Origin of the sequence: Psychrobacter sp. AOP7-A1-24 (assembly GCF_052376235.1) — a bacterium.
Lineage (GTDB): Bacteria > Pseudomonadota > Gammaproteobacteria > Pseudomonadales > Moraxellaceae > Psychrobacter.
On the sequence record NZ_JBQSVM010000002.1, the window covers coordinates 57,672 to 115,342 of the forward strand.

Consider the following 57,671-nt stretch of genomic DNA (forward strand, 5'->3'; position numbering starts at 1 on the left):
TGTAACCAGTTTTTGCAATAGCATACTGTCTGGCGCCTCCAGTGTGAGACGATCATTTTGCACATGCAAACGTGCAAATGGTGTTGATCTGAGCATCGTCAAGACATTAGGCAATATCTCTGCAGGTATATTAGTGATTGTGCTTGCTACCCCATCCTGTATGTTCAATTCACAAATATTTGCCTGCTCACCAAAGCTTGTATTAAGCGCCTGTTGTAACGAGCTTTGCAGTGCAGCATCGCCAACGGTCGCACTACACGTGTACAAGTTGCCACCGTTATCTACACCGACAATGAGTTCAATAGGAGTGGTAGTTGGGATCTGAGGCTCGGGCGTTGGTGATGACTCAACAGGTGCTGTGACCACAGGTTCTACTGGTATTTCATTATTGGGTTTCACTAATAACGCCCATGCTGCCAATGCAAGCGCAGCCAAAGCTACTATTAATAAAAACACACGTATTAGCAAATCGTTTCGCTGATTACGAGTACGCACCTGCGCACGTTTCAAGTTACTATTTTCTACCAAATGATAAGCAGCTGGATTAGCATGAATAGCATCACTACTGGCAATCGTATCGTCACCCAATGCTTCAGTACTTGCGCGCTCAGCAATTGATATTGGCTCTATACTTTCTACATCATTATTCGTTATTGGTGCGACTATGCCAGTATCTAAAGTAGCGTCGTCAAGTCTATTCGATATGTCGTCACTTACTGGCACATGTACTGGCACATGGTCATCATCTGAATTGAAGCTTGTTTGTACTTGCTGATGCACGTCTTGAGTAGCCGTAATCACAGCCGCCGCCCAAATAGGTAGATATGGTCGTAGGGTAGCTTGCTTCTCTTGCAAAAATGCTGGCAAAAACTGACCATTGGCCAATATTTTTAGCTCACGATATGCCAATGGTGCAGCACTAGTGATTAATTGCTCAGTTGTCTGTGCATCAATGTGGTGAGAAGCTGCCAACTCTTGAACCATAGTTTCTCGAAGATTTTTATCTTGCCATAGTTGTTCAAATAGAGAGCTTTCATTAATACTGCTGGTAGTTGTTTGATCGTTGCGTAACAGCTGTGAGTAAATTTGAGGCCCCGCTAGTCTCGCTGCCAAAACAGCGTAAAACTGTTCAAGTAAACTGACATAGGCAACGTTATTGCTGTCATCATTACCCATTACGGTTGGGGTTACCGTTTGTTCTAGCTGGTCAATAATATTCATGGTTCACCGCCTCTATCAGCCTTATTCGAATGTGCAAAAATTAAGTATTTATTTTATTTCTATATACGGTACTGAGGTATGTCACTTTTTATCTAAGAGCACACTCATAGCGAATCTAGGTAGCAAGCCTAGGCAATACTCTAATCACTGGTCTCTTCATTGGCTTTGCTCTAAAGGTTTCACCTATATAGCATGATACACTGCTACATTATTCACTATAACAGCATAAAAAAGCATCGTTTTGTCACATAATAGGCGTCCGCGTCATCTCAACTGCTGTTAGTATTGATCTATTGCTAATGGTTAGTACTTAATACGGATCAGACGTCAAACTTATTTTTACTCAGCCGTAACGCTTAGGCTTTGAATATTGTCACTTGTTGCATTGTCACATATCAGGCACGGCCTAAGGATTTTCCTTTGTTAAACCATACAACGCTTATTATCATTATTACAGTTATTGTCAGTTTATTAGCATGGCAAAATAAGACGCTACTTAATCGATTGATTTTTTATCCGCCAGCAGTCAACAATGGGCAGTGGGATCGATTTGTGACCCACGGCTTTATTCATGCCGATAGTATGCATTTGCTCTTTAATATGTTTACTTTATATTTCTTCGGGCGTGCTATCGAAGGACTATATCGGCCGTTTGTGTTCGGTTACGGTTTTGTGGTTTTCTATGTATTGGCTATTATCGTTGCTATGATTCCAAGCTATGTTAAAAATAAGAATAACGCCAGTTATTTGAGTCTAGGTGCCTCGGGCGGCGTATCCGCTGTGCTATTTGCGTTCATTTTGCTAGCACCATGGGAGAGGATTTACCTCTTTGCCGTGATTCCGATTCCTGCGATACTATTTGCCGTGGCTTACATATTTTATAGTATTTACGCTGATAAACGCGGTGGTTCAAACATCAATCATATGGCTCATATGTGGGGCGGCGCATTTGGCGTTATCGCTACAATCGTTTTAGAGCCAAGAGTACTACTTCACTTTGTTAATGCCCTGCTATCACCAGGTTTTTAGCCGTCTTTACATTCATGTTAATTGATAAAATTTTTGATAGAAAAGCTTTAATAGTTTGTTCGTAACGACAATTTAATGAAGCTAATAATTTAAAGGTAACTATACGTCATAAATTCTATTTTGCGTACGGTACACTTATACATTTGAGATTCAGTAATACATTATGATTATAGATATTATCGGTGATATACATGGTTATGCAGACAAACTGGTCGGTCTGCTGCAACAGTTAGGTTATGAGCATAACGGTCAGCACTTTGTACCACCGGCAGGTCATAGGGCTTTGTTTATCGGCGACTTGATCGATCGTGGTTCGCAGCAATTAACCACGCTAGAGATTGTCTTTGCAATGTTAGATGCTGATGTGGCCGATGCAGTAATGGGCAATCATGAATATAATGCGTTGGCATATGCCACGTGTGATCCTAATAATACTAGTCAATATTTACGCTCACACAATGATATCCATAAACGCCAACATGAAGCGTTTTTGTCAGAAATACCGTTCGGCTCAGAGCAACATGAGTATTGGTTGCAGCGTCTATACGAAATCCCATTATGGATTGAGAGCGACTATGCCTGTTTTGTGCATGCTTGTTGGGATACGGATAGCATGGCAATACTAAAGCCTCTATTGACTGACAATAACTGTCTGACCTCCCCAGGCTTGATCGAAACGGCCAAAGAAAATACCGTCGCCTTTGAGGCTTTAGAACGCGTGTTAAAAGGAGTGGAAACGGGTTTACCTGATGGTATTGTGATGGTAGATAAGGAAGGTACCGAGCGTACGCGAGTACGAGTACGCTGGTGGCTAGATGAACTAAATACGCGCACACTTCGTGAAGTATCACGTGCTCCATCATCCGCATTGGCACAAATACCATCTGATGCGCTGGCTGAAAATATTGACTTTGCACTAAAAACTCATAAACCTGTGTTTGTGGGTCACTATTGGCTCACTGGCACACCTGAGCCGCTCAGTCCACAAGTTGCCTGTACTGACTATTCTGCAGCAGCAGATAGCGGCTATCTGACCTGCTATCAGCTAGATACCGAACAACCACTACCATTGACTGCCAATCATTTTGTTCAGTATTATCACGATGAAAAAGTAGATATAAAGTTATGATATCAATGCGATTAACACCATGTATATATTAAAAGTCAAACTTGGCTTTACGAATGTAGCAAAATTTTTGTATGATGGTCTTTTTGAGGATATCCAATCATGAGCAACACGAACACTGCTGCTAACCAGAACGGCCCAATCACTTCCCCTGCTGGTCAACCAAGAGTTGGCATCATTATGGGTTCGCAATCTGACTGGGCGACTATGAGTGCTGCTGCACAGTTGCTTGCAGACTTTGACATTGCTTTTGATTGTGAAGTTGTCTCTGCACACCGTACGCCTGATAGATTGTTTGATTATGCCAAAAGCGCAAAAGACAATGGTCTACAAGTTATCATCGCTGGTGCAGGCGGTGCCGCTCATTTGCCAGGCATGTGTGCCAGTCAAACGCCACTACCTGTCTTTGGTGTCCCTGTAAAGTCATCTATGCTGAGCGGTTGGGACAGTCTACTGTCTATCGTACAAATGCCAAAAGGCGTTGCTGTTGGCACTTTGGCGATTGGTACAGCCGGTGCTTATAATGCTGCTCTACTTGCAATTCAAGTGTTGGCATTGCATGATGATACGATTGCTACTAAACTCAATCAGATGCGCCAGTCTCAGACTGAGACCATTCTCGCTAGCCCAACACCAGGTATTATTAACCCTTAGATAAATATAAATCGACCTGCTTTTATAGCAGAGTCTTTTATGCTGATAGCTTAACGACTGAAACTATCACTGTATATTTTCAAGCAATTTCGATTAAAGATAAGGTGCATACAGTGCACCTTTTCCTATTTTCACCCATTGAATTTTAAACTTTAATATACCAAACACCTTATTCACTTTTATTCAAAGAGCCTGCCATGACTACAGCAAACGCTTATCCTGTTACCCAAACCATTCGTACCATCGGTATTTTAGGCGGTGGTCAGCTTGGTATGATGCTTGCCGAAGCCGCCATGCCATTGGGCTACCAATGCGTATTTTTGGAAGACAATTCAGAATGTCCTGCTAGACTATATGGCCGTGTCTTTCATAGCGATCAATTAGAAGATTTTATCGCAGCAGCTGATGTCTTCACATTAGAATTCGAAAACACACCTACGTCTACTGTAGAACAGCTTACCGCTTTATCAAAATCTGGTAGCAAGCAAGGTATGTTCCCACCTTTGATTGCGCTTGATATTGCTCAAGATCGTCTAAAAGAAAAGCAGATGTTCAATACGCTTGATATTGCAACCGTACCATTTATGGAAGTCAATTCTGAGGCTGAGCTCAAGCACGCTTGCAAAGAACTAGGACTACCTATTGTTCTAAAAACCAGCCGTGGTGGTTATGACGGTAAGGGGCAGTTCGTCATCAAGCAGGACAGCGATATTAAAGCTGCTTGGCTAGATCTAAAAGACGCTGTCAGCGGCAAAGGCTCACTTACGCCAACACCTGCGCCATTAATTGCTGAAGGTTTTATTAACTTTAGCCGTGAAGTCTCTATCATTGCAGCAAGAGCGCAAAATGGGCAGGTACGCTGTTACGATTTGGTCGAAAATCATCACCACCATGGTATTTTGGCCAAAACTCAAGCGCCTGCTGTTGGTACGAGCCATCTGTTTCAGCAAGCAACGGACGCCATCACCAAAGTCATGAACCACTTAGATTATGTCGGCACTATGGCGCTTGAGTTGTTCGTCACCAAAGATGCTCGCGGTCACAACACGATACTGGCGAATGAGATCGCACCACGTGTACACAACTCTGGGCACTGGAGTATCGAAGGCGCTATCACTAGCCAGTTTGAAAACCATATCCGTGCCGTGGTCAATTTACCATTAGGCGATACAGATAACGTGCATCCTGCAATTATGGTGAATGTACTTGGTCAATATCCTGATATCAGTGCAGTGTTAAACATCGATGGCGCTCATTATCATAGCTATCATAAAGCTGAACGTGACGACCGTAAGATTGCTCATATCACCTTGATGCCTAACGACGTGACTGATTTAGAGCCTGCTATGGCAAAACTGGTTGCTGTCTTGCCAAACAAGGTTGGTCTAGATAAAGAGTATGCCAGTGTGGATACTCAATCTAGTAAAGCGGATGTCGACGTTAAAGATAGTACTAAGAGTAGTGCTCAGAATGATGCCACAGCTGATGATCTAGGCAACAAAGACAGCCAAACAGACAGCCTGACTGCGCCTTCATCAAAATCTGAGAAGGCCAAAAAATAATGCAGATTTGGGTGGACGCAGACTCGGTTCCATTGATAGCCAAAGACTTGATTATCAAAACAGCTGAACGCACCAAGACCATGGCTATATTTGTGGCCAATCAGCCGATTAAGCTACGCAAGTCGCCCCTACTTGTCATGACTGTCGTGCCGTCAGGATTTGATAAGGCTGATGATTATATCGTCGAGCAGATACAAGCCGGTGACTTGGCTATTACTAGCGACATTCCCTTAGCCAATGACATATTGGACAAAGGTGGTATGGTCTTGACGACACGTGGCGTGGTCTATGACAAAAACAATATCAAGCAAAAGCTCAATATGCGCGACTTTATGGACACCATGCGCGGTACTGGTGTCCTAGAATTGCAGGAAATGAGTGGTCAAAAGCCCTACGGCGATCGTGATAAAAAAGCCTTCGCCGACGGTCTCAATCGCTTGGTTCGTTAGTGCTTTTTATGGTTTTCTCTGACGCTTACCTATTCTGCTATCCATTGCATACTGGCATCTGAGCAGCGGTTGATTCCTTGCAAACTGTATACACTCTATAACCAAACACTATTCAATCGGCACGCTTTATAACGAAACGTGCTGCCTATTTTTGTTACTCTATATTCGGTTTTTAAGATAAATAAACTTACTGAATAATTCAAACAATAGAATTTAAATAAAAATAGGAATAATTATGAAAATTTTAGTCGTTGGTGCAAGTGGTCGAGTGGGCGGTGATTTGGTTAAACAGTTATTGGCTGATGATCATCAAGTTATTGGCACGACTCGTCAGAAAGAAAAACTATTTGATAATAACAGCTATACCCAGCTAGATTTAGACATTACAGTTAGTAAAGACTCTATTGAAAAACAACTAGATCAAGATATCGAGGCTGTTTATTTCGTTGCAGGATCTGGTGGTAAAAACGTCTTAGAAGTTGACTTGCACGGTGCGGTGAAAACGATGCAAGCGGCACAAGATAAAGGTATCAAACGTTATATTATGTTGAGCTCAGTCTTCTCATTGGAAACCGAAAAATGGGATGAAAACCCTGGTATAGCAAACCTAAAAGAATACTATATCTCTAAACACTACGCCGATCACTGGTTGGTGAATAACAGCTCGCTTGACTACACTATCGTACAGCCAGGCGCACTAAAAGAACGCGCTGGTACAGGCAAAATCACTGTTAATGATACCAGCTCTGGTGAGAATGCAATCGAAGATGTAGCGACAACGCTAGCAGCAGTGCTAACCGCAGATAACACCATAGGCAAAGTCTTTAATCTACACAATGGTGATATTGATATCAACGAAGCAGTCGCTACGGTATAAGTAGATTTAGTATTACCATAATTGGCTGTGTCCGCTAAATTTTAGAAGCAGCTAATACAAAAGGTCGTTATCGATTCGCCAATATTCAATTGGTAAATCGGTAACGACCTTTTAATTACATATTTAAATCACAGATAATCTAAAAGACGCACGTTCAATTATGCTTGTCCGCTAGGAAAAGGAATAACCTCTTCCAAGCTGCTTGCGCCTATCAAAACCATTAGCAACCTATCTATCCCAACTGCGATACCACTACATGGCATCAAGTCATCAGATGCAGCTAATAGATGCTCATCGATTGGCATTTGAGGTAGATTATGACGCGCGCGTAGCTGATTGTCTTGTTCAAAACGGTCTCGTAATGCTTGACTATCCGCTAGCTCATCATAAGCGTTGGCGATTTCAATGCCGTTGATATACAGCTCGAAACGCTTTGCTATTTTATTACCATCTTTGTCCACAGCCGTCTTCGCGAGTGCAGCGGTTGCAGGTGGATACTCTATAATCAATGTCGGCAAATCATGGCCTAGGTTTGGCTCTACGGCATGACTAAATAACAAATCTAACCAGCTCTGGCGACGATTTTCTTCGCTATCTTCAGCATTGTTAAAATCAAATCCTGTCAAACCCATATCTTCTGCCACGGCTTGTAATGCAGTTAAACTCGCTGTCAACGGATGTATGCCTACAAAATCCATAAAGGCATCGACATAGCGATAATGACTCATCACAATTGAGTGACCATAAAGCGCCTCTAACAACTCATTAAGCTCAGTTACCATCTCGTCTAAACTATAATCAGGTTGATACCATTCGAGCATCGTAAATTCAATATTATGACGTGCGCCTATTTCGTTATCACGAAATACAGGGCAAATCTGATAAATAGGCACTTGCCAGCTGGCTAATAAACGCTTCATCGCAAATTCAGGCGAGGTATGCAAGTAATAAGTGCGCGGACGGTCTTGATAGGTCACATGGGCTGCGACAGACTGTAAAAAAGTGTCTGTGTTGCCTGCTTGAGATAATAGCGGTGTCTGCACTTCTAGTACTTGTCGACTGGTAAAAAACTGCCGAATATTGCTGATGAATTGCGCGCGCTGTTGTGCCATCGCAAGTGTCATGGTTGGTGCGTAGCTAAGCTTGGAAATAATAGGCTTAGAAGTAATAGGCTGCGAAGAAGTATTTTTTGCTTGGCTCATTGTGCTCTACTGCGACTGATGAATAATTGGTTGCTCGGCATCTTGTTTCTTAAAACTGCCACTCACGGCGCAAGTGATAATCACGTCTCAGGCCATCAAAGTCAGCACCATTTACTTGCCTATCAACTGTTTTATTTCGCAACGAGGTATCATCTTGCATAATGTCATAAAACTTTGGCAGTCTGTCTGTATGTGACTTTAATTCAGACCATAAAAACATATTGAGCGGTAGCAGATTGGACATAGATTGCGCTGGAGGTATCGCTAGTTTTTCACACAATACATCATAAATGATTTGTGTGCCACGCAGCTTACCTTCTAGCGTATAGCCAGCGATATGCGGTGTAGCAATGGCAAGTTTAGATAGTAAGCTTGCTGCGATTTCTGGCTCATGCTCAAACACATCTAGCACCACTTGACGTTCAGTACGCTCAATATCTGCTTCAAGCTCACTTTCCTCAATGATAGGTCCTCGCGCGCTATTGATTAGCATCGTATCGGCAGGCATCATTGCCAGTGCAGCTGCGTTGATAAGGTGGCGTGTTGGATAGTCACTACCTTTAGGATTCATCGCATTCTTTTCATTGGTTAAAGGCACATGCAAACTAACTACGTCGCTTTGGCTAAGTACCTGTTCAAGGCTAGCATTGTTAGTTTTAGAGGTTGGCAACAAGGGATCATAACCTAACACCTGCCAACCCAAGTCATAGGCATACTGAGCAAGCGTACTACCAATATTTCCAAGACCAATGATACCTAATGTTAAGGGCCCTGACTGCTGCCAATACTGCGGGCGCAACGTTAAGATAGCTGTCAACACATACTGAGCCACAGAGTGCTTGCTACAACCAGCTGCATTAGCGAAAGTGATATTGCGAGACATTAGATAATCTTGATCTACATGGTCGGTCCCAATAGTCGCAGACCCAACAAACTGCACACTGTTATTATCAGCCAGTAAAGTCTTACCTACTTTCGTCACCGAGCGTATCAGCAGCACATTTGGCTGTACTTCGGCCAGTAGCGACGCATCAATATCTCGACCAGCGACAGTAATGATATCAACTGTATGCTCAGTCAGCTGACCAAGCGTAGAGTCATTAAAAAAATCATGCAGACTGGCGATATTGCTGTCCGCCAAAATAGTAATATTTTTAACCGTACTTGTTTTGTCGATCTTATTATCTGTCGGTTCTGCCATATTTTTATTTGTCATTACTCATCGTCTCTATCAATAATTTTTTACATCGTATTTGCAGTGACTTGTTACTCTGGTTCATGCATAGGATCTATAGCACGAGGGTCAGAAAGCATCACCTCTTGCTGAGCGAATATTTCATTTTTGTGCTGGGATATCCACTCGCGCCATACCGCAAGCCCGATAGCCAGTACGACAGGCCCTATAAATAAACCAACAAAGCCAAATGCTGTAAGACCACCCAGTACACCAATAAAAATAATGATAAAAGGGATTTTGGTCGCGCCGCTAATGACAATAGGACGAATCAAATTATCCACCCAGCTAATTACTAATACACCCCATAGTGCCAAGCCAATGCCTTCTGCAGTATGTCCTTGACTCAATAGCCAAATCGATACACCGCCCCAAACAAATGGCGTGCCAAAAGGAATCAAAGCGATAATAAAAGTAACGATGGTTAATAAGATAGGGCTTGGTGCACCAGAGAAGTAATATCCGATACCTGCTAATGTCGCCTGTGCCAACGCCGTCAAGCCAATACCATATACCACGGCACGTGTGGTTGTACCTACAGAATCAATATAGCCATCAATACGATTACCAATAATATTGCGAAGCGCTTGGCGAATTTGGCGAATCAAACTGGTGCCATCTCGATAAAAGAAGAATAGCGTCATTAACGCCATACCTAGTTTAGCCAAGCTACTGAACACCACATCAAATGCTACTTTGCCATAATATAAATGCGACTGAACCCAGATTCGAAAAGCTTCTAATGTTCCTTCTGGATTCTTATTGATACGCCACAGTACGTCTTTGACTTGTTGGCCGATAATAGGTAAATCTTTAATAGAGTCAGGTACATCTAAGTAACCTACCTTGATACGGTAAATTAGATTACTAATTAAACTCAAAGCTTCTTGCTGTAAGATAAATACACCGATGACCAGTGGCACACCAATTATCAATGAGATGCTCACCGTCATAATAGCGGCACTAAAGTCTGGGCTCAGCTTCACCTTTTCATGGAAAAAATTATAGATAGGAAAAGTCACATAAGCCAAAATCGCTGCCCACAGCGCTGGTACAATAAAAAACTGCACCACTTGAAAACACAATACGAACAGCACTACTAGCAACGTAATTGCCAATAAGCGCTGAATAATAAATTCTTTTGTCCAGTTTTCAATCATAGCGTATAAACCAAAAGCGGACAGCAAACGATAAAGTTGCTGGCGAGTTTATAAATGTGTGATGAATATTAGCTTTTAGACATTGTCTGTCAGCCATATCCATTAGCGAGAGTTGCGAGTCATACAAAAAAGCATTGCGTCGGATTTACGAAGTCGTATGACGATTAAATAACATGGCAATTAAACCGTATGACAGTTAATTGGTATGACTGTGCCCAGCTCCATACCGCGAATTCATAGCCATTTATTACTGTAAATAGAATAATAAAAGTGCAGTTAGCACGCCTTATTATGCAATAAAGCATGTAAATTATATAACGCGTTGTTGTAACCTTTACTTACAACTTTGTCTATGCAAGCTTACTAGATGGCGACGATAATAACTAGCGCATAATGCATGAATTTAGTGTGTAAAAATCATGTATTGCAAACTGCTTTTATGTTCAGCTTTTAAACTGCTATCTTATAAGGGAATCCACTGGTGCGTTCTATTTGTCGCGACAATTGATGTTATACTAAAGCGATTATTTTAAGCTTTTCAGTGTAGTTAAGTTTATTTGCACAGATTTATTTACATCTTTGTACAGACATCGAACCCTCTAAGCCAGATTTCAATACTCACTTATATCGTCTTCTTTTAGAGTGTCGCTATCACTTAGAGTGAGTTACTTGAATAAAATAATAAGTCTTTTATAAAGGCTTATATGAGACTTAGACTCAGCATATCAGCTCAATATTTGAGCTTTATATGTAAGGGCGCAATTTTGAGTTAATTTCGGATTTTATTTGAAATCAATACAGACACACCAAATTTTAATAATATATCGATAGGAACAATAACAATGTCAAAAGACACTGATAACCCCAACTCTAACACCTCAGACAAAGCTGGTAATACCAACAAACCACAAGATACTGTCAATTTTGCCCTAGCCCAAACGCATTTTTTAGTCGGTGATATCGCAACCAACGTTGAAAAAATGCGTACCCTAGCATTACAAGCACGCGAACAAGGTGCTGACGTTATCGTATTCCCAGAGTTGGCTCTTTTAGGCTACCCTCCACAAGACTTGTTGCTACGTCCAAGCTTGTCAGGCCGTGTTAAAAGCGCTTTATCTACTTTAAGTGATATCGATGATATCGTCATGATTGTCGGCTATCCGCATGTCGATCATCACGGTACTTTTAACTCTGCTGCCATCCTGCATAATGGTCATCAAAAAGGTTTTTACCATAAGCAGATTTTGCCAAATTATGGCGTGTTTGATGAGCGTCGCTACTTTGATAAAGGTCGTAACCAAGTTTTATTTGATTATAAAGGCATTACTATTGGTCTGCTTATCTGTGAAGACTTGTGGGAAAAAGGTCCTATCTCTGAGCTTCAAAAACAAGGTGCTGATTTAATCGTAAGCTTAAACGCATCACCTTTTGAGATTGAAAAGCAGGACAATCGTAAAACTATGCTGGCCAAGCGTAGCCGTGAAAACAAGCTACCAATCGTCTATGTCAACGCTGTCGGCGGGCAAGACGATCTAGTTTTTGATGGTGGCTCTATGGTGGTACAAGCTGACGGTAGCATTGCCCATGAAGCGCCGCGCTTTATGAACCAATTGCTATTTGCCACGTTAGATGTAAAAACGGCTAAATTTAACGATCAGACCAAAGCCCCTCTAACCTTGAGCCGTGAATCTGAAATGTATCAGGCGCTAGTCGTCGGTCTACGCGACTATGTCAATCACTCAGGGTTTTCTGGCATTATTGTTGGGTTGTCAGGTGGTATTGACTCAGCATTGACGCTCTGTATCGCTGTTGACGCGTTAGGCGCTGATAAGGTATATGCGGTCATGATGCCATACGAGTATACCTCTCAAATCAGTCTAGAAGATGCTCAAGCACAGGCACGTCGCTTAAATGTTTCTTACACCGTCTGCCCTATTTTTGACGCTGTCGAAGGCATCCGTCATACGCTAGCACCATTATTCAATAAGTCGCCAGCGGACACGACCGAAGAAAACATCCAAGCGCGCGCTCGTGGTGTTATTTTGATGGCATTGTCTAATAAATTCGGTCATTTAGTTATTACGACTGGTAACAAGTCAGAATTGGCAGTTGGTTATTCAACGCTATATGGCGACATGGCTGGCGGCTTTGACGTATTAAAAGACGTATATAAGTCTCAAGTTTATAAATTGGCAAGCTATCGTAACCGTTTAGAAGACACCCCTGTTATTCCTGAACGTGTTATTACTCGTCCGCCATCGGCTGAATTACGTCCAGATCAAAAAGATCAAGACAGCTTGCCTGATTATGATGTGTTAGATGGTATCTTGACGTCATATATCGATGAAGATATGGGCTATCAGGAGATTATTGATAAAGGCTTTGATGCTGAGATGGTTGCCAAAGTCATTAGAATGGTAGACAACACCGAATACAAACGCTTGCAATCCCCTATCGGCACAAAGATTAGCCACAAAGCTTTTGGACGTGAACGCCGTTACCCATTGGTTAATAAGTGGTCAATCAAAGGTTAATTACTACACACCTCTCGATTTCTACTAGTTATAACTTGAGAGGTACTAGTTAGCCAGTTTTAAAAGATATCGAATTTTTTACTATTAGCTGGGTGCTTGCCCAGCTTTTTTGGTTTTTATCTACCAAAAAATCTTATACCTAACCCTATTTCTTTCCACACAGCTTCAATAATTATTTTGCCTTAATTATCTTTATTTCTTTTTCGAGTACGTCATGAGTTTGCTAACCGCTAGTGTTTTTCTTCTTTTATTGCTTGCCTTAAGTGCCTTTGTTTCTGCTGCTGAGATTGCCATCGCCGCAGGACGTAAAATCAAGCTCCAAATTATGGCAAAAGAAGGCGATGTTCGCGCACTTGATATTCTTAATATGCAAGACCATCCTGGTAGCTTTATCACTGTCGTACAAATAGTGCTAAACGCGGTCGCTATCTCAGCTGGTGCCGTGGGTGAGTCAGCCATCAGTCCTTATCTCAAGCAATTATTTAATAATGAAACGGTAGCATCGGTTATATCGTTTGTACTGATCACAAGTTTGTTTTCACTACTCGCTGATCTCATGCCTAGGCGTTTGGCCATGTCAAATACTGAGACGATAGCGGTACGACTCGTACGCCCAATGATACTGTTAATATTTATATTAAAGCCCATTATATGGGTGTTCGATGGAGCCGCGAATATCCTGTTTAAACTTTTTGGCATTTCAACCATACGCCAAGATGATATGACACCAGAAGATATTTATGCAGTGATGGATGCTGGTGCCGAAGCAGGTGTACTGAAGAAGCAAGAGCATCACTTGATCGAAAATATATTTGATATGCAGGAGCGTACCGTCACCTCAGTGATGAACCCTCGCGAAAATATCGTTTATTTTGATACGGAAACAAGTACCGAAGAAGTCGTAAATATCATGATTGAGCAGCCACACAATAAATTTTTGGTCTGCCATGACGATGATTTAGAGCATATCGTCGGTTATGTGGAGTCTCGTAGCTTTCTAGCTTTGGTTTTGAACCAACAAGAAGTTAGCTTAACGAACAAAGCTCTATTGAAACCAGCACTTTTCATTCCTGATACGTTGTCTTTGTTTGAAGTGTTAGAGATGTTCAAGTCTACTGGTGCTGACTTTGCGGTTATCGTGAACGAATATGCACTAGTGGTTGGCGTTATCACGCTGAAAGACGTAATGAGTATTGTAATGGGTGAGCTGGTAACGTTAGAGGAACAACCTATTGTCCAGCGCACTGACAACTCGTGGCTAATCGATGGCATGACGCCTATTGAAGATGTGATTCGTGCATTAGATATTGTCGACTTACCACGCAGTCAAAATTACGAAACTATCAGTGGATTTATGATGTATATGCTCCGAAAAATCCCTAAAAAAACCGACACAATTGAGTATGCCAATTATCGGTTTGAAATTATTGCGACTGACAATCTTAAAATTACGCAGATGTTAGTAACCCAATTAGAAGATATCTTTTAATTTACAGGCCAGTTAAATTATTCTTAACTAGCCTATTCGCAACATATCAAGCACGCTGACCAAAGATAGCAGTACCGACACGTACCATCGTGGTGCCGTTTTCTATCGCCTCTGTCATATCACCACTCATGCCCATACTAAGCGTATCCCAATGTTCTAACTCTGGATAGTCTGCTTTGACTTCATCAAACAATTGCTTAGTACGTGCAAAAGCATCTGTATTGGCTTTAGCGGGGATGATCATCAGACCCCGTAACTGTAAACGCTCATACTCTTTGATTGTCTTTATCAGCTCTGGCAGCTGAGATGGCAGACATCCAGACTTACTGTCTTCATTATCAATATTAAGTTGAATCAACACATTTAATGGTGGTAGCTCATTTGGTCTTTGGTCATTTAATCGTTTGGCAATGATATCTCGCTCAACCGTTTGTACCCAATCGAAGTGCTCAGCAATATCACGTGTCTTATTACGTTGAATACTACCGATATAGTGCCAAACAATATTTTCGCCTACAGGTTGCGTTTTGAGTGTAGTAATTTTTTCAATGGCTTCTTGTAGATAGTTTTCACCAAAATCACGCTGTCCTTGCTTTGCTAAAGTTGCAATCATATCGGCAGGTTTTTTTTTCGAAACAGCCAATAACATAACATCATCAGCCTGTCTGTCAGCATGAACACATGCTTGCTTCATTTGCTTACTAACTTGTTGCCAGTTGTTGATAAGCGTCATTTGGTCAATATTGTTGTTTATTTCATTCATACTCAACCCTTATTACTTGGTTTATTTTCCTGCAATTTTTATTATAAAAAGAACGCAATCGTCCAATTCTCTAAAATGAATCAGGGATAACTCTTGTAAGAGTTATTTTAAAACGATACAGTTCTGACTTTTCTCAATTTAGTAGATAGTTAAATACTCACAGTCTTGTTATGATATTGTTACATACTTTAACGTATGCTGCTAAATATACTAGCGATGGCAAAGATCTGTACGGGCCAGCCCTTCATCGCTATTTGTGAAATTATCGATAGATAGTTTATCACGTACTTTTATAGTGTTTTGTCTGACCTAGACTAAGCGATAGGAATATCAAATTATGGCTGCAAAAAACAACCTCAATATCGAAGACTTGCTACGCTTTACGGTTAAACACAAGGCATCAGATTTACATATTTCAGCGGGCATGCCAGCAATGATACGTGTCGATGGTGAAATGACGCGTATCAATATGCCAGAGATGACTCATCAAGTCGTGCATCAGCTTATTTATGACATTATGAATGACAAGCAGCGTGCCGACTTTGAAGAGTTTTTTGAAACAGATTTTTCTTTTGAGATTCCTAATTTAGCACGTTTTCGTGTCAATGCTTTTAATCAAAACCGCGGTGCAGGTGCTGTATTTCGTACCATTCCTTCCAAAGTATTAACGATGGAAGATTTAGGTATGGGCGATGTATTCCGACGTATCTCAGACCTTAAACGTGGGGTGGTGTTGGTGACAGGTCCAACAGGTTCAGGTAAATCGACAACACTTGCGGCGATGATTGACTACATTAACGAAAGCCGTAAAGAACATATTCTAACTATCGAAGACCCGATTGAATTTGTCCATCAATCAAAGAAAAGTCTGATCAACCAGCGTGAAGTCCACCGTGATACTTTAGGTTTCGAGCCAGCATTACGCTCTGCCCTACGTGAAGATCCCGATGTTATCTTGGTTGGCGAGCTACGTGACCTTGAAACCATTCGCTTGGCTCTAACAGCGGCAGAAACTGGACATTTAGTATTCGGCACCTTGCATACCAGCTCAGCCGCTAAGACGATTGACCGTGTCATTGATGTATTCCCAGCTGCTGAAAAAGACATGATTCGCGCGATGCTATCAGAATCGTTACAAGCCGTTATTTCACAGACTCTGTTACGTCGTCAAGCAGGTGGCCGTGTGGCTGCTCATGAAATCATGATAGGTACACCTGCCATCCGTAATTTGATACGTGAGAACAAAATCGCTCAAATGTACTCTGCTATTCAAACGGGTGCTGGTGATGGCATGATTACCCTTGATCAAACGTTAAAGAACTTGGTAGGCAAAGGAACTATTAGCAAAGATGTTGCGCGTCCTTATGCAAAACAGCCTGAAGCGTTTCTATAGTACATATAGACCATCAGAAATGAATAATTGGTGATATCCACTATTATCTAGTAGCAATCTACTGGCGAACTTTACAGCATGATTTTAAATATTTACTTAATTGATTTACCTCTAGTGCAGGTGCGATATGGACATTGATAAACTATTACAGTTAATGATCAGCAAAAATGGCTCTGACCTTTTCATTACGGCTGACGTAGCACCTTCCATGAAAGTGAATGGAAAAATTTTACCGGTCGGTAGAACCCCTTTAAGTGCTGAGCAAACCATAAGACTGGTCAAAGGTGTAATGACGCCAAGTCAGCAAAAGGAGTTTGAAGATACTAATGAGTGTCAGTTTGCTATCTCTGATGAAGCGCAGCAAGCTCGTTTTCGGGTCAGTGCATTTGTACAACGTGATATGGCAGGAATGATTTTACGGAAAATTGAAAATAATATTCCAACGGTCGAAGAGTTACGTTTACCGCCAACGCTAAAAGAATTAGCCATGAAAAAACGCGGTATTATTCTATTAGTTGGTGCAACGGGTACGGGTAAATCCACTACCCTTGCAGCAATGATAGGACATCGTAATCAAAACTCTCATGGTCATATCATTACGATAGAAGATCCTATTGAGTTTGTGCACAAACATCGTGGCTGTATTATTACACAGCGTGAAGTTGGTATCGATACCCATTCATTTGAAGCAGGCCTAAAAAACACGCTACGCCAAGCACCCGATGTCATCCTAATCGGCGAGATTCGTAACCGTGAGGTGATGAGCTATGCTATTCAGTACGCAGAAACAGGCCATCTAGTGTTTGCAACATTGCATGCAAACAACGCGAACCAAGCAATCGATCGTATCATTCACTTCTTCGAAACCAATCGCCATAATCAGTTGTTTATGGATTTGTCGTTAAACTTGCAAGCCATTATCGCGCAGCAGCTTATTCCTACACCTGACGGTAAAGGAAGACGTGCTGCTATCGAGATCTTGCTAAACTCGCAGCTGATCAGTGACTATATCCGTAAAGGGGAAGTCCATGAAATTAAAGATGTGATGACACGCTCACGAGACAGCGGTATGCAAACCTTTGATCAAGCACTTTTTGATTTGTACGAGCAAGGAGAGATAACATATAAAGAAGCAATTCTACATGCTGACTCTCCTAACGATCTACGCCTCAAAATTAAACTTAGTAGCAAAAATGGTAATACTAATCTAGATGAAGGTGCCGATAGTTTATCGTTAGATGTTAGCTAGTATTCTTCAGCTTCCTATACAGAGTAAACATATAAAAAGAAACCCTCGTTATAAATAACGAGGGTTTCTTTTTATTGGTCGACACAGCATTGTCAGTGGTTCGCTATAACATTATTAGCAGAAATAAGCATTTCTTTTTATACACTAGATAGTTATTTCGCACTGTCTCTACAAGCTTGATCCGCACAAATACCATATAGCACAAGAGAGTGCCCAGATAGTTTGAAGCCATGTTTTTCTGCTACTTTCAGCTGTTCTTCTTCGATGACTTCATTATGAAACTCTATAATCTTGCCACATACATCACAAACTAGATGGTCATGATGCTCTTCTTGTGTAATTTCAAACACAGATAAATTGTTTTCAAAATTATGACGCTCAACGATACCCGCTTGCTCAAACTGTGTCAGTACACGATAGACAGTGGCAAGACCTACGTCTTCACCTTGGTCAATAAGTGCTTTATACACTTCTTCTGCGCTCATGTGATGCAGCTCTGCGCGCTCTAATAGTTCTAAAATTTTGATACGAGGCAACGTGACTTTGAGTCCTGCTCTACGTAAATCTTGATTGGTAAAAGAAGCCATAATATCCCTCTTGACTGTGGAAGCCTTAGCAAATAAAAAATATGTGATAAATAATCAAAGAAGATTATTTTCGTAAAATGTAGAGTAAATGATTAATAACAAACTGACTGAGCTTACGCAGACATCACTCTTATTATTTTATAATTATCGAGATGCAAGCCCATGAATTTAAAATATAATTAATATCACTCTTCAGATTGTGTTTGGTAAATAATGTCGTAAGTGGTAGGCAATTGCAAGTAAATGACGTATCATTTGTCCAAGATTGTCGGTCAGACTGGTACGACCTGATGCTGGCCACACCTAATTCATTTCTTATGAGTCATCTTACCATGATAAAGACATTAAATTTCCGTCCGTTAAGCCACACAAGCGCATTACGTAAGATCGTTTTCACCAGTATGCTTGGCGCTACTGTTGCTATGTCTGGCTGCTCATTATTGAGTGTTTATAAGATTGATTTGCCACAAGGCACAGCGATTACTCAAAACCAAGCCCAGAAGCTAAAAGTAGGTATGAATCAAAACCAAGTTCTTTATGCGCTTGGTAGCCCTGCAATTCGAGATACGCTTGAGCCTAAACGCTGGGATTACATCTATGACTATAAAGCAGGTACTGAAGGTAGTCGTAAAGGTATCGCAGATGTCAAAAACGCTAGCCAGCATTTAGTGATTTATTTTGATGATAATGGTTTGGTCACGCGCATCGAAGGTATTGAGAGTCTACCAGCATCATAGTCAGTAAACTCTATCGGTATAGATAGCTAATGGTTTAGCTGCGAGATTTATTTTTGCGCTGAGACATAGGATCAGCGCTTAAGCTACGATACACCTCGATACGGTCAAAAGGCTGTAACAAATAGCTTAATGGCTGTTTTTGTGCGTAAATCCCCACATGCCAACGTTTTGCAGTTGGCGTGGTAATATCTATGACTTGCTCACACCACTCTGCCAGTTCTGCAAACTTCTCAAGCCATCCCGCTTGTATCAATGCTTCATACAAACTAACACCTTGTTTAACCTGCAAAGCTAAGTAATGCTGGCGCTGCTCATCTTCAGCATACGCCAGATATACCGTCATTAACTTAGCTTGAGTAGCCTGTGGCACACTGCTGTCACGACCACTAACTGTTAGCTCAACCACTGCATCACCCAACCTATCAATGCTAATAGCAATGCTAATGGTACGACTAAACGTATCGCAACTCGCCACAAGTTATAAACGGCTTCATTGCTGAAATTTAGTGACTTACGCAAATGGCTGATTTTCATTTGCCAACCCGTAAATACTGATAACACTAGTACAGCGATGCTACTAATAATGACCAAGATACCTACTAACCATGCTGTCGGAATCGCAACTACTAATAATAACGCCACAGCAAAAGTGATTATCAAACTAACTAATAGTCCAAACCTATGCGTTAACTGTTGAATACTATAATGTAGCAAGTAGCTAGCCACAAATAACACCCCACCCCAATATAGTAACTGTCCAATTGGTGGCAATGACAGACCACTAGTAAATAAAGCCACTACTCCTATCAGCAGTTGCAATACCCAAATCGGTAACACTAGCTTGGTTGCATGGTACTCACGAGTAACAGCTCTGTTTTTTGCTTGCTGATTGCTTGATTCTACAGCTGTGACTGTCTGCTTACTCACCAAGTTCTGACCGAACCAGTATAGTCCTGTACCCGCACCGACACTCACTAACGCTAACGCAACTGCACGTGCCCATTCTGTCAAACTGACATCAGTCATGGCAAAACCAGTATTTGGCTCACCGTTTGCGAGACCTAATAGCAGCCCTATCACCATCAATCCTAAACCAATAGGTAGAGGCGCACCACCTAGCAAGCTTAAAAGCACCGCAATGACCATCAGGCCTGCAGCAACCGCGAAGCTAGGTACATCAGGTACGCTATTTAGCTCAGTTAATGCAGACAATATACCCGTACTTGCGCCAGATATGACCAACGCTGCGATCACAATAGAGACTAACGCTGCCGACCAACCAAAGCTGCGCCATATCGGACTGACATCTGCCTCACGAGTAAGCTTTTGCATGCCTGCTAGAGGCCCTTCGACACTACGATAGGCCAATGCGATCTCAGCATAAACAACAGGTAGCGCCACCAATACCATGGCTAATAGCCATAGCAACCAAAAATCAATCTCACCAGTTGACGCAGGTGCAAACCAACGAAATAGCAATAGTGGTAGTATCGCCGCAATAAAATAGGAAGCATAACGGATCATCATAATTTCAATCCAAACGATCTAATACCATTCACAAAAAATAGATCAGCAAACCAAACAAGTGCTAGTACTACGCATAGTAGATTGAACATATTTGACACGGCTGATCGTGTTTTGAGGTTGGTATAAAGTGAATAACGATAATTTGTAATTATACAGAGCAACGACTGGCTTCTGTAAATGAATTCATCTAAATAATGTCTTAATATAAGGGACAAACAGTTATAAAAAAACCCCGAAATCGGGGTTTAGTCATTCAGATATAATCAATATGCGATTCAGTACTCAGTGGCTTTACTTAATGATCTTCTGTGCAAAGCAAAGTATCAGGTCTTGAATCAGTACGACTCAATTAGTGAATAGCGCTTACATAGTCTGACAGGATACGAATGTCACGATCTGACAGTTTTGATGCAACCGTTTGCATCATACCCATCTCGCCCTCTTTAGCTGCGTCATTAACTCGTTTTTGATCATCGCTATCGATATCATCAACACGTCCAGCGGCACGGAATAGTTTTAGCTGAGTTGAAATATACTCAGCATGCTGACCGCCTAACTTTGGAAATGCAGCCCAAGTGTTACCTGCAGCATCTGGACCATGACAGCCTGCACAGCCAATAACGCCGCGCGACTTATCACCGCCCAAGAATAGCTTAGTCGCTTCTTGGTTGGTTACAGGATTACCATAGCCAACACCCCAAGGCGCTTGAGTAGCATAATAACCTGCTACGTCAGCTAGGTCTTGCTGAGATAGGTTAGCAACTTGTGACTGCATAATACCGTTTTTGCGATAACCTGCTTTAAAGTTGACTAGCTGTTTATACAGGTACTTCACATTTTGGCCGCCAAGGTTTGGCTGTGCAGGAACAACACTAACGCCATTAAGACCATGACAAGCAGCACAAACGGTTTCTGCAATTTTTTGACCTGCATTGACGTCATATTCAGGAACAATAATAGCAGCTTGTACGCTGAAACTTGCAACGCATAAGCTGGCAGCAGCGATTAACTTTTTCATTGATACAAATCCTACTAGCTCGGCGTAAGCATTATTTAGAGTGATTGCACGGGTAAGATACCTGATATAGCCGCCTCTTTAATTATGAGAGTAGCATATATTTTAAGGTCTTGGACACAAGCAGTCTGAAAGTACTTACTAACATCAGGGTTTATTTTCGATTATTATAGCAAGACTTTGTATCATTTGCCTACTTAATCATAGTATCCATCAGTTTTCTGGCAACACAATACACAATATGACGCAAAAATAAAAAGCGCAGATAGGTTGTTAACCCAGCGCTTTACTTTATATTTTTATAAGCTAATTATTTGCTCATATACTCGATAAGTTGGCGATAGTCGTCATCACTACAATTGTCGCAAAGTCCACCTGCTGGCATTTGCGGCATACCACCTTTGACAGACTTGATGAGCATCGGCATGCTTTTTTGTTCAATCAGCTGTTGCCATTTGGCACTATCACCTTTTTTTATGGCATTTAGCGCTCCACTATCGTGACAGACTGCACATGAGTTATCATAGGTAGTGGCGATATCCGCCGCACCTGCGCTGCTAATCATAATGCCACTGAGTAATAATGCAGCACTGCTAGCCGTTATAGCGCGATAACTCGTGCTAAGAAGTTTATTGATTGAAAACATAGAGCACCTCCTCGTGATATTTCACGTGTCTCATCAATCGTTCTGTTAAACGTCTTTCATTGAACATTGTAACAATATATGTCATGTAAACATAGAGAATTTGGATATGGCCTCATTAAAGCTGAGAACTTGTCTTAATGACTGACCAACTTTAATGTTATCCTACTATTTATATGATGCTAATCGCAGTTATTTCAATAAGTAAGACACGGAATAGTATAGAATAGCCAGTAATATTAAATAGCTACTTTTATGACTTGCACATAACTGTATCAATGAAAAACAGCCTTTTGCTTTATTTTACCTATTGCTTTACTAATTACTTGATCACACCGATGACTTGAATCATCAGCTGACTAAAATTTTATAATCGCATCCAATTTTTTAAGATTAATGAGCCATTTATGAGTACCCCGTTTAACGATGTCGCCGCTGAACATGCCTTGTTCAATACCAAATCTCGTCAGAAAATTCAGCAAACTGAGTTTATGATGTCAGCACCTACTTTTCGTCTCTGTCCACCTGACATGGGATTGGAAGTCGCTTTTGCAGGGCGCTCAAACGCCGGCAAATCATCAGCCATCAACGCCTTAACCAATCAGCGTCAATTGGCTCGCTCGTCTAAAACACCTGGACGCACGCAGATGATTAACTTTTTTAGTATCGGTGATACTGACAGACGTTTGGTCGATTTGCCTGGTTACGGCTATGCAGCTGTCCCGCTAGAGATGAAAAAAGAATGGCAAGTTGAGCTAGAAGAATACTTGGTATCACGCTCAAGCCTTGCAGGTCTGGTACTGATGACAGATATTCGTCATCCGCTTAAGTTTTTTGATGAGCAGATGCTACACTGGGCAAAAGATGGTGAGCTACCAGTACATATCCTACTGACCAAAGCAGATAAGCTAAAATACGGTGCTTCCAAAAACGCCCTACTTGAGACTCGTAAACGTCTGAAAAAACTGGGCTTAAATTGTACCATTCAGTTATTTTCGGCCCTCAAAAAAGAAGGTCTCGAGGAGTTGGCTGGGATAATGGGCCGCTGGTATGAGTATAAACTTGATGCAGACAAAATCGTTGAGTCATCTTTTGCGTTGCTAGAAGGCGCTGAGTTAGAAGAGGCTATTGAGAAAGAGAGCGGCGAAAAAGAGAGCAAATAATTACTAAACTCTCTAATCAAAAGGGTTTATCGCTATTACGATAAACCCTTTTTTGTTGTCTGTTTTTTTAACCCATTATTATCGGTATGCTAATAAAACAATGAGGATCATAAAAATAGCGCTACCTGCATAACAAGTCAACTAGCGCTTGCGGAGTCTCAACATGAATGGTTGGATTTTGCGCAGCAAGCTCTGCACTTGTTGCCGTACCATAGTCTACCGCTATACTAGTCATACCTAATGCTGTTGCCATCTGAATATCATAGATACTGTCGCCAATAAACACGGCGTCAGCAATCTGCTGCTGCGTATAGTCCAAGATATCAGTCAACATCTGAGGATCAGGTTTTGATCCTGACTCATCAGCACAACGCGTAATCGCAAAATAATCATGGCTATCTGAAGCATCTAATACACGATCCAACCCTTTTCTTTTTTTACCAGTTGCTACGGCGAGCGTTTTACCCTGCTGTTGCAAAGTTTGTAACATACGCTCTATCGGTTCAAAAAGTGGCGTGCTATGACTATTGGCAATATAGTGCTCTGCATAGGTTTGCTGAATGGCAATCAACTGCACATCGTTTGCCTGAGGATATAAAATCTTAATTCCGTTCATTAAGCTCAGACCAATGATATCTTTTACGGCTTTATCAGTCGTCTCAAACCCGTGTGCCTCCCCAGCCACATGCATAGATTCAACGATTAAACCAATTGAATCCATTAGCGTGCCGTCCCAATCAAAAATAATCAATGTCTTATCTGACAAACGATGTTCTGTTGATGGTTGAGCCTCTATAATGCGCTCTGAAGTTGTCGTTGGTTTAATCATGAATTTACCTTAATGAATAATAAATAGCAGATACTAAAATGAATAATAAATAGCAGATACTAAAACGTCACGGCGGCTTATTCGTAAAAATAAGAGTTCGTGACGTTTAGGAGTGTATAAAATAGTTTGGCTTGAGAGCTTATTTTTAACAGCTACTCAGGTAACTTCGTTGTTTCTGGTAGCCAATCTGCCATGTCGTCTGGTAATGGTGCAGTAATAGTCTCGTAGCCTGGAATATCTAAGCGCCATGCGTGTAGACATAGACGATGGACGCCTGATTTATCATGAACGTTATATTTATCATCACCTAGGATGGCATGACCAATATGTGCCAAATGCACACGGATTTGATGAGTACGACCCGTTAATGGCTTGGCTTCAATTAAGCTTACTGGCTGACCATTAATCGTAAAACGATCATGGATTACAATATCAGTTTGGCTTTCTTTTGCTTGTTCGTCTTGGACGTCGACTTTGACTCGGCGCTCACCGCTAGCAAGCGTATAACGTAGCAATGGCGCATTGATACGTTGCTCATTAAGCGCTGGTTGCCCTTTGGCAAGACATAGATAGTGCTTTTGAATGGTCTTATCTACCAAATATTGCTGCAACACTTTAAGCGTTGAGCGTTTTTTGGAAATCATCAGCAGACCTGATGTATCTTTATCGATACGATGAATCAGCTCTAGGTATTTTTTACCTGTCACTTCACGCATTGCTTCGATAACCCCAAAGTCTAAACCACTGCCACCATGTACAGCGATGCCAGACGGCTTATTTAACACTAGCAAACCGTCATCTTCATAGACCACACGAGCCAGTAAGCTCTTAGCAAACTCGGTACTAATAATTGGTTTTTCGCGCGTTGCTAGCTCTACAGGGGCAATACGTACCACGTCTTCACGCTGCACTCTATCGTGTGCCTTGCAGCGCTTATTATTGACGCGTATTTCATCTGAGCGAATCATTTTGTAGATATGTGATTTTGGCAAACCTTTTAAGCGATTTAACAAAAAATTATCCAAACGCTGATCGTGTTGATGGCGCGTTACTTCAAGGTAGTTCACCTTACCGAAGTTGCTAATCTCATCATCGGCGCTTTGCGGGCGTGTTTTGCTATTGAAAATAGCAGGGGCTTCATGGGTAGGAGCGTCGTCAGTCATTTTTGAGTTTGTCATTTTTAGTTAGGTATTTACACAAAGATTTGCTATAGTTTAGCATGTTGAGCGACAATTAAGCAGATGCGACAGCAATAATCATTGTTGTTACAAATAGTTGACCACCGTTTTACTACTACTTGCTAGCAAAGAGGTTAACACTATCTATTCTGCTGACATGATACGTTTCATCTGATTTTAGGGCACATTATTTACTTAGAGGTACTACTTACCAAATATAGCCCTGTAAATTAAAAATACTGTACTGAATGTTATTCGGTACCATAAAATAAATAATGACACTAAATACCATCGTGTTAATAACTCTGACAATAAATCAGCTCATTAACCGATTACAACACCACATTGACTCACAAATTGCATGACAACGACCGTACTCGATAACCAATCATTATTTAATGACTATTTATCTGATGGTTCTTTATGCCAGTATAGTTGAGCAAGTATGGGTAGTTTAGCGTTAGAATCGAAAAGTAACTCGATAGCTGCCTAAGTATCGGTGGTCAAACAGATGACGATAACAATGTAAATACGATGCCACGCTGATAAGCTGGTCCATTACTCTGTTTGCCAAGTACGCCCCGCTGATAACAAAAGCTGCGACACCTAACCTTGAGATACCTAAGATATTATTGACGTTATACAAAGAACGATAAACAAAGAGTAACCAATTGCTTCGCCTGAATAAACAACCGCTGAATGACGCCACTATATAGTAGCAATCATGACCGCGATATTATTGTTAGACTTTGATGGATGAATGGCAACAGCACCATGCCTTTTTAATATCAGTATTTTTTAGAACTGTAAATGACCCTCGCTCACGCCTACAACGTGCGCTGAAATCACTACCAATAGAACGTACTGAGAACAAGAGCGCTTTGACTTGCTGACCCAATCATATATGTACCAAGTTTACTGATGATAAGATATACGTACCATAGCCTTACGCCCTATATTACTGATATTAACGTGAGCACTGCTCATTACTTCAGGTAAAAAAGAAGCCATTGAAAAAGCCCCTGTGCTTTATGAAACCCACGATTTACGTTCTATCGTTAATAAACATCTACACATGCTAATCACAATATTAGCCACACTTGCCACTATGTCTTAAAGACTGTCTTATTGTTGTCATGCGTACTCATAGGATACAAATATGAAACGCATTTTAATCAACGCAACTCAAAACGAAGAGATTCGTGTCGCCTTATGTAAAGGCAATCATTTGTACGATTTCGACCTAGAAAACCGTACTCGCGAGCAAAAAAAATCTAACATCTATAAAGGTCATGTGACTCGTGTCGAGCCATCGCTTGAAGCTGTGTTCGTAGAATATGGCTCACAGCGCCAAGGTTTCTTGCCAATTCGTGAAATCTCTGCCGAATACCTAAGCGGCAATCCACGTGATGAGAACATCAAAAAACTGATCAAAGAAGGCGACGAGCTAATTGTTCAAGTTGAAAAGGAGGAGCGTGGCAACAAAGGTGCTGCCCTATCAACGTATGTATCGTTAGCTGGTCGCTATCTAGTATTGATGCCAAACAATCCTCGCGGCGGTGGTATCTCACGTCAAATCTCAGGCAAGCTACGTGAAGACATGAAACGTATGCTGGGCAATCTGGATCTGCCAAAAGGCATGAGTGTCATCATTCGTACTGCTGGTATTGGCAAAACCCAAGAAGACTTGCAGCACGACTTGAACCATTTGCTTAATATCTGGCAAGCTATCCAAGAACAAAACCAAAAATACCCATCACCGCGCTTGGTTCACCAAGAAGCTGGCGTTGTCACACGTGCGGTTCGTGATTATCTGCGTGATGATATCGCTGAGATTTGGATTGATAACGAAAATGCTTATATAGAAGCGGCTGGCTTTATTGATGCAGTAATGCCAAAACAAGCTGAAAAGCTACGCAAATATACTGATTATGAGCCGATGTTTTCGCGTTTTAATATCGAAAAACAAATCGAAACCGCTTATCAGCGCGAAGTTCGTCTGCCATCAGGTGGCTCGATCGTTATTGACCAAACGGAAGCGTTGGTTTCTATCGATATCAACTCAGCTAAGTCAACTAAAGGTTCAGATGTTGCTGAGACCGCTTACCATACCAACTTAGAAGCAGCCGATGAGATTGCTCGTCAACTACGTTTGCGTGATATGGGTGGTTTGATTGTTATTGATTTCATTGACATGAATGATAACAAGCACCAAAAAGAAGTAGAAAAACGTCTAATCGACGCGACCAAATATGACCGTGCACGTGTCCAGTTTGGTGATATTTCTAAATTTGGTCTAATGGAAATGAGCCGTCAGCGTCTACGTCCTTCTTTAGAAGAGTCAACTGGTTATATCTGCCCACGTTGTCATGGCAATGGTATGATTCGTGACCTGCGTTCATTGTCGCTATCTATCATGCGTCAAATTGAGCAAATCGCTCTTAAAGAGCGCCAAGGTGAAGTCCAAGCTGAAGTGCCAACTGACATCGCCGCATTCTTATTAAATGAAAAACGCGACAGCTTGGTTTATCTTGAGCAAGACAGTGGCACGCGCATCACGATTTTGCCACACGCACATTTAGAATCCCCAAACTTCAAACTGCACTTCAACCGTGATGGCTTTGCTCCATCGAGCTATGAGCGTATCACGGATACTCAGCAACAAGAGCATAGTGACCTTGGCTACAACGTTGACTGGCAAACTGCTGAAAAAGAGCGTCCAGAGCAGCAACCTACTCGTCAGCCTCGTAAAACAGCAAATGGTAATAATAAGCATAGCCGCTCAAACACACAACAGAATGCAGCTGCGCAAACGAAAAACGATACAGTAAATCATAGCAATGACCGTCGTAATCATAAAAACGCCAACGACGTTTCGCCTGCGCATGCACCGCAAGCCAGTAAAACCGCTAGTGTTGCTGCACCAGTAGCATCGCAGACACAGAGTATCGAAGCTACTGCTCAACCGAAAGCCGTTGCATGGTTATCAAATTTATTTGCCCAGGCACCGCAAGCGACTACAACACCTAGTGTTACTAGCCGAGATGCTGCTGAAGCCATCGAAGCCATCGTAAATACTGGTGCGCAAAGTTTAGGCTCTTTTGGTCAAGTTGATAGCAATGCATTGAATAACACTGATTCAAACCGTGAGCAGTCAACTCAACAAAACAACAGCCAGAGAAACGACAACCAACAGTCAGATAACAACGCTAATCGTCAGCAAGCACGTCGCAATGACAGCGATACTGATGACAACAGCAATGAAGATAGAAGAAGACGTAAGCCGCGTAAATCTAGATCTTCTAAACCACGTCAGAGAAAAGAAGCAACTGACGACACGACTAGTAACGCAAACAGTAGCTCAGAAAATGCTGATAACAAACCGTCTGATACTCAAGACCAAAAACAGCAAGACAAGCGCCAAAACGATAGTAGACGTACAAACGAGCGTAATCGTAATAACCGTCAAAACAGTAATCGTAATGCAAGCGAGCGTAATGATACTGATGATGAAAACAGCTCTACAGCAAGTGAGCAAACCCGTTCTAAGCGTAAATCGCATAGCCAACGTGGCTCACGCGGTAAACTAGAGCGCGGTGAGACACTAACGGCTGACAACGTCAAACACAGCAAGCAGCAGAATGCTAGAAATAACGATACTACCAATAGTAAAAATCAATCTAGCGCACGCCGTAACCAAGACCCTAACGAAGTTGTGCTACAAGTTAATGAAGCACCAACTGAGCTAAAAGCTTCTGAAGTGGTTCACCTATCTTTAGACGATAGCAAGTCCGCGCAGGCTAAGACTCAATCTAGTGAGAAGCAAAGCGCGACAAACAACGTGGTAAAAGATGAGCGTTCTGATAAGCGCAGTAGCCATGGGCAGAATACTGATAAGCAAACAACCAGTGCTCAGAACGCTGATAGTAAAGTTGACAACGACAAGAGCACGGTAGAAACCCATGCTAGTCAGGCAAATGATGATAAGCATAAATCTACCGAACAAGCTAAAGTGCAAAAGGATGCACCTAAGCATGAGCAGGCTGCTGAAGCTAAAGAAGCGGCTATAGCTGTAGAAGCACAGTCGACTTCTACAAGTAATACAGAAAAACAGGCAGAAACGCCCACGTCAGTAGCTGCTGATGTAGCAGAAACTACAGAGACTTCAAAACAGCAGAAAACTAAGACTGCTAACGATGTAAGTAAGAGTAGTGAAACTGAAAAAACTCAGTCTGATAGTGATAGCGCGAACGCAAGTAATGTGAGTAACTCAGCACTTGAGCTGACACATGAAGCATTGTTTGGTGCACGTTACGTGACTGCTGAGAAATTTGGGCAAGCGAGTAATGATCCACGCGCAGTACTTGGTCAGCAATCCGCTCAAGTGAACAAACCAGCTGCTACCAGTGTGCCAGCAATACGTGGTACGGTTGGCGAGTTCATTCGTGCAACGCTACCAGAAGCGCAAGCTCGCTTAGCAGAAGAAGGCGTTATCAATTGCTTTATCGCGACCATTGCGTTGCATAATGAGCAAGTTCAGAACGCTGATAATAGTTCTGATACTACTAGCCAGATCTTCGACTTTAGCAACTATGGCTATCAACCATTGGCTGCCGATTACCTCACACGCTTTGAAGTGATGACACAAGCCGTCAGTCAATTCGCAGCAGTACAGGGAAAGACAGACGTTGAGCCACGCGCTATTACTAAGCGTGCCAGCAACGATCCACGCGGTCAGCACCCTGATTATCAGGAATCAGCTGTATTAAGCGTACCTGCAGCACAGGTAAGTGACGTGGAGCAAGCTGATAGCGCAGTAGATGCGCATGACGTTGAAGCGACTGCCCTTGCGAATCAGGCTCAAACTGATGATATCAGTTCTGATAGTGAGCAATTGCTAGAAATCGAGCGTGCTCAGTCAGAAGCTAAGGATGCAGAAAACATAGCAGCAGAAACTGAGCAAATGACTGACTCAGCAGTAGAAGGCACTACTACAGAAGCGGACAAAGATGACAGTCAGGCAGCTAAGTCTAAGACGACCATCGCCAGCTATAAAAACATGATCGAAAATGTGGCTGAGCAATTACTACCACAGACTGGTATGTTTAATCTGACTACGCCAAAAGTACCAAAAGCGCGCAGTCGTAAGCCTAAGTCAGATCATAAAAAACCGACACAAGTAGAAAAATCGGAAACTGATGATACCAGCGACGATAGCTAAAAAGCCATAATATAAAAAATGTAAGAATACAAAAGACAAAGCCCCGATACTTGTAAGTATCGGGGCTTTTTATATTATTGACTTGATAGTGATAGGTAACTGACGATGCAATGATACGCTAACCAGTCTATTGTTGACGCCTATACTTTTTGGCGCTTTTATCCTGACTTAGTGCGCAGTAGAATCACTACCACGCATTTTGCCAATGGTTGTAATAATGGCCACTACAATAGCACCAACAATCAGTCCGACTAGCCCATTCAATAATGACGCGGTCAATCCTTCAAACACACCAGTAAGATGAGCAATGTCTTCTACGCTATGATGCAAAAAGCCAATGCCATGAACGATAATACCGCCGCCAACTAGGAACATCGCAATCGTACCCGCTATCGATAAGAACTTCATAAGCTTTGGTGCAGCTGCAAGCATAAACTCACCAAACTTGCGCTTGCTATCACCTGACTGAGAATTCTCAATCAAATGTAGACCTGCATCATCAATTTTGACAATGCCTGCAACCAGGCCGTAAATACCGACTGTTACCACAGCAGCTACAATCGAGAGCACGATACCTTTTTGGACAATATCGCCACCAGCAGCTGTGACCGCGCCTAAGGAAATAACAATAATCTCAGCTGATAAAATAAAATCAGTACGTATCGCGCCTTTGATTTTGTCTTTTTCAAAGGCAACTAAGTCTATATCATCATCCGCGTTGGCCTTTAGGCGGGCATTTTGCTCTTCATCGTGAGGCAATAACTTCGGCCAAAATTTGTGAATGACCTTTTCGGCCCCTTCATAACTCAGATACAGTCCTCCGAGCATCAACAGCGGGGTAATCAACCACGGAATAAAATAGCTGATCAAGAGCGCCGCTGGTACTAAAATCACCTTATTCACGGCCGAGCCTTTGGCAACCGCCCAAATGACAGCAAGTTCGCGACTTGGTTTAACCCCTGTAACCTGCTCTGCATTAAGTGCCAAATCATCACCAACTAAGCCTGCGGTTTTTTTGGCGGCGACTTTGGTCATGACGCCTACATCATCCATTAAGATACTGATGTCATCGAGTAAGGTTAATAAACTGGCACCTGCCATGCGTGCTCCTTAAAGCAAATTTGTTAAAGTGAGTCGTTCTCAGATGGTTCGCAAAAAGCATTTTATATAATTTTTATAAAAATAATGCGATTAGCTTTAGACTACAAGTTCAAGCAACTATGTTAAATAGCACAAATGTATCTTATTTTTTAAATTTATGCTGATAGCTATTCTTTAAAGTTGGCCTGGCTTATACTTCTTGGCTGCCTTCCCTTCGCTACTATTTAGCACAAATATGGTAATATGAAGGCTGTTACTGCCTATCTTTTATTATCAATAAGTTGTAAAAACTTCTTTAATGTTAAACCTTTAAAGCAGTACCAAGACACATTACTATATAGAAAAGTTCACAGCGCTTTTTATAACGAACTCATGATTAGGCGAGACGCCTATAGGAAACCCGTATGCCGTTCCCCACTATCAAAAATACCACCTTGCGTAATCCTCTTTCTCGTACCGTTCTATCTCGTTTTATGATGAGTGCTCTGCTGGTTGGTATCGCTGCTGGCTGCTCAAACAATGCCGCTGACGCAACCAGCAATACCAGTGTTGTAAACGCTGCACAGACAAAAGCCACTACTACTAAGCCCTCAGCTGGTAACGATGCTACTGTGGTACAAGCTTTACAGGCGAATCTAAAAAGCTCTGGTATTGAGGAAACTATCGTTTCAGCGGTACCGACAGATATGGATGACATTTATTGGGTGACTGCTGAAGGCCTACCTCCTTTCTTTACTGATAAAGCGGGTAAGCATATTATTCAAGGTCAGATTATCGCTGTGGGTGATGCCGCTCCAGTCGATATCAGTGCCGCCTTAACTGCTACGACCGCACAAGAAGCACTAAAAGCTGTCGATAAAAAAGACATGGTAATTTATCCAGCTCAAGGTGAAACCAAAGCCGTCATTTACGCCTTTACCGATGCAGACTGTGGCTACTGTCGCAAACTACATTCAGAAATGGATGATATCAATGCGCGTGGTATCGAAGTTCGTTATTTAGCTTGGCCACGCAGTCAACAGTCTGTACCAAAGATGGAAGCTATTTGGTGTAGTCAGGATCGTAAAGCGGCGATGGATCAAGCAAAAGTCGGTGCCAATGTTCAAGCCCCTAGCTGTGCCAATCCTGTCCAAGAGCATATGGCTTTAGGGTCAAGACTTGGTGTGCGCGGCACCCCTGCTGTGTTTACCGAAACAGGACAGCAAGTAGGTGGCTATCTACCTGCAGCAGAATTGGCACAAGCCGTAGGCGCTAACTAATAACTTGAGTTATTAATATCAGTGGCTCATATTAAAGTGACTAATATGAGCCACAAAGCATAAATGACATATGCATATGCCAAACAAGATTGAAGCTAACACTTTTGTATAATCGTAAGCTGATATAACCTTGATAACGTCGTCTTTATAACATTGATATTTATGACATGGCCTTTATGACATTTGTAGACGTCACAACGCCTTGTCGGTATGATACGATAAAGCACGATGCAAAATGAGTAACACCTTTTTATTTGAGCTTTTTTTATTCAACTATGATGAAGTAAATAAGCAAACAGGACTAGACAATGCATACAAACGCTATGTTTGTTGTTGCAGACTCATTTGATACTGTCATTGCTTATACTTACTTTATTGTATTTAACCTCTTGAGGATACTGTGAGTAATTCCATCAAACTAGCGATACTTGGTCTGGGCACCGTCGGAACGGGCGTGATCAATCTGATCAATGACAATTTAAATGAGCTAAAACGCCGTAGCGGACGCGACATTATTATTACCGAAGTTGGTACGCGTCGTCAGCGTGATGATATTGATACCAATATCATGCAAAACAGCGATCTGATGGCAATTGCCGCAAGCGACAACGTCGATATTGTTATCGAAGTGATTGGTGGGACTACCTTAGCCAAAGACGTCATTATGCAGGCCATTAAAAACGGCAAACATGTAGTCACGGCAAACAAGGCTCTACTCGCTGAACACGGTAATGAGATTTTTGCCTTCGCTGAAGAAAACAATGTGCATGTTGCTTATGAAGCAGCGGTAGCAGGTGGCATTCCAATCATCAAAGTGATGCGTGAAGCACTTGCTGCCAACAAAATCGACTGGCTCGCTGGCATCATTAATGGTACTGGCAACTTTATCATGACAGAAATGCGTGACAAGGGTCGTCCTTTTGCTGATGTATTAAGCGAAGCACAAGAGTTAGGCTATGCAGAAGCAGATCCTACTTTCGATGTTGAAGGTATCGATGCTGCTCATAAATTGGCACTACTCGCCTCTATCGCCTTTGGTATTCCGCTACAGTTTGATAAAGTCTACTGTGAAGGTATCACTGGTATTACCCTACAAGATGTAAACTACGCTGAAGAGCTTGGCTACCGTATCAAACATTTAGGGTTTGCCGTACGCCGCGATAGTGAAAAAGCTGGTGACGCAGGTGTTGAATTACGGGTACACCCAACACTTATTCCACAAGACGCACTATTGGCTAACGTCAACGGCGTGAAAAATGCCGTACTGGTCAACTCACACCCACTTGGGCAAACGCTCTATTGCGGCGATGGTGCCGGTGCCGGTGCGACAGCCTCTGCAGTGATGGCTGATGTCATGGATTTGATTCGTGTGCTCGGTAGCAAAGACAGCAACGATCAGAGTAACAGCGATCAAAATAACCATGGTCATCATGTTCCGCATTTAGCATTTATTCCTGAACAGCTATCAGACACACCTATATTACGTGCTGATCAGATGGTGACTGGATATTATTTGCGGGTGCATGCTTATGATAGCCCAGGTGTACTGGCAGATATTACTCGTATCCTAAGTGATGCTGGTATCAATATCGATGCCATCTTACAAAAGCCTGCACATAAAGTAGGTCAGGTACCTGTGATTATTCTGACGCTACCTGTGGTCGAGAGTCAGATGAATCTTGCTATCGAAAAAATTGAAAAATTAGAAACCATTACTGATAAAGTGGTACGCATACGATTAGATGAGCTAGCATAAACCAAACACTGAAGAAGACAGATGCTTATAATATAAACAGAAGCTAGCCAATTGGCATCTGATTTCTTGGGTAGATACTTAATCAAAAAACACAACAGGGAATAATAACGATGTCAAATGATGCAATTGTAATTTTAAACGGCGCACGTACACCAATGGGTGGCTTCCAAGGCGCACTAAAAGACATGAGTGCTACCGAGCTGGGCGGCGCTGCTATCAAAGCGGCTGTTGAACGCTCAGGTGTTAGTGCTGACAACATTGATGAAGTCATTATGGGTTGTATCTTGACTGCAGGTCTGGGTCAAGGCCCAGCGCGTCAAGCTATGCGTAAAGCAGGTCTACCGGATGCAACTGGTGCTGTTACAATCAATAAGCTTTGTGGCTCAGGCCTAAAAGCAGTCATGCAAGCGCATGATGGTATCAAAGCGGGCAGCTTCAACGTCGCTGTTGCAGGTGGTATGGAATCAATGACCAATGCACCATACATTATGCCAGGATCACGTGGCGGCTACCGTATGGGCCACAAAGAAGTTAAAGACCATATGTTCTTGGACGGTCTAGAAGATGCCGACACTGGTAAGCTTATGGGCATGTTCGCTCAAGAAATGGCAGATGAAAAAGGCTATACACGTGAGCAGATGGATGAGTTTGCTATTGAATCGCTAAACCGTGCTTTGACTGCTATCAAAGACAACCATTTCAAAGATGAAATCGAACCTGTCACGTTTAAAACTCGTAAAGGTGAGCAAACTGTCGATACCGATGAGCAGCCTGCCCTTGCGAACGCTGACCGTATTCCTACGCTGCGCCCAGCATTTGCTAAAGACGGTACCATTACCGCCGCAAACGCTAGCTCAATCTCAGACGGTGCTGCAGCCGTTGTGGTTATGAAAGAGTCACAAGCAAAAGCTGAAGGTCTTGATTACCAAGCTCGCATCGTCGCTACTGCCTCAAACTCTCGTCATCCGAGCGAATTCACCATTGCCCCAATCGGTGCCATTGAAAAAGTATTAGCAGGTGCTGGTTGGTCAGTAGAAGACGTAGACCTATGGGAAATCAATGAAGCCTTTGCGATGGTTACTATGGCTGCAATGGACGAGCTGAAAATTGACCATGCTAAAGTCAATATCGAAGGTGGTGCCTGTGCGCTTGGTCATCCAGTAGGCTGTTCAGGTGCTCGTATCCTTATTACGCTTATCAACTCTCTAAAGCGTACTGGCGGTAAAAAAGGTATTGCCACACTATGTATTGGCGGCGGTGAAGCGGTGGCAGTAGCTATCGAACTGCTTTGATAGCGCAGGCTTAGACAGGCATCCCGTCAACAGACTACAATTCGTCTAAATAATTTAATTGAAGACTTTCTAAAACCGCTTGGTATCAGACCAAGCGGTTTTTTATGTTTATCTACTTGAAATATATAGAAAATATTTCACTTTGTAAGCTGACGTTAATTTGCACCCTTGATTCTGTTATGCCGTTTACAGCCTCTTACATGCCATTACGGCAAGTGCACACTTTGCTACCTTGCTCCTATATCTCATCAAAAATCACGATGTTAGGATAGCTACAAGTTGATAGGGAAACTATTTACTTGGTTCACCGTTAACTGTAGTACATATTATTTTGCAAATAATTAATAACAACATTAACTATTAAATTATAAAAAATAAACTCGCGAATAAGGAATACAATAATGAGTCAACTAATCCGTTTAAAAGACATTCAAGCAACTCACCAAGAACTCATTGGTGATGATTATTATGATCCAACACACAAAACAGCCTATGGTATCAATGAAGAAAAAATCGGTAAAATCGAGGGTGCATTAGTAGAAGACACTACTGGTCGTATCCGTTATTTAATCGTCGATGCTGGTGGTTGGTTTAGTTCAAAAGAAGTGTTGGTACCAGCTGGTCTAGCACGTATTGTAGGAGACGATGTATTCTTTGATAGCTTAACCAAAACACAAGTAGAAGCTATGGATGTATACGATCATGATTACCAGTACAGCTATAAAGAGCAGTACGAAAAGGATCAACAAGCTTTTACTGCAGATGCTTTACCAGTTGAAGAGCGTATGGATATCACAGACAACGCATATGAAGCGCCAAACACGTTAGAGTTACTAGAAGAGCGACTTACTGTAAATAAAGACCGTATTGTTGCTGGTTTGGTAAAAGTAGGCAAACATGTGGTTACTGAAGAGCGTAACGTTAATGTAGACCTAGAAGAAGAACATGCCAATATTCAGCGTACAACTGTAGATCGTCCGACAGAGCGCCGTATCGGTGATTTAGGCGATAACGAAACTGTTGAAGTAGAGCTAGAAGCTGAACGTGCTCGTGTGAATAAAGATACCTATGTCGCTGAAGAAGTGAGCGTTGGTAAAACAACTGAACATCACACCGAAACTTTGGTTGAAACCATTCAGCGTGAAGAGCTAGATGTAGATAACGATGGTAACGTGGTAGATCGTGAAGGCAATTTGGTAGATCGTGATGGTATTACAGCCGACGACGTACGACATGCTCGTGGTATGTAATCTATGAAGCAACGTAACTTGATGACGTACTAGGTAAGAGACAGTGAAATACTGCTATCTAACAAAAAAGACTGGAGACTTTCTCTGGTCTTTTTTATTGATCGGTATTTTTTAACGTGACTGAATGCATTCTGTTGCATGATTCATACTGATAAACGGTCACTATATTTAGTATCTTAAACCATACAGATAGCTTTGAAAGCTTACAATCCATGATACCTATATAATAAGGAAATACTTATGTCTACTGACGACAATAAAATTACTGATAATAATGGTAGCTTATACAGAGATAATTTAGATCATATAGGTGATAGTAGCGTAGAAGGAAGAAAGGTAGCAGGCGATATTAAGAATACCGTCAACGTTGGTCATCTTGAATTATTAGAAGAACGACCTGTTATTAACAAAGAGCGTTTGGATGTTGGTAAAGTTACTGTTACCAAACATGCTCGTACTAAAACCATCGATGTACCTATCGATTTGATAGAAGAGTATATTACTGTACGCACCGACTATCACGATGCGGAGAGTCAAGACTTGCTATCTGGCAACTATGATGAAAAAGATATTCTACGCCATGTAGAGCCATCGCTTGATAGCAAAGCTGTGGTTACTATTAACGGTAAACAAATAGAAGTGGGCGATGAACCTATAGAGATCGTACTATCACGTCAGGTAGCCACTATTACCAAAGACACTTATGCCATTCAAGATATCGAAATAAACAAAAGCACCCATATACATACCGATAGTATTCAAATGGAGCTCAAGCATGAAGAATTAGACGTAGTGGAAGAAGGTCTACTAGCTCATGGCTCTGATAAGACTGAGTTGAAATAAGCGCTTATAGCTTAGTCACTACAAGCTTATATTGATAAAGACTATTCTGAAAAATAAAAAAGCAACGCTAGCTTAGCGTTGCTTTTTTTATTCTTACTATTTGCCAATTAGACCAGTTATGAAGCTTCATTACACTCGAATGTATTAACATTTGACTCATCTGCACCGGCGGTACGCATAACGCCAGTTTTACGATCTTCGTGCCCTACGCGCCATTGTGTGAAGCCTTGACCACCATCAATTGCGGTTGCTACTTCAAACGCTTCAGGATTACTACCTTCATTGGTCTGATTCAACGTGACTGTGCCCATATCAGTTGCGACAACAACTTGGTTGGTATCTTCTTTATAAGTCGCCTCAACTTTCAGTTCAGGTGTACATAGATATGACATCTGCATGACGCCGCTGTTTACTGAAGCGGTCGTATCACCTTCTACCTCATTAAGCGAAGCGTCTTCGGTATCGACGACGACATCATTAGGTTCAGCAGGCTCCGCTGACATTGGAACAGACTCTTCTGTATTGACGCCTTCCATACCTGCTTCTGGCTCTGGTTGCTCTTGACAGGCACTAACCGTTAGGGCGCCCGCCAACAAACTTGTTAAAACTACTGAGCTGCGTACTTTTTTTAAGAACTCTACACTCATAACACTCTCCCAAATAAATATGTTAATCACTATAGCGTGTCCATAAATTCACGCCTATGTTGAATTTGTAAGTAATCAATACAAAGTGTTTGTGGGTCTTAGTCTAGCAAGTTTTAATATTGGATAAATCAACTAGCAGATATAAAAAAGCCCCTACCTATATTAAGTAAGAGCTTCTTCAAACAAGAGCTTTTTTTAGTACATAGCACTCAATTTGCCATAATTAATGACTAGATTTTACCATGACATTGCTTGTATTTAAGACCAGAACCACAAGGACAAGGCGCATTACGGCTAATATTCATACCTGCGTATGGGTTTGGCTCACCGGCTACGCTACCTGCTACTGAAGCCGCTGCTGCTGCGCTAGCTACAGAACGATTTTGAGGTTGCGGCTGTGCAGCTGAGTTACTTGCTCCACTGTCTAAGTTATCTACATCGTCATGCTCAAACTGCATTTGCATATGGGCAGCGTTCTCACGTTGCTGAGCTTCTAATGCTTCTAGCTCTTCCTTAGTTGGAATATGCACACGTGACAAGTCTTGTACGGTCTCAGACTTAATCGCACCAAGCATCATTTGGAATAATTCAAACGACTCACGCTTATATTCTTGCTCAGGGTTTTTCTGTGCATAACCACGCAAATGAATACCTTTACGTAGCTGGTCCATCTGCGTTAAGTGCTCTTTCCAATGCTTATCTAGACTCTGTAGCATGAAATGACGCTCAAGCTGAGCGGCATCCTTTTCACCCATTTGCTCACGGCGACTGTGATAACGATCTATCGCCGTTTGAACGATTTTCTCACGTAGGCCTTCTTCATCTAGACGACGATCTTCATCCAACCAATCGTTGATTGGCATTGAAATTTTGAACTCGTCTTCTAATTCGTCTTCTAATCCGTCAATATTCCACTGATCATCAATAGAGCCAGGTGGAATAAACTGATTGATCATCGCGTTATATACTTCGTGATGCATCACCTCAATGGCTTCTAATAAGTCCATCTCTGCCAATAGATCATCACGCTGACCATAGATGACTTTACGCTGCTCATTAGCCACATCATCGTATTTCAGTAGGTTTTTACGAGCGTCAAAATCGCGACTCTCAACTTTACCTTGCGCGTTTTCAATCGATTTGGATACCATTTTATGTTCAATGGCTTCATCTTCTTTGAGACCCATCGCACGCATCATATTGACCACGCGGTCACCTGCGAAGATACGCATCAAATCATCTTCGAGCGATAAGAAAAAGCGCGACATACCAGGATCGCCTTGACGACCGGCACGGCCACGTAGCTGGTTATCAATACGGCGTGATTCATGGCGCTCAGAACCAATAATATGCAAACCACCAGCTTCAACCACTTTGTCATGCTTGACTTGCCATTGGTCCTTTAAGCGCTGCATTTCTTCTGGACTGACCGCGTCGATATCTTCGATAAACGACTGCCAGTTACCGCCAAGGATAATATCCGTACCACGACCTGCCATATTAGTCGCAATCGTGACTGATGTTGGGCTACCTGCTTGGGCGATAATCTCTGCTTCACGCTCATGCTGCTTGGCATTTAGGACATTGTGTTTCACGCCTTCTTGGTCGAGCAAGTAGGATAATTCTTCACTGGCTTCAATCGTCGCTGTACCAACCAGTACCGGCGCACCTTTGGCTTGAATTTCTTTGATCTCGCGGATGATACCTTTGTATTTGCCTAGCTTAGTCAAGAAAATCTGGTCATCCATATCGATACGAGCAATTGGCTCATGCGTTGGAATAACAATAACATCTAGATCGTAAGTAGATTTGAACTCGGAAGCTTCAGTATCAGCTGTACCTGTCATGCCAGACAACTTTTCATACAGACGGAAGTAATTTTGGAAAGTCGTTGTGGCGAGCGTTTGGTTCTCTGCTTGAATTTCGACATTTTCTTTGGCTTCTACTGCTTGATGCAAGCCTTCTGACCAACGACGGCCAGGCATGGTACGGCCTGTATTTTCATCAACAATAACGACTTCGCCTTCATCCACGATATAGTGAACGTTTTTGACAAATACATGATGTGCACGAATGGCTGCTTGAACATGCGCCAATAACGGCAGACGACTTGGGCTATATAAGCTTTCATTTTCACCAAGCTCGCCCACTTCAATTAAGAAGCGCTCAATTTTTTCATAGCCTTTTTCGCTAATCTCAATTTGGCGATTTTTTTCATCAATCCAGAAATCTTCGTCTTCATTGTTCTTGTTTGCTTCTTCGTCTTTTGAACGGATCAACACAGGAATAATCGTATTGATCAGCGCGTACATGCGCGAAGAATCTTCGGCTTGCCCTGAAATAATGAGCGGTGTGCGAGCCTCATCAATCAAGATTGAATCAATTTCATCGATAATACAGAAGTTTAGCGGGCGTTGCTTTTTCTCAGCAAGACTAAAGACCATGTTATCGCGCAGATAATCAAAGCCGTATTCGTTATTGGTACCATAGGTAATGTCGGCTTGATAAGCTTCGATCTTTTCTTGCGGCGGCTGCTGTGAGTAAATCACACCAACGGTCATGCCCAAAAACCCGAACAGCGGACGGTTTAGCTCAGCATCACGCGCGGCCAAATAGTCATTTACCGTAACTAGGTGAACCCCTTTGCCACTGATAGCGTTTAGATACATGGCTAAGGTTCCCATCAGGGTTTTACCTTCACCAGTTTTCATCTCAGCGATTTTACCTTCGTGCAGGGTGAGACCACCGATCAGCTGCACATCATAGTGACGCATGTTGTTGACACGTAACGATGCTTCGCGGCAGACAGCAAATGCCTCTGGCAACAACGCATCTAAGCTCTCGCCTTTTTGATGACGAGCTTTAAATTCTTCGGTTTTTTGTTGTAATTGCTCATCAGACAGGGCTTGAATTTCAGCCTCTCGTGCGTTGATCTTGCTGACCACTTTACGCATGCGTTTTAATTCGCGGTCATTTTTGGTGCCAACCACACCGCCTATAATCTTTGATAACATAATTTTTTGACCTATGGAATATTCGATAATTAGTACGCATTAGCCAAAGTTTAGCTCGCGGCCTTGTCCTCATTCGACTAAGTACTACCTAATTTAGTATCGCCCAATTAAGTGTGCCGTCATTATATATGGTTATGGCGCTGATGGATACAAGGGCAACGAGTAGATATTTGCCACGGTAAAAACCCAGTATGACGTGTTAAAATAGCGAATACCTTCTTAAATTTCTTAGCTTTTTTAGCGACTTTTTTTATTTGTCGCAGTTTGATTCTTATACGCTTGCTATCGCTGCATCTTGGCTCAATATTTATTATTGAACCATTTATCTACAAGTGACTAGCCTATTGATAAAGCCAAAGCGATATATCAAGCTCATACATAAGATCAATATTCCTTTAACGCTCCTATCAAAAACTATTTATTACCACTCATTAAAGCACTATAAGAGACTCTGCATGACCGTAAAGCCACCTGTACAAGACCTTTCATCGACTTCTAATTCATCAGAAAAACCCTTATCAAAACAAGAGAGCTCTGACTGCTTAAACATAGGCGATGCTGTCTATAACCTAGCAGACCATACGCCAATGATGGTGCAATATCTAACCATGAAAGCCAACTATCCACAAGCATTGCTTCTGTACCGGATGGGTGACTTTTATGAGCTGTTCTTTGACGATGCTAAGCGTGCGGCGCAAATATTAGATATCACATTAACGCGCCGTGGTACGGATAAAGCAGGTAATACAATCGCAATGGCGGGTGTGCCATTTCATGCAGCTGATAGCTATATGGCACGATTGATCGCTGCTGGTCAGACGGTGGTTGTATGTGAACAAATTGACGAATCGTCAACTGGCAATGCTAGCAATAAATCCAATACTCCTGCGATGGGCGACAAGCAAAAGAAAGACAAAAGCAAATCTGCTGCTGGTGGCATCATGCGACGTGAAGTGGTTAAGACGCTTACAGCAGGCACTATTACTGATGATGCATTGATTGGGCCCAATCATACGCCAACTGTGGTCGCCATCGATATTGCAGTTGTAAAGACGCAAGATAATAGCCAGACCTTACAAGCAGCCGTTAGCCAGATGGATTTGGCTGCAGGTACACTGACTACCCAAACATTAATAGCAGATAGAAACGATATCGATAGTTTACAAACTCAAATGCTCACCGTATTGGCACGTTTTGCACCTAGTGAATGCATCATTAGTGAAGCACTCAGCGATAGTATTGGCGGCACTGATTCAGAGTGGCTACTGTGGTTAAGACAAAATCTGGACTGCCCTATCATAGAAGTTGCTGCCAATGACTTTCATCGTGAGCATGCCAGTGACACGCTTTGTCAACAGTTCGAAGTCCAGCGTCTCGATGGGTTAGGTATTCATGAAGCTCCATTGGCTCAATCAAGCTGTGCTGCATTGATCCACTATGCGCGTCAAACTCAGCAACGCCATGTACCACAAGTGAACCAGCTCATCGTCGAGTACAGCGATGACTACCTAATTATTGATGCCAATAGCCAGCAGAACCTTGAGCTATTTACCCCTGTTAGTAGCAACGGCACTTCTTTGATATCTGTGCTGAATCACTGTCAAACGCCGATGGGTAAGCGCTTACTTGTGCAGCAAATGAAGCGTCCACTGCGTCAGCATTCACGTATCAATATGCGTCTAGATGCGATATCTTGTTTGCTAAACTCAGAGAGTGACTCAATTGAGTCAAGTCAAAATGTGAAAGATGGCTCACTGGTGACACGTTTACGAGAAACGCTGAATACTATTGGCGATATTGAACGAATCAGCAGTCGAGTCGGGCTAATGAGCGCCAAGCCTCGTGACTTACGCAAACTCGCTGATGGTATCGCTAGTAGTGCTCAGCTTACTACTCTATTGACAGCATCGGGTATCAGCCATGAAGACGCTGGCCTGTTACCAATGCTGATGCAGCAATTGCCAGCGCAACTACCTGCTGTTCAATTCGTCGCTGAGTTAATCGAGCGTGCTATTGTCATAGAGCCACCCGCCCATACCCGTGATGGTGGAATGCTGGCGGCGGGCTTTGATGAAGAGTTTGATCGCCTCACTCACCTGCATGACCATATCCAAATAACATTGGACGAGATGGTAGAGCGAGCACGGCAAGACAACCAACTACCAAGTCTAAAAGTTGGCTTTAATAAGGTCAGTGGTTTCTATTTTGAATTGCCCAAAATGCAGGCAAAGAATGCCCCAGCCCACTTTATTCGTCGGCAAACGCTCAAAAGCAGCGAGCGCTTTATCACTGATGAGCTGAAGGAAGTCGAGACAGAATATCTAAGTGCCCAGTCCTTAGCGTTGGCTCGTGAAAAGCAGCTGTATCAGGAGCTACTAAACCAATTAAATGAGCATTTGGCTGATCTACAACAACTGAGTGCAGCTATCGCCCAAATAGACTTGCTAAGCAATTGGGCGCAGCTCGCGATGAATTGTGACTGGCAGCGTCCGATCATGGGATTAAAGACAGAAAACCATAGCTCATCAGCTGCCAGTGTTCAAACCAACATTGATATTCGTCAAGGTCGTCATGTCGTGGTCGAAGCGGCATTAAATCAAACGAACGCGCACAATAGAAATAGTGTTCCATCAGTTACAAACCACTTCGTCGCTAATGACTGTACGTTAGGTAGCACCAATGCTGATGAAGGTCATCCTGAAAGACTACTTCTTATTACTGGTCCTAATATGGGCGGAAAGTCCACCTATATGCGCCAGACCGCGCTGATTGTAATGCTCGCTCATTGTGGCAGCTTTGTGCCAGCAGCCAATGCTCATATTGGTGATATCGATCGTATCTTTACCCGTATTGGTTCAGCGGATGATTTGGCAGGTGGCAAGTCTACCTTTATGGTAGAGATGATTGAGACGGCCAATATCTTAAACCAAGCAACGAATAAGTCGCTCGTATTGATGGACGAGGTCGGACGCGGTACGGCGACCACTGATGGCTTAGCCATTGCCCACGCTTGTGTCAATCGATTAGTAGAGATTGGTTGCCTGACATTATTTGCCACCCATTATTTTGAACTGACGCAATTGGTACACAGCGATGAGGGTCACCATAACAATATTCGTAATGTCCATGTTGCCGCTAGTGAGGTCGATGGTCAGTTGTTACTACTGCATCAGATTAAAGAGGGTGCGGCAAGCTCTAGCTTTGGACTGCATGTCGCAAAGATGGCAGGTATTCCCACTCAAGTGCTAGATGATGCCAAACGCTACTTAGCCGATCATCTACAAATGGATAGTCTCAAAACAGATGACTTAGAAGCATATCATCAGAAAACCACTGATGATAAAAATGAATTAGCTAAGTCAGTAACGGATAAACGCGCAAAGGATTATAATAGCGACGCTCCAAATCACGAGATGAACCATATTGCGCAAGTGGAAGACGCAATAGATAATCCAAAACAAAATCAGCTGTTTAGCTTACAAGATGAGCTGAGTGCTATCGATCCTGATAGCCTGACGCCCAAACAAGCGCATGATATGCTATATCATCTAAAGAAAATCATTAGTCATTAAAGGGAATTGTCAAATAGTAGCAAAGGCGCTAAAATACGATTTATTTTTTCACTATTCTATATAGCCCTTATAGTTGATTGAACCTAAAAGCGCTGTAATGCGACCGAGTGTAGGTATACACCTTACTTCAAGTGAAGTTGACGCAGTAGCGCTTTTAAAAATTGACTATATCAGCCAATCTAATAACAGGTAGACCTCGCTATGACCTTTGTCGTTACAGATAACTGTATTCTTTGCAAATACACCGACTGTGTAGAAGTCTGTCCTGTGGACTGCTTTTATGAAGGCCCAAACTTCCTCGTCATCGATCCTGATGAGTGTATCGACTGCGCGCTATGCGAGCCTGAGTGTCCAGCCAATGCGATCTTCTCAGAGGACGAAGTGCCAAAAGATCAAGAGATGTTCACTCAGCTCAACGAAGAGCTGGCACAAAAATGGCCAAACATCACTGAGATGAAAGGGCAAATGCCAGAAGCAGCTAAGTGGGATGGGGTTGAAGGTAAGATTCAGTATTTAGAGAAGTAGACAACTCTTCGAAACGGTTTAATTTATTAAGCCAATAAAAAACCACCTAACCGTATATCGCCATTAGGTGGTTTTTTATTAATTTGTAAGATACATATAATCAAGATAATACACGGCAAGATGAACCATTTGGAAGGTCACATTCTATACGTGCATCTGAAGGAGGCTTTGCTATAGCTATTATTTTCTGCTGAGTAGCTGTTGTCCAGCCTGTCGCATCAGTAATAGATTGGCATGCGCTCAATATAGGTGCAGCTGGCAAAGAAGTATTATCTTGATCGTTGATTAGATAAAATACATTATTACTATAACTTTTAGCTTCTGAGAGACACGCTGCTTGCTTAGCACTACTCACATATGACTGATAACTAGGTATGGCTATAGTGGCAAGTATACCGATTATAGCAACGGTTACTATTAACTCTATCAGAGTATAGCCAGATTGAGCAGCATTACCGTATGATGCATGATGATTTTGGAACGCTGGCTGGTAGGGTTTCATAGCATTATCGCCAACGATGGGTTCATAGATTATGATGCAGATAGTGTGCCAGTTCAAATTAAGCTAACCTCAAACGCGCAAAAGCCAAACAGTATGTTTGGCTTTTTGATATTAAGCGTAACGCTTTGTAAGCTAGTGATCTTGCACAATATGATGTGAGCTGGGCTAAAAGCTTAACCTACGCTTGCTAATTCTATTTAGATTATGGCGCAGCGGCTGCTTGTAAGCTACAAGCGCCAGTTTCTGCATTACATGATGTCTTTTGAGTTTTTGCTGCTGTACCACTTGCTGTTGGAGTAAACACGATAGCTCCTGTAAATGCAGTAAGGCGTGTAGCAGCAGTTTCATTTGTAATACCCTCTGGGGAAACTGATAAACAAGCAGACGGAGTATATTGTGAAATATCTTCACCCGTTGCTTTATCTGCTACTGAGATCCCTATATATGACTTAGCTTCAGCTAAGCAGGCATTGTTAGCTGAGCGTTGAGTATAGTCCTGATATGCAGGAATAGCGATTGCAGCCAAAATACCGATAATAGCAACAACGATCATTAGTTCGATTAGGGTAAAACCTTTTTGAGTGTTCATAGACATGTCCTTTAGGATAATTCGTCAGTAGATGATTTATCTAGCTAACAGTTATAAATATGATTTTCTTAATTATAACTGCTGCATATAGCATGCCAAAACCATCATTTGAAAGAAATATATTAGCTAAGTATTCGATTACTATCATCATTTGAATTTAATAACTAACTTTTCGATAATAGCTGACGGCAATTGTTACGTTTACCCTACTATATATTGCCAATTTATGTCATTTTCGATAGTAGATAGTTAATTAGACTGACACTTTTTGTCAATCAGTCTAATATCTATGCCTATTTCCACTCATCATCCATACCACATTTATCATCTCTACATTTTAACCCACGATAGTCAAAAGTTAGATCGCCATCACTTGCCATCCGTGTGCCTGCAATGGGTGTTGCTATAACAGTCCATTCAGAAGTCAATGGATTTGGGTCAAAGCTGATTGTATAAAGTGCTGTACCTTGGCTTGGGAAGCTGCCACCTAAATCAGTAATTAACGCATTACTATAGCGACCTTGTGCCAGCTTGCGACTCTCGATAGTAGCCGCGATGTTTTGTAGCTCGCTCATGGTATCAGCACGATGCCCTTTCTCTATATAGCCCTGATAGCTGGGATAAGCAATAGCAGCTATGATGCCGATAATAGCCACTACGATGAGTAGCTCTATTAGTGTAAAGCCACTCGCTTTATGTCTATATCTATGCTTATTTATCACCGTTACCATACCTGAGCATCGCTACCACAATTGTTTGATTTGAAAGTGAGATTTTCTGTAGTCATACACCTAACTCCCATGCTAGTCAGGAGAATCTTCTTTCCGTTTTTGATATAACGTTCAGTATTGGGTACTGCTACCATTTTCCATGTACGTCCTGTCATATTATCCACACCTGGCGCAGTCACTAGACTCTGAGGCTCATCGGCTGGCGCTCCATCGACTAGAGTAATGCGATAAGTATAATCATCGCCACTACCTACAGGAATATTGATAATCGTATCATCTTCATCTGCATAGCTATAATCAGTATCGCCATCACCATCTACGGTTTGTGGAATAAAACCCTTGTAAGTCAATGCACTAGCACGCCAGCGCTCTAACTCTAATTGCAATTGTAGCATCTTAGCTTGGGTGTCACGTTCAGCATTGATGATAACGTAACGGCGATAGCTAGGTACGGCTATAGCGGCCAAAATGGCTAAAATGACAACAACAATTATTACCTCAATAAGTGTAAACCCCTTTTGATTAGCTGGGTTTCGGTAACGGCCTGCTAATAAGCTACTTAAGAAATGTTGCACACGGTTACTATACCTAGTCATTAATTGACTCCGATAGCTGCTCATACCATCTAGTCGTAAATAATCGATAGTTCATATCAATAATATTACCACCGCCTGAACCACTAGAATTTTCATTATCAGCATTAGTGCTTGAGCCAGCACAACTACCGCCAGGGCAAGTGGTATCTAGTCCTGATGTATTGTTTGCTGCCCAAGCGCCGCCGAAGTCGATGCGGTTATCTGAGTCGACTAACTCACTGAATGACTGAGTGCCTAGCATGATACGTGTCGTAGGATTCTCTGGATTGAATGCGCCAAATGCCAACTCTTGAATCCCTTTACCTGCGCGTACAAACCCAGCAGTACCATTTAATGAATTGTCCGTTTTTGTCGTGTCTTCTTGCTCGCAAATACCATAAGGTAGACAGTATATTTGACGCTCTGAACCACCAACGATCTGGGCAGCACAACCACTGGTTTCATCATATTTCATCTCTGGGCTATATGCAGTCATATAATAATGCCCACCAATAGCCATGCCATCACCCATAGACTTAACGTTTTTAACTTTACTATTACCATCAAACTGACTTAACGGATAAAACCAACCCTGCGAAGTAGCCACATTTGGTCGCATAGCTGCTTTTACCCCTGACTTAGTTACACTCGCGTTATTTTGGTTAAATGGTAGCTCAGTCAACTCATCTGAAGTAAGATTTTGAGTCGCCAGTGTGACATTGCTATCCTCACCGTATAGTCCTGGACTGGCGATGTCGCGATCGATAATACCAAATAGTCGATCGGACTCATTAGGTATGTCATTACGCAAACGCGATATTGGGTTACTTCTGTCACCAGAGGCAATATTTACTAATGCAAATAGGACGCTATTATCTTTGTAAAAACTCACAGATGGCTGACCATAGAACCGGCGCTGTAGCCCTCTCTCTACTAGCGTACCTGAATTACCATCTAATACTTTTACGATACGACGGGTAAAGTTGTTGATACCTGTACTACCGCTAATAGCCTGTCCATTACGCAAATCTACGCGGAATAACTGACCCCCTAAATCACCAAAATACAGATGATCAATCATGCCATCATCGTCACGGTCTAAAGTTGTGATCTTACCTACCACACTGTGCTTCATTGCTGGCACTTGAATATGCTTGCCAGAAGCGCCTGATGATCGACCTGATATCGACCAGATCACATCACCTGTCTTGGCATCAGTGATATAGACAGCATTACCATCAGCCATTTCTTTGTTACAACCTACAAATGCATTGTCAGACGCATCAAGACGGAATGTCGGGTCTTCATAGCACTCATCATAACCACCACCAAATATAATCACATCTTTGATACTATTTATGCCTGTGCCAACTCTGATCTTACCTGATACTGGCTCACTCCACACTTTACCTAATGCTTGATAATCACCAGTTGCAGCGAGACTAAAGAGCATTTTTGGACTGTCTAGGTTGCTAACATCTAGGCCATACAATCCTTTACCACCTTGACGCAGACCACCATAGGCATAAACTTTGTCAGCAACGATTTTACCAGACGATTCAGATGTGGTAGAGCTAAAGTCATACTTATAGCTACCTTGTACTGACCACGGTGCATCAACACCAAACACAGGTGCATTGACGACAGTCCCTTCAGGTTGCAATGCTTCAATTTGTTCGTTGAGGATAGTTTTCGGAATGAATGCCAAGCTTTCTTGCCCACTATCTGCAGAAGCAATGTGCAAGGCGCCTTCCATCGAGCCAAACATCACATAGTCATCTCGGCTACTCTCATCGGTCGCCACCATGCCTGCATCGGCATCTACTTCACCATCGCCATCAGCGTCTTTGTCGTTTGCGTTGATATTGGCTCCATAAGAGATGAGCGTCGGTCTGGAGTGAATAACACCGCCTAGCACTTTTACATCACCTAGTGGATTGGCAATGATATTCTGAAGTGCTGTCTGCACATCGCCTGTATCATTTATACGATCTGCCTCAGTCTGAGTCGGTTTGGCATCATATCCTAGAAAGCTGAGTAAGTATAATTTACTTAAAGTGGTGTATGACTCATCAAGGTTCCCAAACCCTTGTAGTATACCGTTCGTGACGCCTACTTTAAGGAGTTGTTTTTTGCTACCCACAGTGTTTTCGACGTAAACATTTCGAGTAGTATTGTCACTGGTTTTTGGTGTTTTTAATTGAGCATAAAAGCCACCCGCTGCGATTCTATTGTTTACATTGATACTGACGCCGGCATCGTTCACAATAGTTTCGTTTTGTTTGCTCCAAATATCTTGAGCGTCTGGGTTTAAATCATCAGGGAAGCCATCACCATCTTCATCAATATATAATCTTCTATTATCCTGTCCAAATAATGTAGCTTGCTTGACATGGTACTTTTTCAGGTTACCTGACCATATTGCTGCGTCACTGCCTACCTTTGGCTCAAGCATTGGCAGATAAGCATAGGGCTTCACGCCCAAACTATTAAGCGGATCTGCAGGTACCGTGATAGTACCTGCAGGAGTACTTGGTAAGTCTGCCTTTAGATCCTCAATAACCGATAGCACACTGCCGACGATGTCTTTAGTGTCTTTAGCAAAATAAAAGCCACCTTGTCCATAGCCACCGACGCTATCATAGATGCCAGATTCCATTCCTAAGTTACAAGCATTACGTGCATCGGGGTTGCTTGTAGATATTGCAGAACAGTCATAGAATTTTTTTTCATAATTGTATGGTGCACCATCGCTGTCTGTAAACTTATTGAGTGTGATACTCTTAACCTGATAATTATCTTCATCATCAACTGCACTAAAAGCTTCGCCAAAACCGACCATCGCTGTAGTTACATTTCGTTTAGTACGTAGCTGTTTGGCAAACTCGCCCATACACTCCCATCTGCTATCCTCGCTATCACCCTCCAACAGTCCTCCTGAACTAGGACAAGATGGTGCCGAGGTATTTAAAGCGGTACCCATCATGTTCTTTAGCGCCGTCTCATTATCCATATTACTAGGAAAACCATCAGTCAGCAGATAAACACCTTCTGCACCGCACTGCTGAGTCTCTGGCGCAATATATGATTTATTAGTACCATTCCCACTAACGATATCATTATCAGAAGTATCCATCATTCCACTGTAGGAGTTATAGCTATAACCTCCTAGCGTACTGTTACCAAGCATATAAGCGCCCGCTTCAGTAAATGCTGTGGCTAACGGGGTACCGCCCGAGGGACTCAACCCTTTTAAGAATTCTCTAATTTTATATTTTTGAGTGACATCTAGAGGTTTAGCTGGGACTATGATCCGACCCTGCTTGTTATCACCATAACCGAAAGCACCTACACCCATGATAATATCTTCATTGATACTCTCAAATTCAAGTAACTCTATCATCGCCAGTTTCAGCTTTGACATACGGTCATATACTTTTTCCGTGCCTTTTAGACAATACTCTAAGCGAATACCATTTGGACTTTCAACTATAGGATTATATATGTCAGAATATACATCGTTGGAGCTATCACTCATGATACATACTTGACCATCCGCTCCTACTAATTCTGGCGCTGTATACCGTGTATATGTGTATCCGACATACGTCTTATCAGATGGTATATTGCTACGGTTAGGATAGTAGTAGTAAGTGTAATCATATTGATAATAGTTGCATCCCCTACTTCTATTACAAACTCTTGTATAAGCCTCATATACGGTTCTCCTCTCATATTGCTCATCATCCTGAAAGCTTACACTCCCACCCATACTGCCTGACTTATCCAGCATCAGAGTCAGCGTCGGCTTGTTTGATTCGCTACTAGGTTGATATATAGTCAGATCGCCAAGCTTGTTATAGCTTGCATTGCCACTGCTATCATAAGAGGTACCGGCGTGGGTTGTTACTGATGATACCATGAGCGCACTTACTGCCAACGTGATAGCAGCAGGACGAAACTGTGGTGATGAGGCAAAGGTCGATCGAATGAGTTTCATGTTGAGCTCCTGCTCTATACTAATTATAAATATGGCCGACATTAACTTACCAACTAAGCTATATTACCGCTCAGCGTTAAACCCAACAAATCCTGACAATCTTGAGAAATTGTTCCATCACCTTCACCATAACCTTCATCTATACAGTTTTCTGAGTTTACATCATTCTCTAGTTTTGCTTCTTTAACCAGCACCTTAGCGGGCACACCGATCTTAGCCAAGCATTGATTACGGGTCTCACCAAAATACGTATTCTGAGTAGCATCATCTTCATCAACTCCAGCTACAAATGACGCAGCATTTTCGCTAGGTTTTTTGAGACACTCAGTAATCTCTGAATCTGATACGTTTGATAGTGCTGGCAAAAACGACGTGGAATGTATTCGGAAGCTTGGTGAGCTACTAGTTGCATCGTCTGAATTGATAGTCATCTCTAGTGGCACATTTCCAAAAGGTGTCACAGGCAATGACTGTGTATTAGGTCTGGTGACTGAAACCTGAGTCATAACGTTTTGACGGGCATTGACAAAGTCACTAGCTTGACTAGGCCGACAAAAGCCTCCTGATAAATCTGCTCCACCTATTAACTTGCTTTGTCCAGATGCAGTTATGACAGTCGCTTCAGACATTTTAAAAAAATAGTTTTGACGTGGACGATAACAAAAAATAATTTGGTCACCACGGTTTGAAGTAGCTCCAGTATTCAAAAAATAACCAAAAAATCCAAGCGATCCAAGGATATTAGCTTTTTCACTATTGTAATCTGGGTCATTAATGATATTTTCAACGTTTTTATTCGCAGTGTCTGAAGTATTCAAAAGTAGAGTGTCAACCTGTTCGCTAGTTGCAAGACGTAACGACGTCATACTATTCCGTACAGCAATGACACCTACAACGATAATTAATAGCAGAAACATGAGAACCACGATTAACGTAGCACCACCTTGTGAAGTCGATAACTGACGGTTAGGATGTTTATTCATAGTATTATTACCAAGGCGAGAGCGATTTACACATTAGGTGCTATTTATTCATCTACAATATTTCTTAATGTCACATATGACTCTACTACTGTACGCAAGTACTTTTTACTCAAACTACTATTCATATTAAGTTTTTTGCCTAATACGATAAATTCAGATGAGCCTTCCTCATTCAACGTTGCATTATCAGAACGCAAAATCAAACCGTACTTTATACCTACAACTGGTGGTTGATCATCTAGGTCTAAAGCCAAGTAATCTTTTACCGTATAATACTGTAGCTGACTGCCCTTTCTAGTCGACAACAATATATCGAAGTAATCCACATGAGTCATAACCTCTTGACCAGCATCGCCAAAATCTCTAATTGAATTATTTGCAGTAAATTCAACAGATTTGGATAGCTTTTCATCTGGCCTGCTTTGCTCAGTATAATCATCCATTATTTCGGTAATATACTTTCCTGCATCACAATACAAAGAGAGCTCTGTAGGTTTTGCTGCGTCAGGTGCCTTTATGTAGAAACGCTCTACAATAATCTGGCCGTCAATGACTTCCTTTACTCCACCTATAGTGACCTTTCTTGGGCCTAGCGCCAACTTACCTTCACAGTCATACATGTCTTGTGGCGCACGGTACTGTATGGTCAGCTGACTACTTTTCGAGCTCATATTGCTCGCTCCAGACCATTCATTTTTCTCCGTACTTACCGTTTGATCACTAGTACGAGTTAATAAGGCCACTTTTACAGGGGAGCCGTTTAAAGTAATGTTTTTGGGTACTTTTGGATCACCACCTAAGTCTTTGGGATTACGAAAATTATCTAATGCATTGTTTCCTTCTTCATCTTCTAACGCATTATCAGCACTGGTTAGTATGATGCCTGAACCAGGCTGATCGGCTGCAATTTTATCTGCTAAGCCCAAATTTGCAAGACGGGCTTTTCTTTCTATTATAGGTAAATTAAAGGCAGCATCTTCGACTAACTCTGAGGCGCTTGTTTGTATGCCTGCTGTTTTCGCATTGATCATATAGACTTGTACTGCAGCAGCAGATACGAGCAGACCTAAAAACAGCGATACCATGAGTTCTATTAATGTAAATCCCATTTGGCGTTTTGAATAATTCTGAAGCATTGAGATTCTCATTAATAGGCCTCCACTATCAAACAGTGAGACCCTGCTTTGTAAGAACCATTACTATCTCCACAAGCATTATCTTCATTGTCGTCTAAAACAGGTATTGTCATCCCCCACGAAGTAATAATGCATTGTCTAGCGTTTATATCAGCCATATCTGGGCAAGCTGTCATATTTAGCATGATGTCTTGCTCACAGCCTAAGTTGGCTGCTTGCCATGTGTTCAATGCTGCTATTTCTTCCGGACCACAAGCATCTGATTTGCAGCTATTTTGATCAAAACCGCTGCTTGCTTCTGCCACTTTTGCACAATACTCGGTGATATTGTTTGTACCTTGATTCAAAGTGTTTAACTCTGTCATAAAGTCATCAGTAGCTAAAGTGTTCAATCGCATGTTTTCTGATAGCTGTTTTGACATACTCATAGCACGACTACGTACTAGGCTTTCGTCTGTAGCACTTAACGCATTTATTTGCAAAGCGCTAAAGCCTAAAACAGCAACAGCTAATAATAACAAGGCTACCATCACCTCAATTAAGCCGACTCCCTTTTGAGTATTCAACCTAATCATTAACACGTTCCTCCAATTGCAGTACTTATACTAGCTACTTCATTGACAAAAACTTGTATTGCAGTAGATGAATTTTTATCGTCACAAATAGTATAGGTTATTTCATTAGCACGCTTACTTGGTCTAAATATTACTGTTGTCGTCGATTCATCCGTTTTTATATTGCTGTTACCACTATAGCCATAGCTTGCAATTTCAACTGAGTTATCACTCTCTATAATCAAGGTATGAGTGTCAGTATCAACATTTAATTCCATTGGCTGACGACGAATAACACTCTCAACTTTAGCTTCTTTTAATGCATTAGCAAGCGTAGCCGCCGTCGATTTAACCCGCTGGTTTGCAAGTTGGGTACTAATATTCGGCGCCGCAATACCTACAATAATGGCAAGAACAGCAATGGTTACCATTAGTTCAATCAAGGTAAAACCTGAACTTGTATTTTTTAACTTAGGTGATAATTTGTTCAAAGATGCGTTCACATCATGTTCCTATTTAAAACTGCAATTATCTGTCTTTTACTTATGACGTATTGATTATGATTATCTTATGCTTCTGTCTGACTAATATAACTTTCTACATATATTTCTCTAGTGATATGCAATTTTCATTCCATGATATCTAGCTAACATTAGCTAGTAAAACCTACAGACAGTATCTAATGCACCTGATTTATAAACTAATTTCCTAAAAAATGATTTCGACATCCAGCTCAGAATAACAAATTAGTATACATATCTATAACAATATAGCGTTAGGAAATATATTAGCAATAATTAGATATTACTGACAAAGATATATTGGGTTTATGATTTGCTACCATGCGCTAATACGTAAGCAGAAATTTGATAACTATTATGGCTGCTATCAGTTGTTGATTTTACTGCTGTAGGTGAAATGAACGCTCGCGCTACAGCTTGTAAGCTCGCACCTGTGGTAGATACGTCATCAAATAGTATTAAGTGTTTTGTAGGAGGGTTTTCGATTAGCGCAAAGGCGTTGTTTAAGTTACTAAGGCGTTCGGCACGAGTCAGTCCTTGCTGGCTCACTGTATCATCAATACGCTTAACACCTTGCCATAAAGGAATTTGCCAATGTTTAGACAATTGGGCAGATAAAATACTAACAGGATCGAACCCGCGTTTGACCAATCGTTGACTTGTCGTTGGCATAGCAACAATCACGCTGTTATTGCGATGACAACCGTATGGACGCGGTAATTGACGTATAGCATGTAATAATAACGGCAATTTTGTCATATCCTCTTGATGCTTAAATGCTCGGATAGCTTGACGTATTGGATACTCATAGTAAGTAGAGGCTTGAATAGATAGAGATATACTAGGAGCGATATCAACTTCAAAAGGTCTTGGTAACCAAGTGATATCGTTGTGACAGTGAGCACAAAGTAAACCACTGCTCAAATAGCTGTTCGCTTGATGAATGATATCAGTAAGAAAAGAGTGTTTCTTTAAGGCTATCCGTGTGGGCGGCTTACCCCTTATACCCTGTAGGCTAGACGGCGCTTGATGCTGCAGTAGTTGAGATTGTGGTGTACTATGATAAATACGGCATAGTTGGCAGCGCATATCTATATACTCTGCCAACCATAGTCCAGTTTGATAAGGCGCTAAACGGCGCATAAATTATTATTTGTCATAACTTTTAATAAATTTCACCTATATTAGCGCCCTTCTCAAATTAAATCCCTTTCCAATCATTGAGTACGATACCAAAGCCGATAGAGGTGTTTTCATGATTGTAATCAATAATCGACTCACCATATCCTTGGAATAGCTGCACCATACCATTGACGTTCTCTGATATAGGATAGATGTAGTCGATTTGCGCTGCACCTTTATTGGTACTTGGGTTATAACGCAACGTACCACTAATACTTTGCTGATCTGATAAGTCATATAAGAATTTGATATCACCATAGCCCATGTAATCTTCGATATCTGGGTTGTCATCATCGCTACTACTTTCATTATTTACTCGAGTCCATAGGCGCGGTATAACTGAAAGTTTGCCCCATTCTGCCCCTGCCATTAGATAAGCTCGGTTCCATGAACGCGATAACGGATCATCTTGTCCATTCGAATGATGGACAGCACCTGCGCCCAACATACGTAGACGTCCACCAAAAGGCAGATCTGCTGTCACTGGTTGGGTCAGGAATATTTCAGGTTGATAATCGGTAGCACGGAACGGACGTGAATTATCTTCGTTGTAAACTTGCCAATGTGATTCTTGGGTATAACCAAACCATAAATCAGCACTGGTATCGAACAGGTCTTCTGCGACCTTTGTTTTTAGAGACAACTGGAATTTTAGCTCAGTCTCACGTATGTCATTAGAATCAAAAGGCTCCGCTTCTTGTGATGGTGTGCTTGGACTTAAATTGGGATCCAAAGTATAGAATAAGGGCAATAAATATGTTGGCCGATAGGGTCTTACTGTCCAAGTACCACGCTCA

At 41.9% G+C, this 57,671-nt stretch carries 46 protein-coding genes (2 of these 46 cut by a window edge); 20 read left to right on the plus strand and 26 right to left on the minus strand.

Going from position 1 to position 57,671, the window contains the following annotated elements:
• Window positions 1–1,221: the 5' portion of a hypothetical protein gene (locus tag ACT3QQ_RS01290; RefSeq protein WP_444526595.1), read on the minus strand. The gene continues 414 nt to the left of window position 1, outside the view; 1,221 of the gene's 1,635 nt are visible here — the first part of the coding sequence; the start codon lies at window positions 1,219–1,221; its stop codon lies beyond the left edge, outside the window.
• Window positions 1,222–1,641: 420 nt separating this feature from the next.
• Here ACT3QQ_RS01290 and ACT3QQ_RS01295 point away from each other — a divergent pair, with 420 nt between their 5' ends.
• The 6 genes from ACT3QQ_RS01295 to ACT3QQ_RS01320 all read left to right on the plus strand — a co-directional run bounded on the left by ACT3QQ_RS01295 (window position 1,642) and on the right by ACT3QQ_RS01320 (window position 6,918).
• Complete coding sequence (locus tag ACT3QQ_RS01295; RefSeq protein ID WP_444522184.1) at window positions 1,642–2,250, plus strand: rhomboid family intramembrane serine protease; 609 nt, start codon at window positions 1,642–1,644, stop codon at window positions 2,248–2,250.
• A 163-nt stretch (window positions 2,251–2,413) separates the two neighbouring features.
• The gene (locus tag ACT3QQ_RS01300; RefSeq protein WP_444526596.1) at window positions 2,414–3,379 is read left to right on the plus strand and encodes a metallophosphoesterase; all 966 of its coding nucleotides are present in this window, start codon (window positions 2,414–2,416) and stop codon (window positions 3,377–3,379) included.
• A 99-nt stretch (window positions 3,380–3,478) separates the two neighbouring features.
• Window positions 3,479–4,030: a 5-(carboxyamino)imidazole ribonucleotide mutase gene (purE, locus tag ACT3QQ_RS01305; RefSeq protein WP_444526597.1), complete on the plus strand. Its 552-nt coding sequence runs from the start codon at window positions 3,479–3,481 to the stop codon at window positions 4,028–4,030.
• Window positions 4,031–4,227: 197 nt separating this feature from the next.
• A complete protein-coding gene (locus tag ACT3QQ_RS01310) occupies window positions 4,228–5,592 on the plus strand; it encodes a 5-(carboxyamino)imidazole ribonucleotide synthase (RefSeq protein WP_444526598.1) in 1,365 nt (454 codons plus the stop codon).
• Window positions 5,592–6,041 carry a YaiI/YqxD family protein gene (locus ACT3QQ_RS01315; protein WP_102093310.1) on the plus strand — a complete coding sequence of 150 codons (450 nt, stop codon included), beginning with the start codon at window positions 5,592–5,594 and terminating at the stop codon, window positions 6,039–6,041. Before ACT3QQ_RS01310 ends, ACT3QQ_RS01315 begins: the two co-directional genes overlap by 1 nt.
• A 235-nt stretch (window positions 6,042–6,276) precedes the next feature.
• Window positions 6,277–6,918: an NAD(P)H-binding protein gene (locus ACT3QQ_RS01320; protein ID WP_444526599.1), complete on the plus strand. Its 642-nt coding sequence runs from the start codon at window positions 6,277–6,279 to the stop codon at window positions 6,916–6,918.
• A gap of 158 nt (window positions 6,919–7,076) precedes the next feature.
• Here ACT3QQ_RS01320 and epmA read toward each other — a convergent pair whose 3' ends face one another.
• The 3 genes from epmA to ACT3QQ_RS01335 form a co-directional block, all read right to left on the minus strand.
• Complete coding sequence (gene epmA, locus ACT3QQ_RS01325; protein WP_444526600.1) at window positions 7,077–8,120, minus strand: EF-P lysine aminoacylase EpmA; 1,044 nt, start codon at window positions 8,118–8,120, stop codon at window positions 7,077–7,079.
• A 49-nt stretch (window positions 8,121–8,169) separates the two neighbouring features.
• A complete protein-coding gene (locus ACT3QQ_RS01330) occupies window positions 8,170–9,321 on the minus strand; it encodes a 4-phosphoerythronate dehydrogenase (RefSeq protein ID WP_444526678.1) in 1,152 nt (383 codons plus the stop codon).
• Window positions 9,322–9,386: 65 nt separating this feature from the next.
• Entirely contained in the window at window positions 9,387–10,514 is a 1,128-nt protein-coding gene (locus tag ACT3QQ_RS01335) for an AI-2E family transporter (protein WP_444521009.1), read from the minus strand.
• 842 nt (window positions 10,515–11,356) lie between these two features.
• On the opposite strand from ACT3QQ_RS01335, the gene ACT3QQ_RS01340 reads away from it, so the two are divergent.
• On the plus strand, window positions 11,357–13,048 hold the full coding sequence (locus ACT3QQ_RS01340; protein ID WP_444526601.1) for an NAD+ synthase: 1,692 nt from the start codon (window positions 11,357–11,359) through the stop codon (window positions 13,046–13,048).
• Window positions 13,049–13,262: 214 nt separating this feature from the next.
• On the plus strand, window positions 13,263–14,537 hold the full coding sequence (locus tag ACT3QQ_RS01345) for a hemolysin family protein (protein ID WP_444526602.1): 1,275 nt from the start codon (window positions 13,263–13,265) through the stop codon (window positions 14,535–14,537).
• A gap of 46 nt (window positions 14,538–14,583) precedes the next feature.
• Here the strand turns inward: ACT3QQ_RS01345 and ACT3QQ_RS01350 are convergent, their stop codons facing one another.
• Complete coding sequence (locus tag ACT3QQ_RS01350) at window positions 14,584–15,300, minus strand: YggS family pyridoxal phosphate-dependent enzyme (protein WP_444526603.1); 717 nt, start codon at window positions 15,298–15,300, stop codon at window positions 14,584–14,586.
• Window positions 15,301–15,637: 337 nt separating this feature from the next.
• On the opposite strand from ACT3QQ_RS01350, the gene ACT3QQ_RS01355 reads away from it, so the two are divergent.
• Window positions 15,638–16,693, plus strand: a complete 1,056-nt coding sequence (locus tag ACT3QQ_RS01355; protein WP_444521013.1) for a type IV pilus twitching motility protein PilT — start codon at window positions 15,638–15,640, stop codon at window positions 16,691–16,693.
• A gap of 127 nt (window positions 16,694–16,820) precedes the next feature.
• Window positions 16,821–17,942: a PilT/PilU family type 4a pilus ATPase gene (locus ACT3QQ_RS01360; protein WP_444526604.1), complete on the plus strand. Its 1,122-nt coding sequence runs from the start codon at window positions 16,821–16,823 to the stop codon at window positions 17,940–17,942.
• A 152-nt stretch (window positions 17,943–18,094) separates the two neighbouring features.
• On the opposite strand, the gene fur is transcribed toward ACT3QQ_RS01360, so the two are convergent.
• Window positions 18,095–18,529 (minus strand): ferric iron uptake transcriptional regulator, encoded by a 435-nt coding sequence (fur, locus tag ACT3QQ_RS01365; RefSeq protein WP_444526605.1) that lies wholly within the window; start codon window positions 18,527–18,529, stop codon window positions 18,095–18,097.
• Between the two features lie 317 nt (window positions 18,530–18,846).
• Between fur and ACT3QQ_RS01370 the strand changes: the two genes are divergently transcribed.
• Window positions 18,847–19,266: an outer membrane protein assembly factor BamE gene (locus ACT3QQ_RS01370; protein ID WP_444526606.1), complete on the plus strand. Its 420-nt coding sequence runs from the start codon at window positions 18,847–18,849 to the stop codon at window positions 19,264–19,266.
• A gap of 34 nt (window positions 19,267–19,300) precedes the next feature.
• On the opposite strand, the gene ACT3QQ_RS01375 is transcribed toward ACT3QQ_RS01370, so the two are convergent.
• From ACT3QQ_RS01375 to ACT3QQ_RS01390, 4 genes are all read right to left on the minus strand, one after another.
• Window positions 19,301–19,672 (minus strand): RnfH family protein, encoded by a 372-nt coding sequence (locus ACT3QQ_RS01375; RefSeq protein WP_444526607.1) that lies wholly within the window; start codon window positions 19,670–19,672, stop codon window positions 19,301–19,303.
• The gene (locus tag ACT3QQ_RS01380; RefSeq protein ID WP_444526608.1) at window positions 19,660–20,793 is read right to left on the minus strand and encodes a hypothetical protein; all 1,134 of its coding nucleotides are present in this window, start codon (window positions 20,791–20,793) and stop codon (window positions 19,660–19,662) included. Before ACT3QQ_RS01380 ends, ACT3QQ_RS01375 begins: the two co-directional genes overlap by 13 nt.
• A 349-nt stretch (window positions 20,794–21,142) precedes the next feature.
• Complete coding sequence (locus ACT3QQ_RS01385) at window positions 21,143–21,811, minus strand: c-type cytochrome (protein WP_444526609.1); 669 nt, start codon at window positions 21,809–21,811, stop codon at window positions 21,143–21,145.
• A gap of 307 nt (window positions 21,812–22,118) precedes the next feature.
• Complete coding sequence (locus ACT3QQ_RS01390) at window positions 22,119–22,454, minus strand: c-type cytochrome (RefSeq protein WP_444526610.1); 336 nt, start codon at window positions 22,452–22,454, stop codon at window positions 22,119–22,121.
• A 404-nt stretch (window positions 22,455–22,858) separates the two neighbouring features.
• Here ACT3QQ_RS01390 and yihA point away from each other — a divergent pair, with 404 nt between their 5' ends.
• The gene (yihA, locus tag ACT3QQ_RS01395) at window positions 22,859–23,614 is read left to right on the plus strand and encodes a ribosome biogenesis GTP-binding protein YihA/YsxC (RefSeq protein WP_444526611.1); all 756 of its coding nucleotides are present in this window, start codon (window positions 22,859–22,861) and stop codon (window positions 23,612–23,614) included.
• Window positions 23,615–23,735: 121 nt separating this feature from the next.
• Here the strand turns inward: yihA and ACT3QQ_RS01400 are convergent, their stop codons facing one another.
• Both ACT3QQ_RS01400 and ACT3QQ_RS01405 read right to left on the minus strand, forming a co-directional pair.
• The gene (locus ACT3QQ_RS01400) at window positions 23,736–24,443 is read right to left on the minus strand and encodes an HAD-IA family hydrolase (RefSeq protein ID WP_444526612.1); all 708 of its coding nucleotides are present in this window, start codon (window positions 24,441–24,443) and stop codon (window positions 23,736–23,738) included.
• Window positions 24,444–24,595: 152 nt separating this feature from the next.
• Window positions 24,596–25,606 carry an RluA family pseudouridine synthase gene (locus ACT3QQ_RS01405; protein WP_444526613.1) on the minus strand — a complete coding sequence of 337 codons (1,011 nt, stop codon included), beginning with the start codon at window positions 25,604–25,606 and terminating at the stop codon, window positions 24,596–24,598.
• A gap of 1,174 nt (window positions 25,607–26,780) precedes the next feature.
• Here ACT3QQ_RS01405 and ACT3QQ_RS01410 point away from each other — a divergent pair.
• Window positions 26,781–30,842 carry an Rne/Rng family ribonuclease gene (locus ACT3QQ_RS01410; protein ID WP_444526614.1) on the plus strand — a complete coding sequence of 1,354 codons (4,062 nt, stop codon included), beginning with the start codon at window positions 26,781–26,783 and terminating at the stop codon, window positions 30,840–30,842.
• A gap of 168 nt (window positions 30,843–31,010) precedes the next feature.
• Here the strand turns inward: ACT3QQ_RS01410 and ACT3QQ_RS01415 are convergent, their stop codons facing one another.
• Complete coding sequence (locus tag ACT3QQ_RS01415; protein WP_444521025.1) at window positions 31,011–31,943, minus strand: DUF808 domain-containing protein; 933 nt, start codon at window positions 31,941–31,943, stop codon at window positions 31,011–31,013.
• 404 nt (window positions 31,944–32,347) lie between these two features.
• On the opposite strand from ACT3QQ_RS01415, the gene ACT3QQ_RS01420 reads away from it, so the two are divergent.
• The 5 genes from ACT3QQ_RS01420 to ACT3QQ_RS01440 all read left to right on the plus strand — a co-directional run bounded on the left by ACT3QQ_RS01420 (window position 32,348) and on the right by ACT3QQ_RS01440 (window position 38,343).
• Window positions 32,348–33,202: a DsbC family protein gene (locus ACT3QQ_RS01420; protein ID WP_444526615.1), complete on the plus strand. Its 855-nt coding sequence runs from the start codon at window positions 32,348–32,350 to the stop codon at window positions 33,200–33,202.
• Window positions 33,203–33,602: 400 nt separating this feature from the next.
• Complete coding sequence (locus ACT3QQ_RS01425) at window positions 33,603–34,958, plus strand: homoserine dehydrogenase (protein ID WP_444526616.1); 1,356 nt, start codon at window positions 33,603–33,605, stop codon at window positions 34,956–34,958.
• A 110-nt stretch (window positions 34,959–35,068) separates the two neighbouring features.
• Window positions 35,069–36,250 (plus strand): thiolase family protein, encoded by a 1,182-nt coding sequence (locus ACT3QQ_RS01430; protein ID WP_444526617.1) that lies wholly within the window; start codon window positions 35,069–35,071, stop codon window positions 36,248–36,250.
• A gap of 401 nt (window positions 36,251–36,651) precedes the next feature.
• Window positions 36,652–37,500 (plus strand): DUF2382 domain-containing protein, encoded by an 849-nt coding sequence (locus ACT3QQ_RS01435; RefSeq protein WP_444521029.1) that lies wholly within the window; start codon window positions 36,652–36,654, stop codon window positions 37,498–37,500.
• 240 nt (window positions 37,501–37,740) lie between these two features.
• A complete protein-coding gene (locus ACT3QQ_RS01440; protein ID WP_444526618.1) occupies window positions 37,741–38,343 on the plus strand; it encodes a YsnF/AvaK domain-containing protein in 603 nt (200 codons plus the stop codon).
• Window positions 38,344–38,459: 116 nt separating this feature from the next.
• Here ACT3QQ_RS01440 and ACT3QQ_RS01445 read toward each other — a convergent pair whose 3' ends face one another.
• Both ACT3QQ_RS01445 and secA read right to left on the minus strand, forming a co-directional pair.
• Entirely contained in the window at window positions 38,460–38,990 is a 531-nt protein-coding gene (locus tag ACT3QQ_RS01445) for a hypothetical protein (protein WP_444526619.1), read from the minus strand.
• Between the two features lie 230 nt (window positions 38,991–39,220).
• The gene (gene secA, locus ACT3QQ_RS01450; RefSeq protein ID WP_444526620.1) at window positions 39,221–42,004 is read right to left on the minus strand and encodes a preprotein translocase subunit SecA; all 2,784 of its coding nucleotides are present in this window, start codon (window positions 42,002–42,004) and stop codon (window positions 39,221–39,223) included.
• Window positions 42,005–42,459: 455 nt separating this feature from the next.
• On the opposite strand from secA, the gene mutS reads away from it, so the two are divergent.
• Both mutS and fdxA read left to right on the plus strand, forming a co-directional pair.
• Window positions 42,460–45,576, plus strand: a complete 3,117-nt coding sequence (gene mutS, locus ACT3QQ_RS01455; protein WP_444526621.1) for a DNA mismatch repair protein MutS — start codon at window positions 42,460–42,462, stop codon at window positions 45,574–45,576.
• 201 nt (window positions 45,577–45,777) lie between these two features.
• Window positions 45,778–46,101 carry a ferredoxin FdxA gene (gene fdxA / locus ACT3QQ_RS01460; RefSeq protein WP_198326325.1) on the plus strand — a complete coding sequence of 108 codons (324 nt, stop codon included), beginning with the start codon at window positions 45,778–45,780 and terminating at the stop codon, window positions 46,099–46,101.
• A 100-nt stretch (window positions 46,102–46,201) separates the two neighbouring features.
• On the opposite strand, the gene ACT3QQ_RS01465 is transcribed toward fdxA, so the two are convergent.
• The 11 genes from ACT3QQ_RS01465 to ACT3QQ_RS01515 all read right to left on the minus strand — a co-directional run.
• Window positions 46,202–46,603 (minus strand): pilin, encoded by a 402-nt coding sequence (locus ACT3QQ_RS01465; protein WP_444526622.1) that lies wholly within the window; start codon window positions 46,601–46,603, stop codon window positions 46,202–46,204.
• A gap of 202 nt (window positions 46,604–46,805) precedes the next feature.
• Window positions 46,806–47,192 (minus strand): prepilin-type N-terminal cleavage/methylation domain-containing protein, encoded by a 387-nt coding sequence (locus tag ACT3QQ_RS01470; RefSeq protein ID WP_444526623.1) that lies wholly within the window; start codon window positions 47,190–47,192, stop codon window positions 46,806–46,808.
• 293 nt (window positions 47,193–47,485) lie between these two features.
• A complete protein-coding gene (locus tag ACT3QQ_RS01475; protein ID WP_444526624.1) occupies window positions 47,486–47,923 on the minus strand; it encodes a type IV pilin protein in 438 nt (145 codons plus the stop codon).
• A complete protein-coding gene (locus ACT3QQ_RS01480) occupies window positions 47,917–48,519 on the minus strand; it encodes a prepilin-type N-terminal cleavage/methylation domain-containing protein (protein WP_444526625.1) in 603 nt (200 codons plus the stop codon). The genes ACT3QQ_RS01475 and ACT3QQ_RS01480 overlap by 7 nt, the downstream gene beginning before the upstream one ends.
• A complete protein-coding gene (locus ACT3QQ_RS01485) occupies window positions 48,512–52,498 on the minus strand; it encodes a PilC/PilY family type IV pilus protein (protein ID WP_444526626.1) in 3,987 nt (1,328 codons plus the stop codon). The genes ACT3QQ_RS01480 and ACT3QQ_RS01485 overlap by 8 nt, the downstream gene beginning before the upstream one ends.
• A gap of 53 nt (window positions 52,499–52,551) precedes the next feature.
• Window positions 52,552–53,481, minus strand: coding sequence for a pilus assembly PilX family protein (locus ACT3QQ_RS01490; RefSeq protein ID WP_444526627.1), 930 nt, complete (start codon window positions 53,479–53,481; stop codon window positions 52,552–52,554).
• A 44-nt stretch (window positions 53,482–53,525) separates the two neighbouring features.
• Window positions 53,526–54,617, minus strand: coding sequence for a PilW family protein (locus tag ACT3QQ_RS01495; RefSeq protein ID WP_444526628.1), 1,092 nt, complete (start codon window positions 54,615–54,617; stop codon window positions 53,526–53,528).
• Between the two features lie 11 nt (window positions 54,618–54,628).
• A complete protein-coding gene (gene pilV / locus ACT3QQ_RS01500) occupies window positions 54,629–55,192 on the minus strand; it encodes a type IV pilus modification protein PilV (protein WP_444526629.1) in 564 nt (187 codons plus the stop codon).
• Window positions 55,192–55,674 (minus strand): pilus assembly FimT family protein, encoded by a 483-nt coding sequence (locus ACT3QQ_RS01505; protein WP_444526630.1) that lies wholly within the window; start codon window positions 55,672–55,674, stop codon window positions 55,192–55,194. The genes pilV and ACT3QQ_RS01505 overlap by 1 nt, the downstream gene beginning before the upstream one ends.
• 324 nt (window positions 55,675–55,998) lie before the next feature.
• A complete protein-coding gene (locus ACT3QQ_RS01510) occupies window positions 55,999–56,835 on the minus strand; it encodes a ComF family protein (protein WP_444526631.1) in 837 nt (278 codons plus the stop codon).
• A gap of 58 nt (window positions 56,836–56,893) precedes the next feature.
• Window positions 56,894–57,671, minus strand: the 3' portion of a protein-coding gene (locus ACT3QQ_RS01515) for a phospholipase A (RefSeq protein ID WP_444526632.1). It continues 671 nt past the right edge of the window; only the last 778 of its 1,449 coding nucleotides appear in the window; its start codon lies beyond the right edge, outside the window — the gene reads right to left on this strand; its stop codon occupies window positions 56,894–56,896.

Coding starts and splice junctions, on each gene's coding strand:
- ACT3QQ_RS01300 (WP_444526596.1), top strand. CDS start 2,414: ATGATTATAGATATTATCGGTGATATACATGGTTATGCAGACAAACTG.
- purE (WP_444526597.1), top strand. CDS start 3,479: ATGAGCAACACGAACACTGCTGCTAACCAGAACGGCCCAATCACTTCC.
- ACT3QQ_RS01310 (WP_444526598.1), top strand. CDS start 4,228: ATGACTACAGCAAACGCTTATCCTGTTACCCAAACCATTCGTACCATC.
- ACT3QQ_RS01315 (WP_102093310.1), top strand. CDS start 5,592: ATGCAGATTTGGGTGGACGCAGACTCGGTTCCATTGATAGCCAAAGAC.
- ACT3QQ_RS01320 (WP_444526599.1), top strand. CDS start 6,277: ATGAAAATTTTAGTCGTTGGTGCAAGTGGTCGAGTGGGCGGTGATTTG.
- epmA (WP_444526600.1), bottom strand. CDS start 8,120: ATGAGCCAAGCAAAAAATACTTCTTCGCAGCCTATTACTTCTAAGCCT.
- ACT3QQ_RS01330 (WP_444526678.1), bottom strand. CDS start 9,321: ATGGCAGAACCGACAGATAATAAGATCGACAAAACAAGTACGGTTAAA.
- ACT3QQ_RS01335 (WP_444521009.1), bottom strand. CDS start 10,514: ATGATTGAAAACTGGACAAAAGAATTTATTATTCAGCGCTTATTGGCA.
- ACT3QQ_RS01340 (WP_444526601.1), top strand. CDS start 11,357: ATGTCAAAAGACACTGATAACCCCAACTCTAACACCTCAGACAAAGCT.
- ACT3QQ_RS01345 (WP_444526602.1), top strand. CDS start 13,263: ATGAGTTTGCTAACCGCTAGTGTTTTTCTTCTTTTATTGCTTGCCTTA.
- ACT3QQ_RS01350 (WP_444526603.1), bottom strand. CDS start 15,300: ATGAATGAAATAAACAACAATATTGACCAAATGACGCTTATCAACAAC.
- ACT3QQ_RS01355 (WP_444521013.1), top strand. CDS start 15,638: ATGGCTGCAAAAAACAACCTCAATATCGAAGACTTGCTACGCTTTACG.
- ACT3QQ_RS01360 (WP_444526604.1), top strand. CDS start 16,821: ATGGACATTGATAAACTATTACAGTTAATGATCAGCAAAAATGGCTCT.
- fur (WP_444526605.1), bottom strand. CDS start 18,529: ATGGCTTCTTTTACCAATCAAGATTTACGTAGAGCAGGACTCAAAGTC.
- ACT3QQ_RS01370 (WP_444526606.1), top strand. CDS start 18,847: ATGAGTCATCTTACCATGATAAAGACATTAAATTTCCGTCCGTTAAGC.
- ACT3QQ_RS01380 (WP_444526608.1), bottom strand. CDS start 20,793: ATGATGATCCGTTATGCTTCCTATTTTATTGCGGCGATACTACCACTA.
- ACT3QQ_RS01385 (WP_444526609.1), bottom strand. CDS start 21,811: ATGAAAAAGTTAATCGCTGCTGCCAGCTTATGCGTTGCAAGTTTCAGC.
- ACT3QQ_RS01390 (WP_444526610.1), bottom strand. CDS start 22,454: ATGTTTTCAATCAATAAACTTCTTAGCACGAGTTATCGCGCTATAACG.
- yihA (WP_444526611.1), top strand. CDS start 22,859: ATGAGTACCCCGTTTAACGATGTCGCCGCTGAACATGCCTTGTTCAAT.
- ACT3QQ_RS01400 (WP_444526612.1), bottom strand. CDS start 24,443: ATGATTAAACCAACGACAACTTCAGAGCGCATTATAGAGGCTCAACCA.
- ACT3QQ_RS01405 (WP_444526613.1), bottom strand. CDS start 25,606: ATGACTGACGACGCTCCTACCCATGAAGCCCCTGCTATTTTCAATAGC.
- ACT3QQ_RS01410 (WP_444526614.1), top strand. CDS start 26,781: ATGAAACGCATTTTAATCAACGCAACTCAAAACGAAGAGATTCGTGTC.
- ACT3QQ_RS01415 (WP_444521025.1), bottom strand. CDS start 31,943: ATGGCAGGTGCCAGTTTATTAACCTTACTCGATGACATCAGTATCTTA.
- ACT3QQ_RS01420 (WP_444526615.1), top strand. CDS start 32,348: ATGCCGTTCCCCACTATCAAAAATACCACCTTGCGTAATCCTCTTTCT.
- ACT3QQ_RS01430 (WP_444526617.1), top strand. CDS start 35,069: ATGTCAAATGATGCAATTGTAATTTTAAACGGCGCACGTACACCAATG.
- ACT3QQ_RS01435 (WP_444521029.1), top strand. CDS start 36,652: ATGAGTCAACTAATCCGTTTAAAAGACATTCAAGCAACTCACCAAGAA.
- ACT3QQ_RS01440 (WP_444526618.1), top strand. CDS start 37,741: ATGTCTACTGACGACAATAAAATTACTGATAATAATGGTAGCTTATAC.
- ACT3QQ_RS01445 (WP_444526619.1), bottom strand. CDS start 38,990: ATGAGTGTAGAGTTCTTAAAAAAAGTACGCAGCTCAGTAGTTTTAACA.
- secA (WP_444526620.1), bottom strand. CDS start 42,004: ATGTTATCAAAGATTATAGGCGGTGTGGTTGGCACCAAAAATGACCGC.
- mutS (WP_444526621.1), top strand. CDS start 42,460: ATGACCGTAAAGCCACCTGTACAAGACCTTTCATCGACTTCTAATTCA.
- fdxA (WP_198326325.1), top strand. CDS start 45,778: ATGACCTTTGTCGTTACAGATAACTGTATTCTTTGCAAATACACCGAC.
- ACT3QQ_RS01465 (WP_444526622.1), bottom strand. CDS start 46,603: ATGAAACCCTACCAGCCAGCGTTCCAAAATCATCATGCATCATACGGT.
- ACT3QQ_RS01470 (WP_444526623.1), bottom strand. CDS start 47,192: ATGAACACTCAAAAAGGTTTTACCCTAATCGAACTAATGATCGTTGTT.
- ACT3QQ_RS01475 (WP_444526624.1), bottom strand. CDS start 47,923: ATGGTAACGGTGATAAATAAGCATAGATATAGACATAAAGCGAGTGGC.
- ACT3QQ_RS01480 (WP_444526625.1), bottom strand. CDS start 48,519: ATGACTAGGTATAGTAACCGTGTGCAACATTTCTTAAGTAGCTTATTA.
- ACT3QQ_RS01485 (WP_444526626.1), bottom strand. CDS start 52,498: ATGAAACTCATTCGATCGACCTTTGCCTCATCACCACAGTTTCGTCCT.
- ACT3QQ_RS01490 (WP_444526627.1), bottom strand. CDS start 53,481: ATGAATAAACATCCTAACCGTCAGTTATCGACTTCACAAGGTGGTGCT.
- ACT3QQ_RS01495 (WP_444526628.1), bottom strand. CDS start 54,617: ATGCTTCAGAATTATTCAAAACGCCAAATGGGATTTACATTAATAGAA.
- pilV (WP_444526629.1), bottom strand. CDS start 55,192: ATGATTAGGTTGAATACTCAAAAGGGAGTCGGCTTAATTGAGGTGATG.
- ACT3QQ_RS01510 (WP_444526631.1), bottom strand. CDS start 56,835: ATGCGCCGTTTAGCGCCTTATCAAACTGGACTATGGTTGGCAGAGTAT.